Genomic DNA, 53,784 nt, shown 5'->3' on the forward strand with positions numbered 1-53,784 from the left:
CGAACGCCTCGGTGGCGGAGTCCATCCGGTCGTCACCGGCGATCGGCTCGCCTGTGCCCGTCGTCGGCTCGCTGCGCTCGTTCATGGCCGGCTCCTGCCCCGTTCACTCGACTGTGCTCCATACACGAGACTCCGGCCCTCACCGCTGTGTGACACCCATGACCGGTGGCGCACATCACATGACCGCGCTGTCACAAGGGCCGGGCCACCGGCGCCTCATGGTCGTCAAGACGATGCGAGCGGCACCCGACTCCACGAGTGATCGCCTCGGCCCGTTGCGTGGTGACCGCCGCGCAATCGCCACCGCAGAAAGAACGGAAAGACATCATGAGCAAGGTCTGGTTCGTCACCGGTTCGTCCCGCGGCCTCGGCCGCGACTTCGTCGAGGCCGCCCTGTCCCGCGGCGACAAGGTGGCCGCGGCCGTCCGGAACACCGCAAGCCTGGACGCGCTGGTCGCCGCCTACGGCGACGCGCTGCTCCCGCTCGAGATGGACGTGACCGACAAGGCCGCCGTCTTCGAGAGCGTGAAGCGGGCCAAGGAACACTTCGGCCGCCTCGACGTCATCGTGAACAACGCCGGCTACGCCCAGGTCGGCGCGATCGAGGAGCTGACCGAGCAGGAGCTGCGCGACCAGATGGAGACCAACCTGTTCGGCGCGGTGTGGGTCGTGCAGGCCGCACTGCCCTATCTGCGCGAGCAGCGCTCGGGCCGCATCATCCAGCTGTCCTCGGCGGCCGGGGTCATCGCCATGCCGCTCGGCGGCGCCTACCACGCCTCCAAGTGGGCGCTGGAGGGCCTGAACGAAGCCCTCGCCGGCGAGGTCGCCGACTTCGGCGTCAAGGTGACCATCATCGAGCCCGGCGGGTTCGCCACCCGCTCCGGCAAGAACCCCGACCCGCTCAACAACGGCCACATGGCCCAGCTCAACCCGGCCTACGACGGCCTCCGCCGGCGCCTCGGCGCGATCGCAGGAAAGCAGCCCGCCGGTGACCCGGCCGCCGCGGCCCAGGCACTCCTCAAGCTCGTCGACGCCGACAACCCGCCCCTGCGGGTGCTGTTCGGCCAGGGCTTCTACCCGATGATCCAGAAGGTCTACGCCGACCGGCTCAAGACCTGGGCCGACTGGCAGGACCTTTCGGCGGAGGCTCACGGCAATCTCGATCAAGAAGCTCGGTGACCCACCGCCCCTGTCCACGAACACGTGCTTCGGGCTCGCCCCGGGGATGACGCCGGCCGCGTGAACAGATGCGATTTCGCCGCACCTCCGGCTTCTGGACCAGCCCGACCAGCGGGCAGCGGTACGGCACGCGGTGGATCGTGAACATCCCCGCGCTGGATACCGGTCTCACCGTCGTCGCCAAGCCGGGACACGAGCTCCAGAGCGCCTTCGGCGGCCTCTACGAGGGCGCGGCCACCGTCACCGGACGGTACCGGGGCAAGCCGATCACCGGGCAGGCCTTCGTCGAGCAGAACGGCAACTGGCGATAGCGCTCGCGCAGTTGCCCGATCCCGAGTACTCAGAGACTTCCCGTAGAGAAGAGCACCCATGTCCATCCGTCACTTTCTTGCCACCGCCGCAGCCGGTCTGCTCGGACCGCCCGACGCCCCCGGTATCTCCTACCTGAGCGCCGGGCGGCTCGGAGCCATCGTGGCCGCACTGGTCGGGCTGACCGCCGTAGCGATCGGTGGGCTGGTTCTCACCGGTCGTATCGGCACCGTCAACCGGCGAAGGTGGGCCATCGTCGCCCTGCTGGCGGGGCTGATCAGCGTGGCCGTCGGTGGGTCGGTCGTCGCCACCTCCGACGGTGGCATCGGCACCGGCAACGGGCTGGCCGGGGCCGTCGTGGCCCTGGTGGTGGGGTTGATCGGCACGGCCCTCGGCGGGCTGGCTCTCGCCCGCTCCCGCCGGCAGCGGCTGGTCAGCTGACCGACAGGACCTACGAGGCGCGTGGTGAGCGGGACGACGCCGAGTGCGGCCGGCCTGATCGCTATGGCGCCTCGACCAAGGTGCGAAGGGTCAGTGGCCGGGCGAGTATCCGGTCAAGGACCCGCTGGGCGTGACGCAGGTGGGGGGTGGTGAAGTGCTCGTCGAAGGCCTGCCGGTTCTCCCACCGCTCCACGATCACCATGCGGGCGGGGTCGTTGGGGTCGGCGTAGGCCCGGTAGGCGAGGCAGCCGGGTTCGTCCAGCGTCGGCTCGATCAGGGCTTCCAGCGCTGTGCGGAGCCGATCATGCTGGCCGGGCGCGGCGAGGAACTCGGCGATGACGAAGAGGGTCATGATCCGGTCTCCTTCATGCGTGGCGGGCGGAGCCTGCAGTTCTCGGCGGAGGTCCTGGACGCGGTGGCCAGGGCCCTGCGTCTGGACCCGGCGGAACGCGAGCATCTGCACCGGCTGGCGCGCCCCACCCCGGCGGCGGCGGAGGAGCACACGGACAGCTCGAGGAGCTGTCGTCCGCCAGCCGCGAGTTCCGCCAGATCTGGGCGGAGCACGACATCAAGGCCCCGGAGCACGGCAGCCACCTGTACAGGCATCCGCTGGTCGGCGAGCTCGAATTGACCTACGAGACCCTCCGGCTGCCCGGCCACCCCGATCTCGCCCTGGTCGTCCACACCGCCGAGGAGGGATCCCCGTCCCAGGAAGCACTCCGCATCCTGATCCGGCGACACCCGTATTCCGGTACTCATGCCGAGGGCGATACGGGTGTCGTGGCAGAGGGGAAGGCTTAGCGCCGAGCGCGCCGCCTCTCGCCTGACCTGCGGGGCTCCTCTCGGGTCCCGTCGAGGATGCCGTCACCTGCGGAACGTCGCCAGTACGGCCTGGCCCGGACGGCCACGCGCCGCCGCGCCGCCTTCGTCTCGCCCCTGGCGTGGGCGTCCGGCTCCGACGGCATGGTCGGAGCCGGGTCGCAGCTGGTCGGAGCTCAGCCGGACGTCCTGGACGTGCCGGCAGCGGTCGTGGTCGGCCGCAGGCGGGAGGAGGTCGACAGCGCAGCGCCCCAGGGGAGGTTGTCCGTCGGCCACAGCTCACGCTGCTGCTTCTTGAGCATGGTCTCGACTCTGCCGCCCACGGGGCAGCGGAAGCCGTGCGGAGGCAGGGTTAGCGAGATCAGGTAGTTGTCGATCGGCACCGTGCTGCACTCGTCCTTGCCGTAGATGCGGTGACCCCAGCCCTCGTAGGTGATCAGGCGCGCCTTGGGGCCGAGCTGCCGGGCCACGTTGGCGGACCAGGAGTACGGGGTGGCTGGGTCGTGCAGGGAGTTGCCCAGCAGGATCGGAGCGCTGCCCGTGTAGCGGAGCCGGTGCTGCGGGTTGGTGGTGGGGTGGTCGAGGCAGACGGGCAGGTCCTCGATCGGCATCGGGTTGTAGCGCATGTCAGGGGCGCGGCGGTTGGAGCTGCGCAGCAGCCAGGCGTATTCCTTGTAGCTGCGCACTCGCAGGTTGTAGTCCTGGCAGAGGACCGCGGTGGGCAGCTGGGCGATTTCCCCCGGAACGGGCTGCCGGCCGGGCAGCGGGGGCACCCACGACGGGGGCTCTCCGCCGTCAAGGGCGCGAAGCATCTCGCTCAGCAGCTGCCAGGCAGGCCCTTCGGTGCCCAACACACCCTGCCACTGGACCTGGATCTCCGTCATCGGGCGGTCCGTGACGCCCGGGTAGTACAGCCGGCCGCTGCGCGCCTTGGCCAGGATTCTCTCCCACACCGCCCGGACGTCCTTGCCGTGCAGGGCGCAGCCGGGCTCCTGGTCGCACCAGCCGACGAACTGGTCGAAGGCGTCCTCGACGGCTGCTGCCTCGGTGTCGAGGAAGGCCTTGACGCCGAGGCTGTGGTCCATGTTGCTGTCCAGGGCCATGGCCCGGATCCGGCTCGGGAACAACTCGGCGTACATCTGGCCGATCAGCGTCCCGTACGAGATCCCGTAGTAGGTGAGCTTCTCCTCGCCCAGCGCGGCGCGCAGGGCGTCCACGTCGCGCGCGACGTTGGCCGAGTCGACGTGGTCGTACAGCGGGCCAGTACGTGCCCGGCAATCCGCGCGCAGCTTCTTGGCGTAGGCGGTCCACCTGACGAAGTCGGCCTGGCTCTTCATGACGGCGTACGGCATCTGGTTGAACACCGACGCCGAGCAGATCACCGGGTGACTGCGGCCCACACCCCGAGGGTCGAAGCCGACGATGTCGAACCGCTTCCGCAGTTCCTCGGTGAAGAAGCCAGGAGCGCCGTAGGCGGCCTCCACGCCCGACCCGCCAGGACCGCCCGGGTTGATCACCAGGGATCCGACGCGGGCCGCGGGGTCGGTGGCCTTGCGGCGGGCGATGGCCAGGTCGATGGTGGGCCCGTTCGGACGGGACCAGTCGATCGGCACCGCCAGCTTGCCACACTCGGCGGAAGGCTCCTCCTCGCACGGAGCCCAGGCGATGCGGCCCTTCGCGGGGGTCGGGGTTGCCGAGGTGGCCGGGGTCGAGGACGCCGTCGGAGTCGACGATGTCGTCGGGGTTCCCGAAGCCGTCGGGGTTCCCGAAGCTGTCGGGGTCGCCGTGGCTCCGTCTCCAGGGGCCGCCGCGACCGCCGACGATATGGGTAACAGCGTTGCCATCGCCACGAAGGCGGCGGCAAGCAGAGAAGACCTTCCTCGCACAGTGCTCCAATCGTCGATCGGCCGGTCGGCCCGCTCGTGCGGCGCCCGACCGGCCCTGATCATCTCGGTCGACAGCCGCGACGACGCAGACGTCGGCGGCAGCGAACGCGGCCCCCGTCTTGACCGCGACAAATCGACGGCAGCACGTTACAACAGCGACGTCCAGAAGATCCTGACAATGACGGTGAAGATCGCAGTCGCCAACTCTTGGAGGGATTCACGACGCCGGCTGTCAGGCGATCCCCCAGGATCCCCCTGGCATGACCGCACCCGAGACCCAGGCGGATCCGGCCGAAGGTGGCGCATCACCTGCCGGCGCGACACGTGTCAGTGGCGCCGTACCCGGACCTGGGTCCATGCGATGCCCATGTCACCGTCGCCTGCTGGTCAGACCGCTCGGTGCCTGGCGAAGCTCTTCCACCTGCGACGCGGTGTTCGAGTAAGCCGTCACCGGCTCCACAGCGAACGGCCTGGCGTGCCCTCGCCTCCGTTGGGACGCCGCCGTACGGACTCCGATGCGCCGAGGGGCCGGACGTGTTCCGTTCGTGCGGCCCTGAGTCCGGGTGGGGCGCGTTGACAGGTGCCGTGCTCGGCTGTCGAGCCGCGCGGTGAAGTGATGCGCTCTGGAGCCCTCCGCTCTCCGCACAACCGGTGGTTTGAGTCTCCGAGAGGGACGATTAGGGCATGTCCGGAATATCGGATAGCTCGATGTATTGATCATCTTCGGCGTATTTGATCTCGACCGTTGCGCCGTAATCCGGAAGACCGGATTATCTTGATCACCATCGTCTCGGCTGAATGCCGGAGAGGAGACATCATGATCGGTCTCGTCGATCGTCTGCTGGCACGGGTCGCCCACAAGGCGACCGTGGAGGCGGGCTGCAGCAACTACTACTACTGCTCTGGCGGCGTCAGGTACCTGCGCCAGTGCTGCCTGAACGAGGGGTGCACGACCGTCAGGGTCGGCACTTGTTGATGATGTAGTTGGGCTGGCTTCCGGCGGGCGGTGGGCCACCACCGCCCGCCGACCGGTGGAGGTAGGCGGATGGAGTACGTGCGGATCGGATGCGTCTGCCTGGTGGGCCTGGTCTTCGCGGTCACGGCGGTGTCGAAACTGCGTGACTTCCAGGGGTTCGCCCGGTCGCTTCCCGCGCTTGTCACTGTCCCGGGCCGGGCCGTCAGGCCGCTGGCCGCGGTGGTGGTGGCCCTGGAGGCGCTGGTCCCGATCCTGGTCGCCGTGCCGGCGGCCACGCCGTACGGCCTCGCGCTCGCCGGCGGACTGCTCGTCGCGTTCACCGCGGCGATCGCCATCGCGCTGAGGAGGGGGCAGCGTGCCCCGTGCCGCTGTTTCGGCGCGTCCGCCGCGCCCCTGGGCGCTCGTCACCTGGTCCGCAACAGCCTCCTGATCGCCGCCGCCTCGCTCGCCGTGCTCCTGCCCGGTGGCTCGCCGGTGCTCGCCGGGACGTCCATGGCACTGGGCGCGGGCCTGATCGGGACGATTCTGATCGTCTCTTTCGACGACATCGTCGATCTCTTCGCTAGGAACACCTGATGCCCTTCCTGACTGCCGCAGTCGTGATCATCGGCCTGCTGTGCGTGTTCAACCTGCTGCTCACCCTCGCTCTCATCCGCCGGACGAGGCACACGGGCGTGGGCGCCGCTCCGGCCGCCGGTCCCCCCATCGCGTTGCGGCCCGGCGCACCGGTCGGCGAGTTCGCCGCCGAGACCGTCGACGGGGAGACGGTGTCCCACGACACGGTCACCGGTCTGGTCGGGTTCTTCTCCGCGGGATGCGAACCCTGCCACAAGCTCCTGCCCCGCTTCGCCGAGCACGCCCGCACACTCGGACGGGAGAACGTGCTGGCGGTCGTCGCGGGGGACGACCCGGAGGCGGTCAGCGCGCTCGAACCTGTGGCCCGCGTGATCGTGGAGGACTACGACGGCCCCGTGGCCGGCGCATTCCAGAACACCTGGACCCCGGCGCTCTACCTGCTTGGTTCCGATCACCGCGTCGTCGCCGCAGGCGGCCGCCTGGAAGACCTCTCCATCGCGTCGTCGGCATGACCTCCCACGGGGCGATTCGGCAGGCCGGGATCCGGGAGCTGGCCTCGGCCGCCGCGGCGGCCCTGTCGCTGACCTGGCGGTCGGCGCCAGGAGGGGTGATCGGCCAGGCCGTCTTGACGATCGCCGAGGCTGCGGCGCCCATCGCCGCCGCGTGGCTGACCAAATCCGTCCTCGACCGGTTGACCACCCCGGACGGCGCGGTCGCCGGGCTCGCGATCGGGCTGGCCGCGGCGGGTCTGGCCGCCGCGGCGCTGCCGGGGATCGGCCGCTACCTGCGCGCCGAGATCGGTCGCAGGGCCGGGGCGGAGGCGACCGACAGGCTGTTCGCGGAGGCCGAGCGGCAGGTCGGTCTGCGGCGTTTCGAGGATCCGGTCTTCCTCGACCGCTTACGCCTGGCCCAGGAGGGGGCAGGGACCACCGGCGACCTCGTCAACGGCATCTTCGGCGGTCTGCACGGCATCCTGTCCCTCGCCGGCTTCGTGGGTTCGCTGCTGGTCCTCAGCCCCGCCATGACGGCGCTCGTGGTGCTGGCCGCCGTCCCGGCGCTCGTCGCCGAACTGCTGCTGTCGCGGAGACGGGCCGCCGTGCAGTGGGACACCGAGCAGATCCACCGGCGCGAGTTCTTTTACAGCCGTCTGCTTACCGGCGTCCAGGCTGCCACGGAGATCCGGCTGTTCGGCGTCGGCGCGTTCCTGCGTGCCCGGATGATGGCCGAGCGGCGCGAGGCGAACGCCGCAGAATCCCGGATGGACCGCCGTGAACTGGTCGCTCAAGGCGGCCTGACCGTGCTGAGCGCGGTGGTCGCAGGCGCCGGACTGTGGTGGGCGATCACGGCCGCCCGCCGCGGCTCGCTCAGCGTCGGCGACGTCGCCATGTTCGTCGCGGCCATCGGCGGCGTGCAGGCCGGGCTGAACACGCTCATCTCCTCGGTCGCCTCCGCCCACCAGCGGCTGCTCACCTTCTCGCACTACGTCGCGGTGACCAGGGCCGAGCCGGACCTGCCGAGCGCCGACGAGGGCACGGCTCCCGCCCTGCGCCGGGGCATCGAGCTGCAGGACGTGTGGTTCCGCTACAGCGACGACCATCCCTGGGTGCTGCGCGGGGTCGATCTGACGGTTCCGCACGGCCGGTCGGTGGCCCTCGTCGGGCTGAACGGCGCGGGCAAGAGCACCCTCATCAGACTGCTGTGCAGGATGTACGACCCGACGCGCGGCCGGATCCTGTGGGACGGTGTGGACCTGCGGGACATCCCTCCCGCCGCGTTGCGCGAGCGGATCAGCGCCGTGTTCCAGGACCATATGAACTACGACATGACCGCCGCCGAGAACATCGGACTCGGCGACCTGGCCGCTTTGGGGGACCCGGTCCGCATCAGGGAGGCGGCCGTCCGCGCCGGCGTGGACGAGACGCTCTCCGGGCTTCCGCGCGGGTACGACACCCTGCTCACGCGCATCTTCTTCTCCGAGGCCGACAAAGGCGACGCGGAGACGGGCGTGGTGCTGTCCGGCGGGCAGTGGCAGCGTCTCGCCCTGGCCAGGGCCCTCGTCCGCGACGGCAGGGACCTGATGATCCTCGACGAGCCCAGCTCCGGCCTCGACCCGGAGGCCGAGCACGAGGTCCATACCCGCATCAGGGAGTATCGGGCCGGCCGTACGAGCCTGCTCATCTCTCACAGGCTCAGCGCCGTACGGGACGCCGACCTCATCGCCGTGCTGCACGAGGGGCGGATCGCCGAGCAGGGACCCCACGAGGAGCTGCTCGAGGCGGACGGTCACTACGCCCGGCTGTTCCGGCTCCAGGCCGCGGGATACCAGGAGGCGCGGTGAAGTGGGGCAGGCTGCTGCTCCCGGCGTGCGGCGCGCTGGCGGCGGGGGCCTCGCTGTGGTGGATCCGCCGGAGCTATCTGGTCGCCACCGTCGAGGGGCCGAGCATGGAGCCCTCGTTCCGCTCCGGCGACAGGCTGCTCGTACGCAGGGCCAGACGGGTCCGCGTCGGCCAGATCGTGGTTGTCCGGATCCCTGACCCTCCCATGCTGTACGAGCCGCCACCGGGCCTCGAACCGGGCGCCGAGGTGGAGCTGGTGAAGAGGGATCGGCCCGGCTGGCGGCTGCTCGTCAAGCGGGCGGCCGCGGTGCCCGGCGATCCCGTGCCGAGAGAGCGCTTCCCTGCGCTGAGCGACGTCCCGGAGACCGTCGTGCCTCGGCGTGCCCTCGTCGTGCAGGGCGACAACGCGAACGCCAGCTGGGATTCCCGGGCCTTCGGCTTCGTGCGGGGCGACCAGCTCGTCGGCGTCATGGTGCGCCGGCTGCCGCCGCTCTGACCGCCGCCGGTCACAGGCGGGGGAAGACCCAGCGGTCCGGCAGCGTGTAGCGGATCGCCGTGACCGCCAGCGAGGCGCACACCAGCGCCGTCCCCTCCGCCCAGCGCGCACCGGTTGAAGGTCCAGCCGGTTCGCCTCGGTGTTGACGACGGCGGTGGCCGCCGGCGCCGAACAGGTTGGCCGCCGCGGCGGGCATGGCGGTGCGCAACAGCAGGTAGAGGCAGGCGTTCCCCTTCCACGGTCGAGGTCACAGACGCCGCCGCGCGCGGGCCATCAGCGAGACTCCGGGCAGCCACGAGAGGGGCAGGTACCGCTCGGCCGCCACGACGGCGGTCAGCGCCAGGTTCACGAGGGCGGGCAGTTCCTCCAGGTCGCAGCCGGTCGCGTTGCGCCTGCGGAAGGCCGCCACGGGCCGCAGCAGGACGTTCCAGCTCCACAGCCGCTCGATCACCAGCCCCGAGCTCCTGATCACCTCTGCCAGGCCTTCGCGCGTGTAGCGGCGGTGGTGGCCGAGGGCGACGTCGTGCGCCGACCACAGGCGCATGTCGCAGGGAACGGCGATGAACGCGGTGCCGCCGGGCTTCAGCACCCTGGCGATCTCGGCCGCGGCGGCGTGGTCGTCGTCGATGTGCTCCAGCACGTCCAGCGCCGTCACCAGGTCGTATTCGGCGTCGCCCAAGGGAAGCGCGCGCAGGTCGGCCTTGATGGCGTCGAGACCGCGCTCCCTGGCGTAGGCGACGGCGGTGTCGGACTGGTCGGCGGCCAGGGCGTGCCAGCCGTACCGCTGGAAGACCCTGGTGTTGCCGCCGCCGGCCGCGCCGACGTCGAGCGCGCGGCCCGGACGTCCGATCCTGCGCAGTTCGCGCGCGAGGATGGCCCGCCGCTCCCTGTACCACCAGTGGCGGTCCTCCAGCTCGACCGCGCGCCTGATCTCGGCGGCTTCCATCGATCTCCTCAGATGCGGCGAAACACGCGATTCCAGGCAGCATCCTGGCGGCTCGGCGCGTCGCAATCCAAAGCGACTGGCAAATAGTCACTAATCTTGACTATAGTGGGGCGAGTAAGACCCATCGGGAGGAGACCGAGATGTTCGTCGAACTGACCCGCTTCACGGCGACACGCGCAGCCGAGCTGCTAGCCGCGCGGCCGCAGATGGTGGCCGACTTCGAGGCCGACCGCGCGGGCTTCCTCGGCGCCAGGCTGGTACGGCTGGCCGGCGACGAGTGGCTGGACATCGTCGACTGGCGCTCGGCCGACGACTTCGCCGCCTCGCGCGCCAAGGGCGCCAACCTGCCGGGCATCGCCGCCTTCTTCGCCGCGATCGACGCCCTGGTCAGCGACGAGCAGGGTGAGGCTCAGATCCCGGACAGCGTCCGCAGGCCCTGAACCAGCAGTGCCCGCTCCGCCTCGGTCAGCATCCCGTACGGCACGGCCGCCCGCAGGTTGGTGTCCCGCTCGACCGCCTCCCACAGGGGTCCCTCGCGCAGCGAGGCGACCTCCTGGGCGGTGAGCCCGGCCGCCTGCCACGCGGCGGCGTGCGCGTCGGCCCGGTGGTAGCGGAACGCGGCGACCCTGTTGAACAGCGCCACCCCCGGGGAGACCCCCTCAGGCTCGTACGGCGGAGCCATCAGCTCCAACGCCCCGCCCGGCAGCCGCTCCGCTCCGTCGAGCAGCCTGCCGAGCAGCACACCCAGCTCGGAGACGAGCTCCTCGTGCCGGGCCCACAGCTTGGCCGTCGCCCGGTCGTGCAGCTCGTAGAGCCCCTCGATGAAGGCCAGCGTGACCGGCGTGGCGTGCAGCCCGCCGTCCCCGTCCTCTCGCAGGGCGCCCTGGAGCAGCTGCCCTTCCACCTCGGCTGCCTGCTCCCGCGCCGTGCCGTACCGGTAGACGGTCGCCAGTCCCGCGCGGGTGAGCGGCCGCAGCGGCAGCACGTAGCGCTGGTCGATGAGGAAACCGGGGCGCAGGCCCGACCGCCGCACGTACTCCACGCCGAGCTGCCGGTCGGCGGCGTGCACGTCGATGTGCACCGCGTCGATCAGGGGTGCGATCGCCGCCGCGTAGCCCGCTAGTTCCTGCATGGTGGGCCATTATGGCGATCTGGTGTGATAGGCGGAAATCACTACGATGGTCGGCCATGATGACAGCCGCGGTAAGCGCCTTACTTTTGATCGCCGCTCCTGACCCGGTCGTCGCGCTCCGGCAGCAGTTCGTCCCCGGTCACGGGGTGACGTTCACCGAGCGCGCCAAGACGATGATCGACGGCGATCTTTTCAGCATCAGCAAGCGCAGGGGTGTCGTGGAGTTCGACCGCTCGGGAGTCGTCGCCTACGACGTCAAGGCCAGGTCGGGACTGGCCAAGGGGGCCGTCCGCACGATCGCCGTCGGTCGGGCCACGTACCAGCGGGGCGGCGTGATCGGCAAGAAGTGGGTCAGGTCGGCCAGCAGGCCGGGCGCGCGCACGCCGTTCTTCAGCCCGATCCTCGTCCTCGACCCCGCCGCCATGAAGGCCATGCTCGCGACCAAGGGCATGATCACCGGCAGCGCGCTCTACGAGGCCTCGCCCGCCTACCGCGCCACGGTCGCAAGCGCGAAGCAGGCCCCCGCCTTCATCTTCTGGAAGCTGTCCACCGACCGCGAGGGACGGCCGGCCAAGCTGGTGACGTGGTGGACCGAGCCGGACAGCGAGCTCGGGAGCGTCTCCAAGAGGAGTACGCTCCGCCTCATCTCCTGGGGCGTCCCCGTGAAGATCGTGGCCCCGGCTTCCTCCTGACGGAGTACGGCGACCGTCAACTCCTGGAGGATGCCGCACCGGCGGCCGACGGGCGATCGTGGGGGCACATCCGACGAAGGAGACCCAGATGACCACGCGCCCTTTCAGGTTCGGCGCCGTCGCGGGCTACGCGCCCGGCGGCGGGGCATGGACGGGGCTCGCCCGCCGCGCTGAGCAGCTCGGCTACGGCAGCCTGCTGATCCCTGACACCCTCGGCACGCTGGCCCCGTTCCCCGCGCTGGCCGCCGCGGCCGCCGCGACGACGACCCTGCGCCTCGGCACGTACGTGCTCAGCGCGCCCAACCGCACGCCAGGCCAGGTGGCGTGGGAGGCGCGCACCCTCCAGACCCTGTCGGACGGCCGCTTCGAGCTGGGGCTCGGCGCGGGGCGCCCGGGGGCCGAGGCCGACACCGCCAAGCTCGGCGTCCCGTACGGCACGCCCGCCGAGCGCGTCGCCCGCCTCGCCGAGACCATCGACGCGGCAGGCGAGATGCCGATCCTCATCGCCGCCGCCGGTCCGCGCCTGCTGCGCCTGGCCGCGAGCAGGGCCGACACCATCGCCCTCGCCATGCCCGCGCAGGCCACCGAGGACCAGCTCGCCGCCAAGCTCGACGAGCTGTACGAGGTGGCGGGCGACCGCTTCACGCGGCTGGAGCTCAACCTCAACCTGGCGGCCATCGGCGACGACCTGCCGCCGTGGCTCAGGCAGCAGGTCGGCGGCGAGCCGCACGGCGTGGGATTCCTGAAGGGATCGGCCGACGAGATGGCCGAGACGCTGCAGAAGCGGAGGGAGCGCCTCGGCATCTCCTACATCTCGATCAACGCCTACTACCTGGAGGCGTTCGCGCCGGTCGTGGAGCGCCTCGCCGGTACCTGACAGAAGATGGCAGGCATGAGGGGGACGATCGACCCATGACCGCACAAGGAACCTTCGTCACGTTCGGCTGGACCCCACAGGAGCCCTACGACGTCGCCGACGGCGTCTCGCTCGCCTTCGTCACCCTCGGCAAGACCTTCGAGGGCGACCTGAAGGGCTCGAGCACCGTCACCATGATCGTCTCGTCGTCGGAGCACGAGGACTCCCGGTCGTACGTGGCGATGGAACGGGTCTCCGGCTCGATCGGCGACCGTGAGGGCACGTTCGTCCTGCAGCACAACGCGGTAAGCGACGAGGGCGACGACGCGCTCACCTGCACGGTCGTGCCCGGCTCCGGCACAGGAGGGCTGAAGGGCCTGCGCGGACAGCTGCGCATCCTCATCGCCCCTGACGGAGGGCACTCCTACGTCTTCGACCACCGGCTGCCCTGACGCGCTCACCCGGCCAGGGCCACCACGGCGGCGACGACCTCAGGTCCGTCGAGCAGCGCCAGGTCGTTGTGTCCCGCCCCCTCGACCTCGACCAGCGTGACCGGCCCTCCGGCGGAGGCGGCCACCGTACGGCTCAGCGCGGGCGGGACGATCGTGTCGCGGGAGCCGTACACGACCGTGGTGGGCACCCGTACCGACGCCAGCGGGCCCGCGACGGGCAGGCGGTCGCGCAGGAGAAGCCCGACGGGCAGGAACGGGTAGTGGTGGCGGCCCGCCGCCGCCAGATCGGTGAAGGGGGAGCGGAGCAGCAGCCCCATGGGCGGCTGCCGCACCGCCAGCGCGGTGGCGACGGCGGCGCCCAGGCTCTCGCCGAAGTAGATGACCGGCCCCTTCACCAGGGCGCGCGCGGCGAGGGCGTCGCGCAGCAGGCCGTCCTCCGAAGGGGAGCCAGGATTGCCGCCGTAGCCGCGATAGTCCATGAGCAGCACGTCGAACCCCTCGCGGGCCAGGGCGGCGGCCAGCGGCGCGCGATGCAGGCGGTTGCCCGCGTTGCCGCCCGTCACCAGTACGGTGACTCCCCGCCGCCCGCCCGTGACGTGCCAGGCCGTCAGCGTGAGCCCGTCCGAGGTGGTGAACGTGACGTCGTGCGCGCCCGGCAGGACCGATCCCGCCGACGGCACGACACTGGCGTCGGGCAGGTAGATCAGGCGGCGTTGGAACACCCACAACAGGGCCAGCGCCACCGCGCCGACCACCACGACGGCGAGCACGGCCTTGATCACGAGTCCGCGCTCGGTGCGCACACGGTCACACTGTCCGATCCTGCTCGCCGCGCGGCCGTCAGTAAAGGTCCAGCGCGCGAGCGTACAGACGAAGGAAGACGCGCTGGACCACGGGGACGAGTGGGCCGCCGAGCCTGGTGAGCGCGCTTCCCGGACGGCTGAACACGGTGATCGTGACCCGTGCCCTGCCGTCGGGCAGGCGCTCGAGGAGGAAGCTCTCCTCGCCGCTCTCGGGATGACCGGGCAGCGTGCCGTAGGCCCAGCCGACCCTGTCGGCCTCCTCGACCACCCACACCACCCGGCAGGGGGCGTCCAGCACGGCCAGCCGTACGGTGATCTCCACACCCGGCGCCGCCCTCGGCGCCGAGACGCGCGGGCGCAGGCCGACGCGTCGCTGCGCCTGCCAGGTCATCAGCGCCTCGGCCGCCGCCTCGAAGGAGGAGCTGAGCACCCGCGAGTGGCGCAGGTGGTGGTAGCCGTCGGGCAGCTCGCCGGTCAGCGTGGCGCCGACGTCGGGATAGGTGAACTCCATCACAGCCTCACAGTGGGTCGAGCCGCCGCAGCGCGGCGACGGCACAGAGGGCGAAACCGAAGGCGTTGCCGACGCCGTGCGTGGCGATCATCGTCTCCAGCGGGGGATGTGGCAGCCCCGTCGCCTCGCCGACCGCCCACGCCATGGCCAGCGCCATGGTGACGGCCGACACGGCACCCGACAGCAGGAAGACGCCGCGGAAACGCCGCCACGCCAGCCAGCCGACCCACCACATGCCCGCCGTCAGCACCGCGGAACCGGCCAGTTCGGCCCAGTCGCCCACGAAGTAGCCGCCCAGGACGAGCAGCGTGCCCGCGGGCACGGTCAGAGCCGCGATCGGCGATCCCGACTCCCTGCCGACCAGCCCGGCGACCAGCGCCGCCGCGAAACCGGCGAAGTGGAAGTGCGCGACGGTCAGGGCGAGCATCTGCGGCGTGTACCCGAGCAGGTCGTAGCCGCCACGCTCGGCGATCAGCGAGACGGCGGCGACGGACGGCGTGGCCAGCGCGGTGGCGGCCGCGAGCCGGGCGGGGTCGAGCCCCCGCAGGCGGGGGAGCGCGTGAAAGGCCAGGTAGAGCGTGGCGACGCCGTACGCGGCCGCGAGGGCCACGGCGAGCGGGCCTCGGGGCAGCCACAGCGAGGGCGCGCCCGCCACCGCGCCGGCGAGGAACGGCCATGGGCGCACGTCGAGCAGGCGCAGGCCGAGCGGGATGACGACCAGCATGCCAAGGGTCACGATGACGCCGACCAAGGGGGTCACAGCGCCTCCTCCGCTTTTGAACGTGTTCAAACACACGGTACCTCGACAGGATGATCGGGAACAGGCAGGGTGGCGTCATGCGTCGCAAGGGGGTCGTCCTGGTGCTGCTCGCGATGGCCGTGATCGTGACGGCCGCGATCGTGGTGGCCTGGCGAGGCCGGCGGCCCGATTGGACGGGCCAGGCGAGCGAGCGCGTGGTGCGCCTCGACGAGCGGGCGCGAGCCGACCTCATGGCCGTGATCGACGGCCACCTCGAGAACCACGACACAGCGGGCGGGCTTCTCGCCGAGACCAGGCCCGAGCTGCGGCCCCGCACCTTCTGCCACGAGGAACTCGTCGAGGTACGGCAGGGCGGCGACGGGCTCCTGGCGGGGGTGGTCGCCGCCTGCAGCGAACTGGCCCCCGAGGCGGGCGCGCTCGTCGAGGGCACCGGCTACGTGACGGCGATCCTGCTCACGGTGAGGGACGGACGCGTCCTGCGCGCCGAGCCGGCGCAGGACGGCTCGGCGCATCTGCCGTCGATCCGCGCCATGTTCTCGCCCGAAGGCGCGCCGCGAGCCATGGACCTGCTGATGCGGCCCGCGAGGCTCGCCGAGTCCACGGAGGCGGCGGCGAAGAAGTGGTACGGCCTCAGCGGGTAGCGCCGAAGGCGCGGCGGTAGGCCGAGGGGGAGGTGCGCATGGCGCGGCTGAAGTGATGCCGGAAGGTGACGGGGCTTTCGAACCCGACCGCCGCCCCGATCTCCTCCACCGGGGCGCCCGTCGACTCCAGCATCGGCAGGCTGGCCGCGACGCGCTGCGAGATCACCCAGCGCAGCGGCGAGGTGCCCGTCTGCGCCTTGAAGTGCCTGATGAACGTGCGCTCGGCCAGATGCGCCACCCTGGCCAGGTCGGCCACGGCGATCGGGTCGGCCAGATGCGCCATGGCCCACTCCATGGCTCTGGCCACCGCGTCGTCGTCCTCCACCGCCGTCACGGCCGCCTGGATGAACTGCGCCTGCCCGCCTTCCCTGTGCGGCGGGATGACCAGCCGGCGCGCGACCGCGTTGGCCACGTTGGCGCCGTGGTCGTTGCGGACCAGATGGATCAGCAGGTCGAGCCCCGCCGCGCTGCCCGCGCTCGTCAGGATCCTGCCGCCGTCGACGTACAGCACGTCGGGGTTGACGCGCACCGAGGGATGGCGGCGCTGGAGCAGGTCGGCGTACTTCCAGTGGGTGGTCGCCTCCCTGCCGTCCAGCAGGCCCGCTGCGGCCAGCGCGAAGGCGCCCGAACAGATCGAGACGATCCTGGCCCCCCGCGCGTGGGCGTCCGTCAACGCCTCGACCAGCGCGGGGGAGACCTGGGCCCGCACGTCGGCCACGCCAGGCACGATCACGGTGTCCGCCGCGGCCAGCACGTCCAGGCCGTGCTCGGCCCGCATGCTGAACCCGCCGACCACGCGCAAAGGCTCGCCGCTCTCCGCGCAGACCTTGAGGTCGTACCACGGCACCCGCAGCTCGGGCCTGGGCAGGCCGAAGATCTCCACGACGCAGCCGAGCTCGAAGGGGGACATGCCGTCGAAGGCCAGCGCGGCCACCGTGTGCGACCGGGTCGGAAGCGGAAGCAGCATGTCAGGATCGTATGCGTCCTGCGGCGGCCGTTTCGCTACGGGGCGGCGTTCCGACCGGCGGGCGTGACTGGCACGCTGAGTGTCATGGACGACATGCTCAAGGATCTGACCTCGGCCTCCCTGCCCACGGTCGCGCTCGTGCGCGACCTGAGCGAGGAGGAACTGGCCCTGCCCACGCCGTGCGCCGCATTCGACGTGCGGGGCCTGCTCGCGCATCTGGAGTGGGTCGCCGAGACGTTCGAGTCGATGGCCGCCAAGGGGCCCAGGCCCGAGCAGGGCGAGTACACGGGCGACTTCCCCGAGCGGATGGGACGGACGCTCACCGCGTGGTCCGAGCCCGCCGCATGGGAGGGCGAGAGCTCGATCGGCATGCCCGTGGCCGCGACCGTGAACCTGCTGCTCGTCGACCTGATCGTGCACGGCTGGGACCTGGCCGCCGCGACCGGCCGCTCGTATCAGCCGGACGGGCAGGCCGTGGAGAGGGCGCTGGCCTTCACCCGGCAGATGGCGCCCATGGGGAGGGAGAGGGGCGCGTTCGGCGACGAGGTCGAGGTGCCAGGCGACGCGACCGACCTCGACCGGCTGCTGGGCGTCACGGGCAGGGACCCCGCCTGGACACCGTGATCACGCGTTGAACACGGTTTGCACTCGCTTGCGTCAAGCACCCGGCCACGCTCCTGACCGTCCCGTCGTAAGCGGTGGAGGTGGTCGCGATGAGGTTCAGTCCCTTACTGGTGATCGCGCTGTTGCTGGTTCTGGCCGCCTGCGGCGGCGGACCCGAAGGCACGGCGACGGCGTCGAAGGAGCGCGCGGCTCCTGCCCGGCCGCCAGGGGTCACGGCGCCGACCCATGCGCCAGGCGCCACGGCGTCGACGGCGCCCATGCCCAGCGCGGGAACCGATCAGAACGCCAGAGCCGAGTCCACCACGGCGTCCGAACCGCAGGTCGACAAGGAGACCGACGCCGAGGTGTCGCAGGTGTCGACGTTCGCGCTCGACGTCGACACCGCGTCGTACGGCTATGCCCGCCGCACCCTCGCTGAGGGCCGTTGGCCCGAGCCCGCGCAGGTGCGGCCCGAGGAGTTCGTCAACGCCTTCCGCCAGGACTACGCGCAGCCGCCCGACGACGGGTTCACCGTGCACGTCGACGGCGCGAGACTGCGGGACGACAACACCGCGGTGCTCAGGGTCGGCCTGCAGACCAGGGCGGCCGACGCCGCCGCCAGGCGTCCTGCGAACCTCACCTTCGTCGTCGACGTGTCGGGCTCGATGGCCGAGCCCGGCAGGCTCGACCTGGTCAAGCAGGCCCTGCACACGCTGGTCGACCAGCTCGCCCCCGGCGACCAGGTGTCGATCGTGTCCTTCAGCGACGAGGCCGCGCTGGTCGCCTCGATGACCCCGCTGACGGCCCGCGCCGACCTGCACGCCGCCATCGACAGGCTCGCCGTCGAAGGGTCGACCAACCTGGAGGACGGCCTGGTCTCCGGATACCGGGAGGCCCAGCGCGCCTTCCGCCCCGCCGCGACCAACAGGGTCATCCTGCTGTCGGACGGCCTGGCCAACACGGGAAGCACCGCCTGGCAGGCCATCCTCGACCGGGTCAAGGAGTACGCGGGCAAGCGGGTCACGCTGCTGACGGTCGGCGTGGGCAGGGACTACGGCGACGAGCTCATGGAGCAGCTCGCCGACAACGGCGACGGCGCCGCGGTCTACGTGAGCACCGTCGAGGAGGCGCGCAAGGTCTTCGTCGAGCAGCTGCCCGCCAACCTGGAGCTGCGCGCCCGCGACGCCAAGGCGCAGGTGGTCTTCAACCCGTCGGTCGTCCAGAGCTACCGGCTCGTCGGCTACGAGAATCGGGCGCTGGCGAGCGAGGACTTCCGCGACGACGCCAAGGACGGCGGCGAGGTCGGTCCCGGGCACTCCGTGACCGCGCTCTATGCCGTACGGCTGCGCGCGGGCGCCTCGGGCCAGCTCGCCTCGGCGACCGTACGATGGCAGGAACCCGACACCCGCAGACCCGCCGAGGCCAGCGATTCGGTGGCCGCCGCCGACCTGAGCGGCGCACTCTGGAAGGACTCGCCGTCCCGGCTGCAGGTGGACGTCGTGGCCGCCGCCTTCGCGCTGTACATGCGGGACAGGGAGGCGTTCGGCATGGACCTGCCGATGCTGGGCGAGCACGCGGGCCGTCTGGCGTCGACGACGGAGGACCCGGCGGTGGCCGAGCTCGCGAGCCTGATCGAGAAGGCCAGGACGGTCGGCTGACCGCTCTGGCGTGAGAAGCGCACGGTCGTTCGCCCCCGGTCGGGTCAGTCCCAGCCGGGGGCCGGCGGCAGAGGCCAGGCGGGCGGTTCGGGCAGCGGCCCGCCGACGGCAGGCGGTGCACAGGGCGCCCGCCAGCTGAGCCAGCCGAGCAGGGCGTGGCCCGAGCCCGCGACGGCAGGGCCGGTCGGCGACACGGTCCAGGAGCGGCCGAGGTCGACGGCTTCGACCCGCCCCACGGGCAAACTCCGTGCGGCGAGCGAGGTCAGGGTGTCGTCGAGGGCCCACGAGACGTAGGCGGCGGGCCAGTCGGCCGTGCGGTAGCCGGCGTCCAGGTCGACATGGTGGGTCTCGACCTCGCGCCAGCAGCGGTAGAGGTAGGCGTCCGCGCTGCGGGCCAGGTGGGCGAGGACGTGGCCGCGGGTCCACGTGGGCAGGGCCGAGGGCGCGCGCACGCGCGCGTCGGTCAGGGCGGGCAGGGTGCCGGCGAGCCGGGCGCAGGATCGGGCGAGTTCGCCGATGACGCCGGGCACGTCGGCGCTGGTGTGCGTGCGGGACACGGGCCGCTCCTGAAGATCGCCGCGCGTCGTCCAGGCGCAGGGCGCTGCCCGGCATGCGCTGTTCCGGTGCGATCGTACTAGGAGTATCGTCCTCCATAGTTCGAAATGTCAGACCATTGTTCCAATTACTGGAAAATGGCGTTGGGAAACGGGTGTGATGTGACCGTCGTGAACCACTGGACACTGGCCGACCTCGAGACAGCCGTTCCCGGCGGCGTTCGGACACGCGCCACCGATCGGCTGCGCCTGGCCCACGACGCGTCCCACTTCCTGCTGCACCCGGAAGCCATCGTCACTCCGGCCGATCCGGCCCAGATCGGTCAGCTGCTCCGGTTGAGCGGCCGGCACGGCGTGCCGCTGACCTTCCGTTCGGGCGGCACGAGTCTCAGCGGCCAGGCCGTCACCGAACACCTGCTCGTCGACACGCGCAGGAACTTCCGTGACCTGGAGGTCCTCGACGACGGCAAGCGGGTCAGGGTGCAGCCAGGGGTGACCCTGCGCCAGGTCAACCTTCGTCTCGCCGCCTACGGGCGCAAGCTCGGCCCCGACCCCGCCAGCGAGTCCGCGTGCACGATCGGCGGCGTCGTCGCCAACAACTCGAGCGGCATGACCTGCGGCACCGAGCACAACACCTACCGCACCCTGGAGTCGCTGCTGCTGGTGCTGCCGAGCGGCACGCTGCTCGACACCGGCGCCGCGGACGCCGACGAACGGCTGCGCGCCACCGAGCCCGACCTGTTCGCCGGGCTCGAGCGCCTGCGCGACAGAGTACGGGCGAACCCCGACTCGGTGAGGCGCGTCAACGCCCAGTTCGCCATGAAGAACACCATGGGGTACGGACTCAACGCCTTCCTCGACCACACCTCGCCGAGCGAGATCCTGACCCGTCTGGTGGTCGGCAGCGAGGGCACGCTCGCCTTCGTCGCCGAGGCGACCTTCCACACCGTCCCCCTGCACCGGCACGCCGCCACGGGGCTGCTCATCTTCGAGACCCTCGGCCAGGCGATGGGCGCGATGCCCGAGCTGGTGGCCGCAGGGCCGGCGGCCGTCGAGTTGCTGGACGCCGTGGCCCTGCGCGTCGCGCAGCTCGATCCGAAGGCCGATCCGGTCCTGCGCGCCCTCACCGTGCGCGAGCATGCCGCCCTGCTCGTCGAATGGCAGGAGGGCGACGCCGAGGTCCTCGACGATCGCGTGCGCGCCGTCGGCCCCCTTTTGGCCGGCCTGCCCCTCGCCGGCCCGCCGCGGCTCAGCGGCGAGGCGGCGGCGCGGGCGGCGCTCTGGCACATCCGCAAGGGGCTCTACGCCGCCGTGGCCGGCGCCCGCCCGCCGGAGACCACCGCCCTCCTGGAGGACATCGCCGTCCCCGTGCCCGCACTGGCCGACACGTGCGCCCGGCTCACCGACCTGTTCGGGCGTCACGGCTACGAGGACAGCGTCATCTTCGGCCACGCCAAGGACGGCAACCTGCACTTCATGCTCACCGAGCGGTTCTCCAGCGGAAAGGCGCCTGACCGGTACGAGGCGTTCACCGAGGACATGGTGGATCTCGTCCTCGCCCACGGCGGCACGCTCAAGGCCGAGCACGGCACCGGTCGCGTCATGGCGCCGTTCGTCCGCCGCCAGTTCGGCGACGAGCTCTACGAGGTCATGCGCGAGCTCAAGACGCTGTGCGACCCCGGAGGCATCCTCAACCCCGGCGTGCTGATCACCGACGATCCCACGGTCCACCTGCGCCACCTCAAGACCGTGCCGACCGTCGACCCCGAGGTGGACCGCTGCGTCGAATGCGGCTACTGCGAGCCCGTCTGCCCCAGCAAGGACCTGACGACCACGCCGAGGCAGCGCATCGTGCTCCGCCGCGAGATCGCGGTCGCCGAGGCGGCGGGTGACCGGAGGCTGGCGCGCGAGCTGCGGCAGGAGTACTCCTACGATGCCGTCGACACGTGCGCCGTCGACGGCATGTGCGCCACCGCGTGTCCTGTGCTCATCAACACCGGCGACCTGATGAAGCGCCTGCGCGCCGAACGGCGCGGGCCCGTCGCCCGGGCCGGGTGGCGGGTCGCGGCCGGCCGGTGGGCGGGCGTCACCCGCGGCATGGCTCGCGGTCTGGACCTGGTCGGCAAGCTGCCGCCCGCGCTGCCCGAGGGCGTGAGCCGGGCGGCCCGCGCGGTCTTCGGACCGGGGCGGGTGCCCCAGTGGCAGCGCGACCTGCCGAGGGGAGGCCGCGTCAGGAGAGCTCGCCCGGTGGCCGACCCGCACGCCGTCTACGTCCCCTCCTGCCTGGGTACGTTGTTCGCGCCAGGGGGCGGCGGCCAGGGTGTCGATGCCGCGCTGACGGCCCTGGCCGAGCGGGCGGGGATCCGCCTGCTCGTGCCGGACCCCATCGCCGGCCTGTGCTGCGGCACGCCCTGGTCGTCCAAGGGGATGTCGTCCGGGTACGCCGCCATGCGGGAGCGCGTGCTTCCCGCGCTGGAGCAGGCCAGTCTCGACGGCAGGCTGCCCGTCGTGAGCGACGCGGCCTCCTGCACGGAAGGGTTCGAGCGGCTGGTCGGGGCCGGCGGCGGGACGGTGCGGGTCGTCGACGCGGTCGCCTACGTCGCCGAGCAGGTCCTGCCCAGGCTGACCGTGCACCGCCGGCTGGCGTCGCTGGCGCTGCATCCCACGTGCTCGTCCACCCGACTGGGGCTCGACGACGCGCTGCGTGCCATCGCCGAGGCCATCGCCGACGAGGTCGTGGTGCCTGACGGCTGGCAGTGCTGCGGCTTCGCCGGCGACCGTGGGCTGCTGCATCCCGAGCTGACCGCCGCCGCGACCCGCGAGGAGGCCCGCGGGGTGGCGCTCAGGGACTTCGACGCCTACGCCTCGGCCAACCGCACCTGCGAGATCGGGCTCGCGCGCGCCACCGGCCGGCCGTACCGCCACCTGCTCGAGCTCCTGGAGGAGGCCACCCGCCAGGAGCACGCGTGACCGGGTGACGGGCCGGCCGGCGGCGACGCGGGGGACGGCGACGGCGGACGCCGCCGTCCCCCGAGCCGAGGCCGACAGATCTATCGGGTGGCGCGGGGGCCCGCGCCGGCCACGATGTCGGCGACCGCCGGGTCGTCGTCGAACGCCTCCTTCGGGAGCGTCGTGTTGTCGTAGAGCGACACGCCCGAGGGTGGATCACCCGGGTCGGCGTCCCAGACGTTGCCGATGAACGCCACGTGCTCCATCGGCGGCGACACGTTCAGCACCACCGGGTTGTCGGCCCGATGGACGACGTTGCCCTGGACGGTGACCCACGCGGCGCCGTAGTCGGTGTAGAGGCCGAAGTTGTAGGGCGTGATGGTGTCGCGGACGACGTTCCCGCGGATCAGCGCGCCGCTGGCGTACGAGACGCCCTGGCTGCCGGACAGGTAGATGCCGCCGCCGTCGGCCAGCACCTGCATCGTGTCGTGCACCAGGTTGTCGAGTACCTGGGCACCGCGCCCCTCGTACACCACGATCCCCGCGTGCGGCGCGTCGTTGACCCGGTTGTGCGACACGACGGTGTCCCTGGTGCCGGTCAGCAGGATCGCCGGCGATCCGTGGTAGTCGCGGCCGATGTGGTGGACGTGGTTGTTCTCGAGCCGGTGGCGGCGTGCCCCCGAGCCGATCACGACGCCACCGCCGCAGACCTCGTCGACGACGCTGTCGCGGAGTACGTTGTCGGAGCCCTCGCCGCGGAACTCCAGCGCGACCGCGCCCAGCCGGGTGAACCGGCAGCCTTCCAGCGTGACCCGCGACGCGTTCTCGAACACGACGTTGCCGGGCATGGCGGCCGGGTCGCCTGGGACGGTGACCTGCCCCTGGCCTTCGGCGAAGGTGACCGTCTGGAGCGCGCCGCCGTCGTAGAAGCCGTTGCCGTGATAGTGCAGGAACCCCTCGGGCGCGCTGGGCCGCAGCCAGGTCGCCTCCGCGAACGTGATGCCGCGGAAGGCGACGTCGTGGACGTCGCGGGCGTGCACGAGCGTCTCGAGCACCGGCGCCACGACATCGTCGAGCTTCTCGCCGGGAAGCGGCAGGTAGTGCAGGACTCCGCCGCCCAGCGCGAAGGTGCCCTCGGTCAGGAACGCGGGGCTGTTCTCGGCCGAGGTCGGGGCGTCGGCGCCGTTGGACTCGCCGGCGCCGGGACCGTCCCAGCTGATGACCGACTGGTAGAGCCGCGCCGCCCAGCCGAAGGCGGGCTGCGCCATGGCGACGGTCGTCGAACGCTCGTCACCGGAGATCCGCGACACCTGGCAGCGAGCCTCGGACCAGGGATAGGCGCCCCGGTAGACGAACTCCACCTCGCCCTGCCACGACCCGGGCGCGGGATCGTCGATGACGTAACCGGTCTCGGTCCTGGTCAGTCGCTGGTCGAGGGTGACGGAGGCCCGTACGGCCCGCCTCCCCGAGACGTAGAGCTGGCGGCTGGCGAGGCCGGGTACCTCGGCCCTGCAGACGCCGTCGTCGCCCCTGCGCCAGCCGGTGATCGGCCGGCCGCCGCTGATGACGACCTCCTCCTGTACGGCGGTGCCGTAGCCGTAGGCCTGGTAGACGACGCCGGAGTCGGCGCCGGAGAGCCGGAACGGCTCGGTGAGCCGGTACGTGCCCGCCCTGAGGTTGACCACGGTGCCCGGCGCCGCCGCGGCGCGGGCCCGGTCCAGCGTGGCGAACGGCCGCTCGATCGTGCCGGGACCCGCGTCGTCGCCCGCTGGATCGACGAAGAACATAGAGACGTCCTCTCGTGTGTATGCTGTACACTTCTGGTATACAGCATAGACAGGGAGGGGAGTCAAGATGGCGAATCCGGATCGCAGCACGGAGTTGCTGTGGGGTGCCACGTCCAGGCGCGGCCTCAGCCTGGAGCGGATCGTGCGAGCCGCGATCGAGCTGGCCGACGCCGAGGGCCTGACCGCGGTCTCCATGCGAAGGGTCGCCGAACGGCTCGGCTTCACCACCATGTCGCTGTACCGCCACGTGCCGGGCAAGGCCGAGCTGATCGACCTCATGCGGGACGAGGTCATCGGGGAGAAGGTGGACGACGGCACCGGGCGGCGTGCCGGCTGGCGGGCTGAACTGGAGGCGTGGGCGCGGGCCGAGCTGGCCCTCTACCAGCGGCATCCCTGGCTGATCGAGTCGCACGGATCCCGGCGCGTGCCGGGGCCGAACGCGGTGGCCGGCTTCGAGCGGGCGCTGGAGGTGGTGGCGCGGACCGGGCTGCCGCCTGCGGAGGTGGTGGCCGTGGTCACCCTTGTCGGCGGCTTCGTCGAGAGCGCCGCCCGGCAGGTGATCGAGACCGCCCACACCGAGCGGCGCACCGGGGTCAGCGAGGAGGAGTGGTGGGGGGGCCGCGATTCGCTCTTCGAGCACCTGGACCGGTATCCGACGCTGAGCCGGCTGTACCGGGAGGGCGGCTACGACGCGCCTCTCGACCCGTTCGAGTTCGGCCTTCAGCGGGTGCTCGACGGGATCGAGGCCCGCGTCCGTGATGAAAGTCGTGATGAAAACGCATGTGTAGTGTGCGGGAAGGCCGTGGACACGGCCGCCACCGGCAGGCCGCGGGACTACTGCTCCCGCGCCTGCCAGCAGCGCGCCTACCGGATGCGCAAGGGCTGACCGTCGTCGAACTCCTCCCGGAGGCCGCGGCGGACGTACGACGTGCCGACCGGAACCCGGCGGAGTCGCCGGACTCGTCGCCCGGCCGGGGAATCAGTCCACGATCTCGTGGGGGAGACCGAAAAGGCCGGGGTCGGCGGTCAGGAACGAGACGACCTCGGCGACCTTCGTGCCGCGCAGGGCGAGCAGGTCGAGCCCTCCGAAGACGTAGGCGGCCCTGTCCTCGTCCCACCGGTAGGTGCCGAACGCGAGCTGCCCGTTGGCCCTGGCGGGCAGGAACCGCCACCGCAGGCTCATCGGCGTGCCGGCCAGGAAGGTCCTGATGGCGTCACGACCCTCGAACCATTCCGGCAACGGCGGCATCGAGTACCTGGCGTCCTCGGTCAGCATCGCCACGATCGCCTCGACATCGCCCCGTTCCCATGCCGCGGCGTACCGGTCGGCCAGCCTGCGGACCTCGTCCTCGTCCACGGAGCGCGGCACCGCCTGCCGCCCGGTCTCCTGCGGCCCGAGAGCCGCGCGGGCACGCTGCAAGGCGCTGTTGACCGACGCGACCGAGGCGTCCAGCAGGTCCGCGACCTCCCGCGCCGAGAACCCGAGCACCTCGCGCAGGACCAGGACGGCCCGCTGGCGGGCGCCCAGCCGCTGCAGCGCGGCGACGAAGGCGAGCTCCACGCTCTCGCGTGCCGCGTACCTGGCCTCGGGACCGAGATCCGCCGAACCGGCCGGCCGGTCGGGGTAGGGTTCCACCCACGCCCTTTCGACCAGGGGCGCGCCGGGACCGAGGTCCGCGGGAAGCTCCCTCCTGCCGCGCGTCTCGATCAGCGTGAGGCAGCGGTTGGTGGCGATCTTGTACAGCCACGGCCGGAGCGAGCCACGCTCGTCGTACCGCCCCAAGGCACGCCAGGCTCGCACCAGCGTCTCCTGCGTCACGTCCTCGGCGTCGTGGAAGGATCCGAGCATGCGATAGCAGTGCGCGTGCAGCTCGGCGCGGAACGGGTCGACCAGCAGCCCGAAGGCGGCCGTGTCACCGGCCCGCGCGGCATCGAGCAGTCGCGCCGCGAGGACGTCGTCGCCAGGCATCCGCCCACCTCGTCGGTCCACGCCCGTGAAGGGCCCTGACCAGCCTAGCCCCGGCTATCCCTCCCGGTGGTCAAGGTGGATCAGGCCAGGTGGAAGCCCGGGAAGGGGCAGGCCGCGCAGCCGCATGCCCGCCCGCAGGTAGGACAGCCGCTCGGCCGCGTGTTCGGCGTGCTCGCCATGGACGCGAGCCGCCTGGGCCCACGCGTCCTCGTGCGGGCCCGCCTCCTCGCCGACGTGCTCCCTGGCGGCCGCGGCGGCGCCGGTCCTGGCGCACCAGTCGTCGACGAGCCGCCGGTGCTCGCGCAGCAGCCGCAGCTCGGCGCGGGCGTCGGCGCCCTCGTCGTGGTCGTCGAGGAGCGGGGCGGTGCCGTCGAGCCAGAAGACCGCTTCCTGTGAGGCCGCCTCGACGCCGGGAAGGATCTCCACGGTGTCGGCGCGGCCGAGTGGGGCCAGCAGGAGCAGGGGCGGCGTGCGGAGGGCGTGGGCGAGCACGAGGAGCTCGGGCAGGGTCATCGAGGCCCGATGGCCGCTCTCCAGCTTGGCGAGGTTCGCGCGTTCGAGCGGGTAACCCAGCCCGGTGCAGCGGTCGGCGAGGGCCTGCACGCTCAGGCCTCTGCGCCTGCGGTGGTGCCTGATGTTCTCGGCCACCTGGCGGGTGTAGGCGGCTGTCCAGCGGGTGGCGCTCGTTCCCGGCACGAAGGGTCCCTTCCGGCTCAGGGTGGACGACCGGCGGGCTCACGCTAGACGATCTTGAGCGTTCGGCACAACCGGAGTTGACCGCCCATCGTCATGACGGGAAGCCGGGGTCCACGAGCGCAAAGACCGGCAGGCTTTCGAGAAGCGGGCCGGCGGTGACCGTTTCGAGGCCGAGGCAGACGTTTCGGCGCGCCGACGCCGGGCGGGACGTGGTCCCGCCCGGCGTGGACGCGAGAGGTCGGCGACGTGGCACGGCGTCACCGGGTGTCAGCGCTTGCCGTACCTCTGGTTGAACCTCTCCACCCGGCCCGCGGTGTCGAGCACGCGGCCGCGTCCGGTGTAGAACGGGTGGCTGGCGGAGGAGACGTCCACGTCGACCACGGGGTAGAGGTTGCCGTCCGCCCACTCGACGGTCTTCGCGCTCGTCGCGGTGGACCTGGTCAGGAAGGCGTAGTCGGCGCTGGCGTCCCTGAAGACGACGGGACGGTACTCGGGGTGCAGGTTCTTCCTCAACGTTCCTCCTTGAAGGTGACGTGCCGGCGGACGACCGGGTCGTACTTGCGCACGTGCAGCCGGTCGGGGTCGTTTCTTCGGCTCTTGGTGGTCACGTAGGTGTAGCCGGTCCCGGCCGAGGACCTCAGCCTGATCACTGGCCGCTGCTCGTTCCTTGCCATCTCACACCCCTCGTGAAAACGATAACCGTTTCAACTGGGGACGGGCGTACGATATTCCCGTCACCGACCACCTCTGGAGTCCTATAGACTGGCTACGCGCCGAGAGCGCAAAGGGGCTATAGCGCAGTTGGTAGCGCACCTCCATGGCATGGAGGGGGTCAGGAGTTCGAGTCTCCTTAGCTCCACCGTCAGCGAACGGCCGGTGAAACCGTCACCGGCCGTTCGTTATTCCATGGGATGATCGTTCCCGTGTCCGCCCGCCTTCCCCTGCGCCTCGCGCGTGCAGCGGCCTTCGCCGCGGTGTGCGTGCTGCTGGGCGTCGTGGCCCACGCGGTCGCGGGCGGTGCCGTGGCGGGTGGCACGGCGGTGCTCGGCTTCGCGGTGTCCATGGCGGCGGGCCTGCCGATCGCGGGGCGCGAGCGCGGACTGCGCGTGATCCTGCCCCTGCTGGCCGCCGTGCAGGCCGTGCTGCACGTGATCTTCTCCACGGCCCACGAGCCCGACCCCGTGCAGATCCTGACGGGCCACGCCCACGTGGGAGGGCTGGCACCGGGGTCCGGCATGCTGCTCATGCACGGCTGGGCCGTCGTCATGACCGCCATCTGGCTGGCCAGGGGCGAGGCCGCGCTGTGGGGGCTGCTGCGCCGCCTCGGGGCGCGGCTCGTGCGCCTGCTGCTCGCCTGGCCGGCCGTTCCAGGCCCGCGCCCGCTGACCGGCTTCGCCGAGCCGGCCGTGCTGCGGACGGCGACGCTCCATCGAGGGATCAGCGAGCGGGGGCCTCCTCTGTCGAGGGCTCGATAACGCCATCCGGGCGGCCGTTCTGGCCGGCCCGGCGCTTGCCGTACCCCCGAACACAGAGGACATCATGTCTCGCTTCGCCATGCTCGCCGCCGCCTGCCTGATGGTGGCGGCCTGCGGAACACAGAGCCCCGCCGCACCACCCTCGTCCGCCGCCGCCCGCGAGCCCGGTTACCCGGTGACGATCAAGAACTGCGGCCAGGACTACACCTTCCCCGCCGGCCCCCGCCGCGTCGTCGTCATGAACGGCGGGTCGATCGGCGAGGTCTCCTCGCTGCTCGCCCTCGGGCTGGGCGACCGGATCCTGGCCAACCTCCAGTCCTACGGCGCCTCGGACGAGCCCGGCAGGGCCGAGGCCGTGGCCGCGCTGCCCACCGGCGACTTCAAGCGCACCAGCTTCAACGACATCCCTCGCGAGTCGATGCTCGGGCTCAGGCCCGACTTCGTGCTGGCCACCTCGGGCCGCCAGTTCGAGCCACGCGACGGCTTCGCCACCCGGGAGGAACTGCGCGCCGCGGGAGCGCCCACCTACACGCCGGAGAGCACCTGCGGCGTGGGCGTCCGGCAGGACCAGTCGATCGAGGACAGCTACACGCTGCTGCGCGACCTCGGCCGGATCTTCCAGGTGAGCGACAGGGCCGAGCAGCTGATCGCGGAGTCGAAGCGGCGGATCGCCGCCGTCTCGGCCAAGGTCGCGGGTAGGCCCAAGCCCAGGGCGATGCTGATCATCCCCGGCATGACCATGGGCTCGAACGCCTTCAGCTCGATCGGCGCCAAGGGCATCTGGAACGACATCTTCGCCAAGGCGGGGGCGGTCAACGCCTTCGAGAACACGACGGACGACCTGTTCACCAACCTCAGCAAGGAGCAGGTCGCGGCCACCCAGGTCGACGTCGTCGTCATCGTCGACTGGCTCAACCCCGACCCCGACGCGGAGGCGAGGAAGCTGTTCGCCCAGTTCCCCCACTGGGGCAAGCGCTACGTCGTCCTCTCCGACTCGGCCTACGTGGCGCCGAACAATGCCACGGCCGTGGAGAAGATCGCCAAGGTCATTCACCCGGAGGCCTTCTGACATGCGCCTGCCTCTGCTGCCCAGTGTGGTCGTGCTCGCGGCCGCGCTGGCCTTCGCCATGGTGGTGGCGATCGGCATCGGCTCGGTGAACGTCCCGATCGCCGACACGTGGCACATCCTGACCGGCGGCGCGGGCGCCGATCCGATCCAGGACCAGATCATCTGGCAGTACCGCCTGCCCAGGGTCCTGCTGGCCGCGCTGGCGGGAGCGGGGCTGGCGGCCGCGGGCGTCGTCCTGCAGGCGCTCGCGGGCAACCCGCTCGCCGATCCGCAGGTGCTCGGCGTCTCCTCGGGCGCCTCGGTCGGCGCGGTCCTGGTGATCACGCTCGGCACCGGAGCGGCGGGCGGCCTCGGCGTCTCCTCCGCCGCCTTCGTCGGCGCGATGGGCGCCGCCGTGCTGGTGTTCGTGCTGGGCCAGCAGCGCGGCAGGCTCACCCCGACGCGCCTCGTGCTGGCAGGGGTGGCCGTCGGCTACGTCCTGCTCGCCGTCACCAGCTACATCCAGCTCCAGGCGACGCCCAACGAGCTCGGCGCGGTGATGTTCTGGATGCTCGGCAGCGTCGCGGGCGCCCAGTGGGACCAGCTCGGCCCGCTCGCCGCGCTCGTGGCCTGCTGCGGGGTCTTCATCACCCTGTACGGCAGGCGGCTCAACGCCCTCGTCACGGGCGAGGAGTCGGCCACCGCGCTCGGCCTCAACGTGCGGCGCGCCCGCGTGGGCCTGCTGGCCGCCTCCTCGCTGCTGGTCGGGGCGGTCATCGCGGTCGCGGGCGGCATCGGCTTCGTCGGCCTGATGATCCCGCACGTGGTCAGGCTGTGCTTCGGCACCGACCACCGCAGGGTGGTGCCCGTGTCGGCGCTGGCCGGCGCGGTCTACCTGGTGCTGGTCGACCTGCTGTCCAGGACCGTCGACGCGCCGAACGAGCTGCCGCTCGGCATCCTCACGGCGGTCTTCGGCGCGCCGTTCTTCCTCTGGTTGCTGCGCCGCGACAGGAGCGTGACGGCGTCATGAAGCTGCTCGTGGACGAGGTCGCGGTGACGCTCGACAGCACGCCCGTGCTGCACGGCGTCAGCGTCGAGGTGGAGCCAGGGGCGATCGTCGGCCTGGTCGGGCCCAACGGCAGCGGGAAGTCCACGCTGCTGCGGACCGTCTACCGGTCACTGCGGCCCGGCCAGGGCGCCGTACGGCTGGGCGGGACCGACGTGTGGGCGATGTCGGCCCGCGAGTCGGCGCTGCGCACCGCGGCCGTGCTGCAGGACAACACCATCCCCGCGGGCATGACCGTGGCGGAGGTCGTGGAGCTGGGGCGTACCCCGCACAGTCGTGCCCCCTACAGCCGTGTCCCTCACAAGGACGGCGGGCGCGAGCCGGTCGAGGAGGCGATGCGGCGCACGGGGACGCTGGCGCTGGCGGGGCGGCCGTTCGGCGCGCTGTCGGGCGGCGAGCGTCAGCGGGTGCTGCTGGCCAAGGCGCTGGCGCAGAGCCCGCTGCTGCTCGTGCTCGACGAGCCGACCAACCACCTCGACATCAGGGCCAGGTTCGAGCTGCTCGAGCTGGTGCGGGAGCTGGGCGTGACCACGCTCGCCGTCCTGCACGACCTGGATCTGGCGGTGCGCAGCTGCGACTCGCTGGTCGTGCTGCACGAGGGTCGTGTCGCCGCGGCGGGGCATCCGCTCGAGGCGCTCACGCCCGGCGTGCTGAGCGGCGTGTTCGGCGTGGTGGGGGAGGTGGCCGCGCACCCCGACGGGATCGTGCGCGTCACCTACGCGGCCAGGCCGCTCGCCGCCACCGCCCTCGTTCCGTCCTAGCCCTCGCTCCGTCCTGGAGAGTGGGGGCGCGGGGATCCCGCGCCCTCACCGGGTGAGGCTCTGGAGGTGGCTGCGCAGGACCCGGGTCATGGTCCCGGCGTCCATGCGGTCGGGGTGCAGGACGGCGTGCACGGTCAGCCCGTCGATCAGCGCGCACAGCCGCTCGACCTCCACCTCCAGGTCGACGTCTTCCCTCAGGCGGTCGCGCCTGCGCGCGCCGTCCAGCACCCTGAAGACCAGGTGGCGCAGGCCGTCGTAACTCTTCTCGGCGTGCGGGCGCAGTTCGGGGCGGGTGCGGGCGGCCGTCGCGAACGCCAGCCAGATCGTGGCCTCCTCTCGCCGCCGCTCGTCGAGGGGGAGCAGCTCGGCCAGCATCGACTCCGCGACGGGGAGGCGGTCGCCGGCGCTCTCCAGCCTCTCGACGTGCTCGAGGAGCCGCCGCACCACGCGCTCGTTCATCGCCTGCATCGCGAAGACCATCAGCTCGGTGTGCCCCGCGAAGTAGTGCCTGACCGAGCCGATGGCCAGCCCCGCCTCCTCCGCGACGTTGCGCAGCGAGGCCTGTTCGAGCCCGTCGCGGCGCACGACGCGGAAGACGGCCTCCACGACCTCCTCGCGGCGGGCTTCCGGATCGACGATTTTCGGCACCTTCCTTTTATAGCACGACCCTGCTATTTTATTTGGCATGACCGTGCTAAATATCGTGCTGATCGTCGGGCTGGTCGGCTACGTCGTCGTCAGGCGCATGATCGGCGAGCCGCTGAACGCGCGCGACGTCTACGTCCCGCCCCTCGTCCTCATCGGCCTCGGGATCCACGTGCTGTCCGCCGTGGCGCTCACACCTGTCGACGTGCTCTGGCTCGTGATCAGCGGCCTGGTCGCGCTGGGCTTCGGCGCGATGCGCGCCTCGACGACGGGACTGTTCGAGCGCGAAGGCGTGCTGTGGCAGCGCTACACCTGGCGGACGCTGGTCGTCTGGGTGGTCTCCGCGGCGGCGAGCATCGGGGTCGGCCTGCTGGCCACGCGATTCGGCCTGCACGAGCAGGCGCGGCCGATCTCGCTGTCCATCGGCGTCGGACTGGCGGGGGAGGCGCTGGTGACGGCCGTCCGCGCGCGAGTGATCGGCGTGCCGTACGCGAACTAGAATATTGTTATGTCCGAGAATCTGATCTTCCGCCTGCCCCCCGCCTTCGACAACGTGGAAGAGGAGCGGCGCCACCGCAAGGAACGCCTCGCCGCCGCGCTCCGCGTCTTCGGCAAGTTCGGGTTCGAGGAGGGCGTGGCCGGCCACATCACCGCCCGCGACCCCGAGCTCACCGACCACTTCTGGGTCAACCCGTTCGGGATGTCGTTCAAGCACGTCAGGGTCAGCGACCTCATCCTCGTCAACCACGAGGGCAAGGTGGTCGAAGGGCGCTACCACGTGAACGAGGCCGCCTTCGCGATCCACTCCCAGGTGCACCAGGCCAGGCCCGAGGTGGTCGCGGCCGCGCACAGCCACTCGGTGTACGGCAGGGCGCTGTCGGCGCTCGGGCAGACCATCGAGCCGATCACCCAGGACGCGTGCGCGTTCTACCAGGACAACGGCCTGTTCGACGACTACACGGGCGTGGTGACGGACCTGGAGGAGGGCAAGAGGATCGCCGCCGCGCTGGGCTCGCACAAGGCGGTCGTGCTGCGCAACCACGGGCTGCTGACGGTGGGCGACAGCGTGGACGCCGCGGCGTGGTGGTTCATCACGATGGAGCGGTCGGCGCAGGTGCAGCTGCTTGCCAAGGCAGCGGGACAGGTGGTGCCGATCTCGCACGAGAACGCGGTGCTGACGCATCAGCAGATCGGCAACGACCTGGTGGGGTGGATCAACTACCAGCCGCTGCACGACCAGATCACCAGGGAACAGCCCGACCTGTTCGAGTGACCCTCGCCCTCCGCCGATCTCCGGCAGGCGCGTGGTGGGGCGAGGCGCGCTCTCGGAGATGCGCGGTCAGGTGGGCCAGGAGACGGCGGAGTCGGCCCAGCGGTCCAGGAGGACCTGGTCGTGGCTGATCGCCAGGACCCCCGCCCCCGTTCGCGCCTGGTAGGACCGGACGACCGCGACCAGGTGCGCCTGCGTCGACGCGTCCAGCATCGTGGTCATCTCGTCGCAGATCAGGTACTTCGGCTCCAGCGTCAACGCCCGTGCCAGGCAGGCCCGCTGGAGCTGCCCGTCCGACACCTCGTGGGGCCGCCGGGTCAGCAGGTCGCCGGTCAGCCCGACCTCCGCCGCGAGCTCCTCCACCAGCGAAGGCGCGGGACGGCCCGCGGCGGCCGGTGGCTCGGAGATGATCTGGCGCAGCGTCAGCCGCGGGTCGACCGCCGTTCTCGGCTGCTGGTACAGCAGCGCGACGCGCGTTCGCAGCCGCCTGGGAGCGCGCTGCCGCCACCGCGTCACGGCCGTCCCTTCGAGGCTCACCCCGCCCGACAACGGCCGCAGCATCAGCGACAGCACCCTGGCCAGCGTCGACTTGCCGCACCCGCTCGGCCCGCCGAGCCCCACGGTAAGGCCCTGTGGCACCTCGATGGAGACGCGCGACAGCACGGACGCCCGCCGTACCCGGCGGTGATGTCATGAGCGGCGAGCATGTCCTGCATCCCTGAGCGGATGGTGGCACGAGACCCCTGCGGCCATCGCGGGCTGCGTGGCGCAGGCGGCGCCCGCGTGCCGGCAGCGGGGCGCGAACGCGCACCCCGGCGGCAGCGCGGTCAGCTCGGGCGGCATCCCGGGGACGGCGACGAACTCCCTGTCCGGCTGGGCGGCGACGAGCCCCGCCGTAGGGGTGGCGGGGGCGCTCGAGGATCTCGGCGGCGGGTCCCGCCTCGACCAGGCGGCCGGCGTACATCACGGCGATGTCGTCGGCGACCTGCGCGGCGGCGCCCAGGTCATGGGTGATGACCAGCACCGCCCTGCCCTCTTCGCACAGCTCGCGCAGCACGGCCATGGTCCGCTCCACCAGCGGCCTGTCCAGGCCGCTGGTCGGCTCGTCGGCGATCAGCAGGCCAGGGTCGCCGGCCAGGGCGATCGCGTTGGCCGCCCGCTGCGCCATCCCGCCTGACAGCTCGTGCGGGTAGCGGTCGAGGTCGCGCGGGGCCAGGCCGAACCGCTCGGCCAGCTCGTCGGCGCTCCGCGTGGATCCCAGCTCGCCGAGAGCCTCCCGCAACTGCGCTCGCGCGGTGCGGACAGGAGTGAGGTGCGTGGCGGGGCTCTGCGGGATCAGCCCGATCTCGCGCCCGCGCACCCTGCCGGAGAGTACGGCGGGCGTCGCCGACAGCAGGTCGAGCGACCCGTCGAGCACCGCGCGCCCCGACACGCGGGCGTTGGCGGGCAGCAGCCCGAGCAGCGCGTGGGCCAGGACCGACTTGCCGCACCCCGACTCGCCGACGAGCGCGAGGCACCGGCCAGGCCGTACGGAGAAGGTCAAGGGTCTCGAACTCCGAGCTGATCGCGATGACGAAGGCGTCGCCGGCGGGGGCCGGGCCCGTGGAGGGAGCGGTAACGGCGGACAGGGAGACGACGGCGAGCAGCGTGCTCACCCAAAGGGCGGGTCGCATGATTATTTGCAACTAGCTGCGCCTGAACGTCTGCCGGTAGGCCAGCGGGGACACGCCCACGGCGGCGTGCAGATGCTGCCGCAGCGAGACGGCTGTGCCGAAGCCCGAGCGCCTGGCCACCTGGGCCACCGCGAGGTCGGTGGTCTCCAGCAGATGGCGCGCCTGCTCGACCCGCTGGAGCGCCAGCCATCTGGCGGGGCTCAGGCCCGTCTCCTCGCGGAAGCGCCGGGTGAAGGTGCGCACGCTCATCCGCGCGTGCTCGGCCAGCGCGGCCAGGTCGAGCGGCTCCTGCAGGCGCTCCAGCATCCAGTCCCTGGTCGCGGCGGTGCCACTGCCGTTGGCCTCGGGAAGCGGCCGGTCGATGTACTGCGCCTGGCCCCCTTCCCGCCATGGCGGCATCACGCAGCGGCGGGCCGTACGGTTGGCCACCTCGCTGCCGTGGTCGCGGCGGATCACGTGCAGGCACAGGTCGAGCCCTGAGGCGACGCCCGCGGAGGTGAGCACGTCGCCGTCGTCCACGAACAGGACGTCGGGGTCGAGCAGCACCTTGGGGAAGAGCCTGCGGAAGCGGGAGGCGTTCATCCAGTGGGTGGTGGCCGGACGCCCGTCCAGCAGTCCCGCCGCGGCCAGCACGAACGCCCCCGTGCAGATCGACATCACCCTCGGCCGCCCCTGCAGCGCCTCGCCGAGCGCGGGCGGGATCGTGCCGGTGAGCATCGCGGGCCCGCCGTGGACGCCGGGCACCAGCACGGTGTCGGCGCTGTCGAGCACCTCGAGGCCGTGGTCGGGCAGCACGCGGTAGCCCGCGTTCGTCCTGACGGGGGCGCCGCCGACGGAGCAGGTCACCACCTCGTACAGATGGTTGCCGTCGCGGTCGCGTGCGGCCCAGAAGACCTGGCCGGGAATGCCCAGATCGAGCGGGGCGAAGTCGTCCAGGACGACGACAGCGATCCGATGCGCCATGGCCTGATTCTTTCACATATTGGCTATCCGGCCACTCGCGCCGCTTTTGGCTGGCTGTGGAAGATGGTCGGCATGAAGTTGCACCGCGCGTGGCTGGTGGCGGGGGTCGCGTTCGTGGCGATCATCGGCGCCGCCGGGTTCCGCGCCACCCCTGGTGTCCTGATCAACCCCCTCCAGGAGGAGTTCGGCTGGTCGAGCGGAGAGATCTCGCTCGCCGTCTCCGTCAATCTCGTCCTGTACGGCCTGACCGCGCCCTTCGCCGCCGCCCTCATGGACCGCTTCGGCATGCGCAGGGTCGTCTCGGTGGCGCTCACCCTGGTCGCGCTCGGCAGCGGTCTCACCGTCTTCATGGGGGCCAGCTGGCAGCTCGTGCTCTGCTGGGGGCTCCTGGTGGGCCTCGGGACCGGCTCGATGGCGCTGGTGTTCGTCGCGACGGTCACCGACCGCTGGTTCGTCCGGCACCGCGGTGTCGTCACCGGCATCCTCACCGCCGCGGGAGCGACGGGACAGCTCGTCTTCCTTCCCGTCCTCGCCTGGCTGGCCGAGGGCCCGGGCTGGCGGATCGCCTCCCTCACCGTCACCGGCGCGGCCCTGCTCGTCGTGCCGCTGGTATGGGTGTTCCTGCGCGACCATCCCGCCGACGTCGGCACGACCGCGCTCGGCGCGACCGCCGCCGTCAGGCCGGAGCCGCCCACGGTCAACGCGGCGGTCAGGGCGCTGAGCGTGCTGCGATCGGCGGCCAGGACCCGCGCCTTCTGGTTCCTCGCCGGCGGCTTCGCCATCTGCGGCGCGAGCACCAACGGCCTGGTCGGGACCCACTTCATCCCCGCGGCGCACGACCACGGCATGCCCCAGGCCACGGCGGCGGGGTTGCTCGCGCTCGTCGGTGTCTTCGACGTCGTCGGCACCGTCGCCTCCGGCTGGCTCAGCGACAAGGTCGACCCGAAGGTGCTGCTCGGCGTGTACTACGCGCTGCGCGGCCTGTCGCTCATGGTGCTGCCCGGCCTGTTCGCCGCGTCCGCCGAGCCCAGCATGCTGCTGTTCATCGTCTTCTACGGCCTGGACTGGGTGGCGACGGTGCCGCCGACGGTGGCGCTGTGCAGGAGGATCTACGGCTCGGACGGCGCGGTCGTCTTCGGCTGGGTCTTCGCCTCCCACCAGGTCGGCGCCGCGGTCGCGGCCGTCGGCGCCGGGCTCACCCGCGACCACATGGGCGCCTACGACCTGGCGTGGTACGTGGCCGGCGCGCTGTGCCTCCTGGCGGCGGGGATGTCGATGGCCATATCGTCGCAGGCTCCTCGCTCCCGCATACGGCATGCTGGGACCCATGATGGTGCTCCCTCTGGTGGTCAGGATCGAACGCGCGACCCCTCCCGAGCGAACTGACGCCCTCGAGGCGACCGCCATGGCCGTGCTCGACCTCCTCGCCGACCCCGGCGAGTGGGAGGAGGACCTGGAGACCTGGCAGTCGACCGGCAGGATCCGCAAGGTCGTGCGCAGGGCGCGCGGCGCCGAATGGCGCAGGGCGCTCGCGCTGCCCGGCCGTACGATCGAGCACCGCACGGCGGAGGTGCGCGTCTATCCACCGGTGCCCCTGGACGACTGGCCGAAGGACCTGGCCCGGTTGCAGGTCGGCGGGACCGAGCTCGTCGACACCGGTGAGCCAGGTCCCGCCGAGCCGCCGGTCCTCTGGGAGAACCCGGCGCTGCGGATGTCGGCGGGCAAGGCGATGGCACAGGCGGGCCACGCCGCCCAGCTCGCCTGGTGGGCCAGCGCGCCCGAGGAGCGGCAGACATGGCGCGAGCAGGGGCTGAAGGCGTCCGTGCGCCCCACCAGCGACTTCGACGCCCTGGCGGTCAGTGGCCTGCCGGTCGTGCGCGACGCCGGGTTCACCGAGATCGCACCGGGCTCGTGCACGTTCGTCGCGGACGTGCCGTGGCTGCGCGTCAGATCGTGATGATGTCGGCCAGCACGCCGCCCTCGGGGGTCAGCCTCTCCGGGGCGGGGCTGTCGTAGACGACCATGAGCCTGCCGTCGCCCAGCACGGCCATGCCCTCGGGATGGTCGCAGCCCACACCGTACGGCAGGTCCCTCACGAACGTGGGCTGCCCCTCGCCGCTCCACAGCATGAGCGTGGCGGGCCCGTCCAGGCTCATGCTCGGGCCGGCCAGGATCAGCAGCCCGTCCCCGTAGGGGCACAGGTCGCGCACGCCGAGCCCGCCCATGTCGAGGAAGTGCTTGCGGAAGGACCTGAGCCGCAGTCGGCCACGGCCGGAATCCTGCACGTCGAGCTCGAGCACGACCCCCCACCCGCGCAGCACCGGCCCGCGCAGCCCGAGGAAGACCCGCTCGCCGAGCAGCGTGACGCCCTCGATGTCGAGGCCGTTGTCCTTCCCAGGGATCGCGGTGAAGGGGCCCAGATGCGGATCGTCGGCGAGCACGTCGGCCAGCCCGGTGAGGACCGCCCCCTTGCCCACCGCGTCGGGGCCCTCCAGCGGCAGCCGCACCACGATGAACCTGTTCGGCTCGCGGATGACCGTGGCCAGCCGTCTGGCCACCTTCTCCGGGTCGGCCGGCTTGGCCTTCCTGCGCTTGAGGCTGTGCGAGCCGACCGCCCACAGCACGCCGTCCGTGTTCGCGATGCCCTCGATGTCGGCCTCGTCGTCCCTGCCCGCGGGCAGGTCCACGTAGTCGGCGAGATGGAAGGTGCGCTCGTGGTCGTAACGCTCGCCTGTCCAGGTCAGGCGCTCGATGGTGGCGGTCTCGTCGCCCGCGACCCACAGACCGGAGGCGTCGACGCGCAACGCGGACAGGTTCGTGTGCGTTTGCGCTTCACGTGACTCGTGGTCAAATCGGAGTTCCACCATGGCCGCTTTCTACACGTAATCCGGCGATATGTCGTACGCTCCCGATCGTGCTCGATGGGGAGAGTGGGGCCGCAGGGCCTCAGGTTAAGTATCAGGCGAGGCCCACAGGCTCTCCGCTCAAGCGCAGTCGCCTGGGTGACCTGCGGATGCGCGTGGTCTACCGGGTGCTGGCCGTCGTGGCCGCGCTGGCCGTGGTCGTGGCGGGCGGGCTCGCCATCGCACTGTCAGGAGAGGCGGACGAGGTCGCCGCCCGGCCGGTCGCCGCGCCACCGGCCGTACCTTCCTCGTCCGCCCTCTCGCCACCCGCCTCACCAGCCCTCTCGGCTGATCCCTCGGCCGCGGCCTCAGCCCCGCCTTCGTCCGCGGCATCGGAGGATCCCGCCGCCGGTTCCGCCGACCCGCCGTCTGCCACGTCCTCCGCCGTCGCCGCGCCGGTCTCCTCGGCCGTTCCCTCCGACCCCTCGGCTTCCGGCGTCCCGGCCCCTTCTGCTTCCGGCGTCCCGGCGCCCTCCGCGACGCCGAGTCCAGGGGCGACCATCGCGCCCGGCTACACCGCGCTCGAGGCGCTGGCCGCCGACCGCAGGGTGCCGAAGCTGCCCGGCCGCATCAGGATGCGCGCGCTCCCGGGCAAGCCGGTCGCGACCAGCGGGACGATCAAGGACGTCAAGGCGGGCGTGTCCGTGCCCCGCCTGCGCGGCCCGTGGAAGCGGTACGGCGCCGCGCCCTTCACCTCCAAGCAGGTGCTGCCCAAGGCCGGTGCGAGCCCCAGGGCGATGCTGGTCAGCTGTCCCGTGCCGATCGAGGCGCAGAAGCGGCTGCGCGAGACCGCCCTGCTGGCCGCCCGATGGACCCTGAACCACCACCCCAAGGGTGCGGTGATCCGCTGGCTCGGCACCCAGCCGATCAAGAAGGGCTGGACCCTCTACTACCAGGTGAAGTACGGCAAGCGCTCCTCGGTCGCGGCCGTCGCCGTCCTCGACGCGGGGCGGGACAGGCCCGCGCTGGTCTTCGTCTCGATCCCCGACGCCCAGAAGAAGCGATGGGCCGACATCCGACGCGTCATGTCGGGAGTTCGTGTTCTAGGCTGACGAATGAGAAACGTGCGCACAGATGACCAAAACCGTACGGTTCGGTCAATTGCGTGCGTTTCTTATTGTGAAGCGACAGAGAATGCGGCGATGTTGGGGGAGTGACGCCGTGGCTGAGCGTTCGAGCTTGCCGAAGAAGGAGCCGGACAAGGAGCCCAAGCCGTGGCGTGCCGAGGGCTTGCCAGGGGGAGGAGCGGGCGGCCGGCCCAAAATCAACTGGTGGCGCTTCGTCATCACGCTGCTCGTGGTGTACGCGGGCTTTTTCCTGATCTCGTCGTTCTTCGACGACGGGCAGATGGAGACCATCTCCTACAGCCAGTTCACCAAGCAGGTGACGGGCGGCAACGTCAAGGAGGTCTACGCCCAGGGCTACTCCGTCACAGGAGACCTGAAGAAGGCCGCGACCGACCCTGACAGCTCCAACAAGTCGTACACCAAGTTCGTCACCGAGATCCCGGTGTTCGCCAACGACGAGCAGCTCTACCAGCAGCTGACCGCGGCGGGCGTGGAGATCAAGGCCGAGCCCATCAGCACGGGCAGCCGCGGTTTCCTGCTCAACCTGCTGCTGTCGCTGCTGCCGATCGCCGTCCTCGCGGCGCTGTGGATCTGGGTCATGCGGCGCGGCGCCAGCATGATGGGCGGCGGCGGGCTCGGCGGTCTGGGGAAGTCGAAGGCGGCCAAGCCGATCGCGAGTGACAAGATCCGCGTCACGTTCGAGGACGTGGCGGGCATCGACGAGGTGGAGAACGAGCTCGTCGAGATCGTCGACTACCTGAAAGACCCTGACAAGTACCGCCGCCTCGGCGCCAAGCTGCCCAAGGGCGTCCTGCTCGCGGGAGCGCCGGGAACGGGCAAGACCCTGCTCGCGCGAGCCGTCGCGGGCGAGGCCAACGTGCCCTTCTTCTCCGCCAGCGCGTCGGAGTTCATCGAGATGATCGTCGGCGTCGGCGCCTCGCGGGTGCGGGATCTGTTCGAGGAGGCCCGCAAGGTCGCCCCCTCGATCATCTTCATCGACGAGATCGACGCCATCGGCCGGGCCAGGGGCGGTGCCAGCGGCATCGGCGGGCACGACGAGCGCGAGCAGACGCTCAACCAGATCCTCACCGAGATGGACGGCTTCTCCGGGGCCGAGGGTGTCATCGTGATCGGCGCCACCAACAGGCCCGAGGTGCTCGATCCCGCGCTGCTGCGTCCCGGACGGTTCGACCGTACGGTCATGGTGTCCCCGCCCGACGCGGCAGGCAGGGTCGCCATCCTGCAGGTGCACACCAGGAGCGTTCCCCTCGACGGCGACGTGAGTCTGGAGCAGCTCGCCAAGACCTCGCCCGGCATGACGGGCGCGGACCTGGCCAACCTCGTCAACGAGGCCGCGCTGCTGGCCGCCAAGCGCGGCAAGGAGAAGGTCTCCTCGGCCGACTTCGCCGACGCGCTGGAGAAGCTGCAACTCGGCGCGGTCCGCTCGATCGTCATGCCGCAGGAGGAGCGCACGAGGACCGCCTACCACGAGGCGGGGCACGCGCTGCTCGGCATGCTCCAGCCGGGCGCGGACCCGGTCAGGAAGATCTCGATCATCCCGCGCGGCAGGGCGCTCGGCGTGACGCTGTCCACGCCCGATACCGACCGCTACGCGTACGACGAGAAGTACCTGCGCGGACGCATCATCGGCGCACTCGGCGGCATGGCGGCCGAGCAGGTCATCTACGGCGTCATCACCACGGGCGCGGAGAACGACCTCGAGCAGGTCACGATGATCGCGCGCGGCATGGTCGGCAGGTGGGGCATGTCGGAGAAGATCGGCCCGCTGACGATCCTGCCGAACGACGGCCAGCCACAGGCCGCCCCGCACACGCTCGCCGCGCTGGACGAGGAGGTGCGGCGGATCGTCGACGAGTGCTACGAGGCGGCCGTCAGGGTGCTCAACGAGAACAGGGACAGGCTGGAGGCCATCGTCGTGGCGCTGCTGGAGCAGGAGACGCTGGACGAGGCACAGGCTTACGCGGCGGCCGGGCTGCCGCGCGCCAACAGGCCGGCCATCGAGCCCAAGCCGCACTAGGGTCATCGAAGCGGGTCGCTCGACGGCCCGCTTTGACCCCTTTGTGGTCTTATCGGGGCATGGGTCCGGGCACCTTGCCCGGTGTGACTCTCAACGATGAAATCTTCGCCCGCCTCGGAGATCCCGGACTCGAGCAGATCGCCGGGTTGCTCGGCACCGACACCACGCAGGCCCGCACCGTGGTAGAGGCAGCGGTCACCACCATCGTCGGCGGCATGGCCTACAACACGGGCGAACCGCAGGGCGCCCAAGCCCTGCGCGCGGCGCTGGACGACCACGTCGACAGCGACCCCTTCAGCGCCGATCCCTCCGACCTGGAACAGGAGGGGCGCGGCATCCTCGGCCACCTGCTCGGACGCCAGGGGACCGAGCAGGCGGCCGACGGGATCTCGCAGTTCGCCGGGCTCAACTCGGCGACGATCCTCAAGGTGCTGGCCGCGCTCGCGCCGATCGTGATGTCGATCCTGGCGAACAGGGCCAGCAGGCAGGGCATGGACGCGGGCGCGGTGGCCGACGACCTCAACAAGGAGCAGTCCACGGCTCCCGGCGGGATGAACGACGTGCTGGGCGAGCTGCTCAGGAGCATCCTGGGCGGCGGCGCCGGCGGAGCGGGCGCGGGCGGTCTGGGAGACCTGCTGGGCGGCCTGCTGGGCGGGCCGCAGCCCTCACCCGAGTCGTCCCGGCCCGAGCCGTCCGGGCCCCAGACGTCACAGGCGCGGGAGCCGGGACAGCAGGCTCCGGCGGAGCAGCAGGCACCGGGGCAGCGCCGGCCCCAGTCGGCTGATCAGGAGAACACCAACCCCGACTGGTGAGGCAGGCACCGCGGCATGGCTGCGGGTCAGGAGACAAGCGGCCCTGCGGGTGACGCCGGGTCCTGCCGAGGCCGGGGCGGGCAGGGACGGGGTCCCGTTAAACTGACCAGGTGATCGTGCTCGCCTCCGCCTCGCCCGCCCGTCTCGCCCTGCTCCGCAGCGCCGGGCTCGATCCCAAGGTGATCGTGAGCGGGGTCGACGAGGAGGCCTTCACCGCCGTCCTCGCCGCCGACCTGCCGCTGAAGCTGGCCGTCGCCAAGGCCCAGGCCGTCGCCGAGGGGCTCAGCGAGGGCCTGGTCATCGGCTGCGACTCCATCCTCGAACTGGACGGCAGGCCGTACGGCAAGCCTGGCACCGCGGACGAGGCACTGGCGCGCTGGCGGATGATGCGCGGCAGGACCGGGCGGCTGCTGACCGGTCACTGCGTGATCGACGTCGCCACGGGACGGCGGGCCGCCGAGGTGGCGTCCACGACGGTGCGGTTCGGCATGCCGTCCGAAGCCGAACTCGCCGCCTACGTCGCCAGCGGCGAGCCCCTGCACGTGGCGGGCGCCTTCACCCTCGACGGGCTAGGCGGCTGGTTCGTCGAGGGCATCGAGGGCGACCACGGCAACGTGCTGGGCATCTCCCTGCCGCTCGTTCGCGAGCTGTTCGCGGAACTCGGTTACGCGGTGACCGACTTCTGGCGCTAGTTTCTCCCCATGCGATCATTGCGGGAGTTCGCCGGTGGCATCGGGTTCTTCTTCCAGGGTGTCGGCTGGGTGGCGAGGAACGGCAGATGGTGGGCCTTCGGGCTCATCCCCGCGCTGATCGCGTTCGCCGTCTACGTCGCCGCGCTGGTCTACCTGGGCAACAACGCCAGCGAGATCGCCGACTTCCTCACTCCGTTCGCCGACGGCTGGTCTCCAGGGTGGCGCGACTTCTTCAGGGGAGCGCTCGGGGTACTGCTGTTCATCGGCGGGCTGGCGCTTGCGGTGCTGACGTTCACCGCGCTCACGCTGGCCATCGGGGAGCCGTTCTACGAAAAGCTGTCGGAGAAGGTGGATCCCCTGCAGGGGGCGGACGACGTGCCGTGGTGGCGGTCGATCCCGCGCTCGCTCAAGGACAGCCTGGTGACGCTGCTGTACGCGCTGATGTTCACGATCCCGCTGTTCTTCCTCGGGTTCGTGCCGGTCATCGGGCAGACGGTGGTGCCGGTGCTGGGCGCGCTCGTGTCCGGCTTCTTCCTGACGGTGGAGCTGACGTCGCTGGCGATGGAACGGCGGGGCATGAACCGTAAGGCCCGCTTCGGGGTGCTCCGCGCCAACAAGGCCCCCGCGCTGGGGTTCGGGGTGCTGGTCTTCCTGCTGTTCCTGGTGCCCTTCGTGGCGGTGATCGCGATGCCCGCGGCCGTGGCGGGGGCGGCCCTGATGGTGCGCTCGCGGCTTGCCGCCCTGCCTCCCGCGCATGCCTAGCGTGCCGGGAAACAGGCGTTGCCGGGAGACTGGAGCTGCCGGGAAACGGGCGTTGCCGGGAGACTGGAGCTGCCGGGAAACGGGCGTTGCCGGGAGACTGGAGCTGCCGGGAAATAGAAGGACAGTTGCCGGGAACCAGGGGGACAAGGGAAACGCAGGAAACATCCTGGTAATACCGTCGTCGTACATTTTGTGGGTGAGGCGGGACTCATGAGGCATTGAGGGGAGTCCGGATGCGCGCACCACTTGTCATCGCAGTCGCCCAGCCTTCTTGCGTGCCGTACGACGTGGCGGCCAACGCGGCCGCGCACGCGGCGGCGATCCGCGCCGCGGGGGCCCGCGTGGTGGTGTTCCCCGAGCTCTCCCTGACGGGCTACCACCTCGACGCTCCGGTCATCACGGCCGTGGACCCCCGCCTGGCGCCCATCGTCTCGGCCTGCGCGGACACGGGATCGCTCGCACTGGTCGGCGCGCCCGTCGCCGGAGAGGAAGGCGACCCGCACATCTCCATGCTGGCCGTCGACGGCGTCGGTGCCCGCGTGGCCTATCACAAGCTGTGGCTCGGCAACGCCGAGGCCGAACGGTTCGCCCCCGGTGCCAAGCCCGCCGTCCACGAGGTGGACGGGTGGCGGCTCGGCCTCGCGATCTGCAAGGACATGGGCGTGCCCCAGCACGCGTCCGACACCGCCGCCCTGGGGATCGACGTGTACGTCGGGGGCACGCTGAAGCACGCGGAGGAGACGGCGGTCCAGGACGAGCGCGCCCGCCGCGTCGCGATCGAGCACGGCGTGCGGGTCGCGGTGGCGAGCTTCGCGGGGTCGACGGGCGAGAGCTACACGGCGGCCGCCGGCCGCTCGGGCATGTGGTCCGCCGACGGCACCGTGATCACCCAGACCGGCCCGGAACCCGGCGCCCTCACCCGCGCCACCCTCCGCTGACCCGCGCTCCCCGCCATTCCCCGCCCGCACCGCACGCGCCTTCGCATGCCTCGCCTTCCGCGCCTTCGCATGCCTCGCCTTCCGCGCCGTACGCGCCTTTGTATGCCCGGCCCTTTCCGGACTCGCGCGCACGGACCGTCACATGCACGCGTCTTCAGGGGCTTGTCCACGGTCGCACCTGGCGCCGTTCCACGCTCGCCGCCTCCGGTCGCCCGCGCCGGCCTCCGCTGAGAACGGTGGACTGCGCGCTCCTCACCTGCCGCCTTCGCATCGAGGAGGCCGGGATCGCCGCGCATCCGGCCACCCATTTCACGGCTCACCAGTACCACCACCATCCGTAGTCCAGCCGGCGGGCACGACGCCCCATCCACGCCTTCCACAGGCCGCGGGTGGGACAGCGGCTGTCCGTAGGGCGGCGGGCACCACGGCCCCATCCACGCCTTCCACAGGCCGCGGGTGCGAGGGCGGCTGTCCGTATGGCGGCGGGCACGACGGCCCCATCCACAGGCCAGCGAGTGCGACCGACGCCATCCACAGAACCACGCTCGCCCGAAACGTCCCCACCCCTCACCCGGCACCCTCATGCCCCATGAGCACCCACCTCACCGAACCGGCACTCACCCTGACCACGCCCGCCGACGTCCTGGCCGCCGTGCCGTACATCGTCGGCTTCCACCCGACCGACAGCCTGGTCGTCATCGGGCTGGCGGGCGGCGTCGGCCATGGCGAGATGCGCGTCTGCGCACGCTGGGACCTGCCGCTGTCGCCAGGCTCGCTGCGCCCCCTCGCCGCGCTGTTCGCCAGAGAGTCGATCACCCATCTCGTCGCCGTCGGGTACGGCACGCGCGCCCGTGTCACCTCTGCCGTCGACGAGCTCGGCTCCATCGCCAAATGGTGCGGCGTCGTCCCCTGCGAGGTCCTGCGCGCTCATGAGGGCCGCTACTGGTCGTACGTGTGCGACCTGCCCGACTGCTGTCCGCTGGACGGCACGCCGTACGACACCTCCACCAGCCAGATAGCCGCTGAAGCGACCGTGCAGGGCCTGGTCGCCCTACCCGATCGCGCCACCCTGGAGGCCACGATCGCGCCCCACGCGGGCCCCGTGCGGCTGTCGATGCGCCAGGCCACCGCGGGGGCGGTCGCCGCTCTCCGCGCCACCATGGCCGAAGCCCCCGACGCCGACCACTTCGCTCAGCGGTTCGTCGCCGAAGGTCTGGCCAGGGTCCGCGCCGCCATCGAGACCGCCAAGGCAGGGGCGAGGATCGAGGACAAGGAGGTCGCCCGCCTGGGGCTCGACCTGTCCGTGATCAGGATCCGTGACGAGGCCTGGACCCTCCTCGACGACGCCACTCAGCCCGCCCACCTCGCCCTCTGGAGGGACCTCACGCGGCGGCTCGAACCGCGCTTCGTCCCGCCTGCGGCCGCTCTCCTCGCGATGTCGGCCTGGCGCGGCGGCGAGTGCGTCCTCGCGACCATCGCCCTCGAACGCGCTTTGGCCATCGACCCCGGCTACTCGATGGCCAAGCTTCTGATGCACGCGCTCCAGCAGCTCCTCTCGCCCGCCGTGCTGCGCGACCGCATGCCGAGTCCAGCCGAACTCGACGCGGCCATGGGCGCGCCGCGGGCGAGCTGGTTGCTGCCGCTCACCGCCGTCCTCGACGAGAGAGAGGAGGCCCTCTCATGAAGCCTTTCCGATTCACCCGAGCCGCGTGGTTCCACGACCGGCCAGCCGCTCAAGCTCGGCAATCCTCACGTCGAGCTCGGGAACATCGCCAGCCGGGCAGCGCGCCGTTCGGCCTGCTCCTCCGGATCGGGCACCAGAGCCGACAGCAGCAGCCGCCGCGTGTAGGGGTCGCGCGGATTCGTCGTGACCTGCTCGGCGTCTCCGGTCTCGACGATCCGGCCCTGCGCCATCACTGCCACGCGGTCGCTGACGTGCCGCACCACGGCCAGGTCATGCGAGATGAACAGGTACGCCACCCCGGTGTCCCGCTGGATCTCGATGAGCAGGTCGAGCACCTGCGCCTGGGTGGACACGTCGAGCGCGCTCACCGGCTCGTCACAGATGATCAATCTGGGTCCCAGCGCCAGCGCGCGGGCGATGGCCACCCGCTGACGTTGCCCGCCGGACAGTTCGCGGGCTCGCCGCTCGCCGGTGCCGGCGGGCAGCCCCACCCTGTCGAGAAGCGACCTGATACGCCTGTCGGCATCGGCGGCGGTGTGCCTCCCGGCCACGAGCAGCGGCTCGACGAGGATGTCGTGGATGCGCATGGCCGGGTTCAGCGAGCTGTACGGATCCTGGAACACCGCCTGCACGTCCCTCGCCCTCGCCTCGCGCGGAGCCGGAGGGCCGCCGTCGAACCGGATGGCGCCCCCGGTGATGGGGGCCAGTCCGAGCACCGCCCTGCCCAGCGTGGTCTTCCCAGAGCCCGACTCCCCGACCAGGCCGAGCGTCTCACCCGCGGCGAGGGCGAGACTGACCTCGCGCAGCACCCGCAGCGGCGGCCTGCGCCGGCCCCGCTGCCTGAAGTCCACGCACAGTCGATCCACCTCCAGCAGCGGCCCGCCGAAGACCGGCCCGCCTGGGACGGGTCCGCTTGGATCGGGTCCGCCTGCGATCGACCCGACTGGGATTGGCCCGTTTGGATTGGGTCGGCCCGGGTTCGGGCCGCTGACGGAGAGGCCGGGGACGGGCGCGGACCGTCCGGGATGCGCCTTCCCGTTGGTCCGCGTCACCCGAGGTGCAGGGCGCCGGGGTGTCGCGTTGTGCGGGTTGGCGGCCAGCAGCGTGACTGTGTACGGCTCGGCGGGCGCAGCGAACAGCCGGGCGGCGGGCGCCGTCTCCACGAGCCGGCCGTCCCGCATCACCGCCACGCGATCGCACATGTCCGCCACCACTCCCAGGTCATGGGTGACGATCAGCACAGCCATCCCGCGCTCGCGTTGCAGCGACCGCAGCAGATCGAGCACCTCCGCCTGCACCGTGACGTCGAGCGCGGTCGTCGGCTCGTCGGCTATCAGCAGGTCGGGATCGCAGGACACGGCACCCGCGATCAGCACCCGCTGCGCCGTGCCTCCGGAGATCTCGTGCGGGAACGACCGGTAGATCCGCGCGGGGTCCGCGATGCCGACCCTGGCCAGCAGGTCGAGCGCGCGCCGCTTCGCCTCGCGCCTGGACAGCCCGAGGTGGACGATGATCGGTTCGATGAGCTGGCTGCCGACCCTGAAGCTGGGGTCGAGGTTGGCCATGGGCTCCTGCGACACGTACCCGATGCGTCGGCCGCGCATCCGGTTGAGGTCCCGTTCGGACAGCCCGGTCAGCTCCGTGCCGTCGAACACGACGCCGCCGCCGGTGATCCGGCCTGTGCCGGGCAGCAGTCCGAGCACGGCCAGCACGGTCTGCGTCTTGCCGGAGCCCGACTCGCCGACCAGCCCGAGCACCTCGCCCCGCCGTACCGCGAGCGACACCGCGTCGACGACCGTGACGGGACCATGGGCGACGGTCAGGCCGGTGATCGTCAGGAGGGCGTCGGTGTGAGGGGCGGGCGGCGCGGAGGCAGGGGGCGCTGCGGCGGGAGCACGGGCCGGTTCGAGGCCGTCGCGTACGGCGTTGCCCAGCAGGGTGACCGCGAGGACGGTGAGCGCGATGGCCGCGCCGGGCCAGATCGACAGCCATGGCGCGGTGAACACGTTGGTCGCGGCGTCGTTGAGCATCGCGCCCCAGCTGGGCGCGCCCGGCTCGCCGAGCCCGAGGAAGGTGATGCCCGCCTGGATCAGGATCGCCGCGCCGAACAGCAGCGGCGCCTGCACGACGACGGCCGACCTGACCACCGACAGCACGTGCCTGCGCACGATGCGCAGGTCGGACAGGCCGGAGACCTTCGCCGCGTCGATGTAGAGCTCGCCGCGCACCCGCTGAGTGGCGGCCCGGACGAGCCGGTAGATGGACGGCGAGGCCAGGAACCCGACGAAGACCATCATGCCGATCAGTCCCGGCCCGGCGACGGCGACGAACGCCAGCACCACGATGATGGCGGGCAACGCCATCATCAGGTTGAAGACCCAGCTCGCCACCGCGTCCACCCAGCGCGCGAAGTATCCGGCGAGCATGCCCGCCGTGACGCCCACCACGAGCGCGACGACCGTGGCCAGAAGCGCGCCGACCAGCGTGTCGCGGGCGCCGAACAGCAGCCGGCTCAGCACGTCCCTGCCGGAGCCGTCCGCGCCCATCGGGTGGGCGGCGCTCGGCGGGCCGAGCACGGCGGGCAGGTCGACGAAGTCGGCCGCATAGGGCGCGAGCAGGTCGGCCGCCGCCGCGGCGACACAGACGACCAGGAGGAACGCGGCGGACACCGCCGCGCCAGGCCGACCGAGCAGGCGCCTCATCGGATCCTCACTCTCGGGTCGAATCCAGCGGCGTGCAGGTCGTGTGGGCGCCTCACCTTCGGGTCGTGCCTGGCGGCGTGGGGGTCGGTGACCAGGCCGTGTGGGCGCGTCATCGGGTTCTCACCTTCGGGTCGTGCCTGGCGGCGTGGGGGTCGGTGACCAGGCCGTGTGGGCGCGTCATCGAGTTCTCACCTTCGGGTCGAGCCAGCCGACCAGCAGGTCGACGACCAGGTTGACGGCGAGCACGACGACGACGCCGACCACGACGACGCCGAGCACGACGGGAATGTCCGACCTACTGGCACTGGCGGAAGCGAGGCTGCCGAGCCCTTGGATGGCGAAGACCTGCTCGACCACGATCGCGCCACCGAACAGGCCGATGAACTGCAGGCTGACGACGGTCAGCGCGGTCGGCGCCGCATTGCGCAGCACGTGCCGCAGGAGCAACCGCCCGCGTGGCAGTCCGCGGCTGCGCAGCGTGCGCACGTAGTCCTGCGCGAGCACCCACGCCACCGCGCTGCGGGTCTGTGCCGCGATCGCGGCCACGGATCCGATGGCGATCGCCGTGACGGGCAGGATCAGCGACCTGATCCACTGCACGGGGCTCTGGCTGATCGACACGTAGCCGGTGGCGGGCAGCCATGGCAGGTTCACCGCGAACACGATGACGAGCAGCAGCGCGATCCACATGCCAGGTACGGCGAAGCCGATACTCGCCAGCACCTGGACCGTCCTGTCCACCCATCCGCCGCGGATGGCGGCGAGCATGCCGTACGCGATGCCGAGGAACGCCGAGACGAGCGTCGCCGGCACGGCGAGCGACGCGGTGATCGGCAGCCGTGCGGTGATCGTGTCGGCGACGGGCACGCCCGTGAACCAGGACACGCCGAGATCTCCGCGTACGGCGTCGCCGAGCCATGCCAGATACCGGACGCCCACCGGCCGATCCAGCCCCAGTTCATGCTGTTTGGCCACGAACTGGTCGGCCGTGGCGGTCACGCCGAGGATCTGCTGGGTGGGGTCGGGCACCAGACTGGTGAGTCCGAAGATGAGCGCGGTGATCACGATGAGGAGGACGGCCGCCGCGGCCAGCCGCCGTACCAGGAGCGCGCGCACCGGTCAGACCGCCGGCTGGTAGTCGCGAAGGAAGACGAAGAGCTGCGTGTCGGGCACGTCGATCTTCACCTTGCTCCTGTTCCAGACCAGGAGGCTGGTCGAGGAGTACAGCGGGGCGAACCAGGCCTGGTCGACGACGTAGGTGTTCAGCTCCTTGAACAGCTCCGCCTGCTTGGCCTCGTCGGCGACGGAGATCTCCTCCATCAGCTTCGAGATCGTCTGGTCGTCGACGTGGAACGGGTTGAACACCCCGCCCGCCGCGAGGAACAGGGAGGCGTCGATCCAGTTCTGGGTGGCGGTGTAGGTGTACATGAACGCCGGGTACGTGCCCGCCAGGTACTGCTGAGTGATCTGGTTGGTGGACACCGGTTTGTAGACGACCTTGATCCCGATCTGGGCGAGCTGCTGGGCGACGACCGGGTACAGCGTCGGCACGTAGGCGTTCTCGCTCGGCAGCGTGAGCGTGAACCCGTTCGGGTATCCGGCCTCGGCCAGCAGCTTCTTGGCCTTCGCGGGGTCGTAGGGGTATCGCGCGTTGAGCTCGTCGACGAAAGCGGGCGAGCCCGCCGCGAACATCTGCGTCGTCCGCCTGCCCGAGCCCCCGCCGACCGACCTGAGGATGCCCTCGGCGTCGAGGCCGTGGTTGATGGCCTGCCTGACCTTCAGCTTCGCCAGCGGCGGAGCGAGCTTGCCGGCGCGGTCGACGATCCACATGCCGAGGATGAGCCCCGTCATCTCCTTGTACTGCAGGCCGGCCGCCTTCGCGGCGTTCAGCCCCGACATGGGGATGCCGCCCGTGTCCACCTGGCCGCTCGTGGCGGCCGTGAGCATGGCGTTGGTGTCGGGCAGCGCCTTGACCTGCAGCTTGTCGAAGCCGTACGTCACCGGAAGGTTGTACTTCGCGTTGCGCGTGAAAGTGTAGGAGGAGCCGCGGGTGGATGCCGACAGATCGAGCAGGTAGGGGCCGCTGCCGACCGGGTTGGTCTTGAGTGTGCCGAACGCCTTCGGACTGGCGATCATGCCGGGCACGAGGCTCAGGTTGAACAGCAGTCCGGGGTCGGGCTTCTTCAGCTTGAGCACGACCTCGGTGGGGTTCGTGACGTCGACGGATGCGACCGTTGCCAGCGCCGACTGGGTGGGACCAGTGGTGGCGCGACCCCGGTCGAGGTTCGCCTTCACCGCGGGGGCGTCCAGCTTCGTGCCGTCGGAGAAGACCACGTTGTCACGCAGCTTCATGGTGAGCGTGGTCTTGCCGGTGTCGTACGTCCAGCCACTGGCCAGACCGGGCGTGATCGACAGGTCGGGGTTCAGGGTCGTGAGCGAGGAGTAGACGGCCTGCAGATAGACGACGGACGTCGCGCCCGCGCCCATCGCGGGATCCCAACTCGACACGTCGGCGGGCGCGGAGAGGGTCAGCACCTTCTCGCCGGCGGGCGCGGAGGTCGAGCCGCCGCCCGAACAGGCCGTGCCGAGCAGGGTGAGAACGGCGAGGGCGGCGACGGCGGCCGTTCGGTTGGAAACCGGCATGGATCCCCCTGGGGGTGAGGACGTGCAGCAACAAAAACTACCTATCAGTTGGTAGTGTTTTAACACCTGAAGCCCCGGTGATCGCAACCCCTTCGTAACGTGGAGTTCTCATGCGACCGGCACGTCGACGTGATCAGCCGCTCGACCCCGAGACCGCGGTTGTCGTCAGATCGCCGCCGGCTCGTACGGCACGCCCCAGGGTTCGTGCGTCCCCGTCTCGCGGTGTGTCGTGCCCGCCGGTTCGTCCAGCCCGTCGCAGGTTCGCAGTGCGGCGCACGATTCGCGTGGCACGTCGAGAGTGCGGGCGCGGCGGCACACAACGCGGTCGGTTCCCGACGGACACGACCCTCTCGCCCGCGAGAGGACGCGCCTGCGCATGGCCGGCCCCTTGGCCACCGCCAGGGGCCGTGCGCTACCGGAGCCGGGATTCGTGCGGCCCAAGAGTGAAGGAGGAAACACGGGAAGGCGGTGCGCGTACGATGTCGCGACCGCCGGGAAGAGCACCGCGCGGGAGCTGGGTCAGCCCAGATCCTCGCGCTTGCGGCGCTCGTTGTAGGCCCGCATGCGCGGCGGGTAGCCGGTCAGCTGGACATCGTAGACAGGCAGCGCTAAGTCGCGCGCCACCTTGCGGATCACCTGGGGTGAGCCAACCCGGCGCCTGGTCCACTCGCCATCGTCGGCGATGGCGACGGCGGTCGTGTCAGTGGCGAAGGTCTCGGGCTCGACGAAGAACTCCACGCCGCGCCGCGACTTGGCGAAGGCGATGAGCGCCTCGATATCGGCGTCGGTCGCTTCACGGTCGAACTTCGCGACCTTGTTCCCGCGCCAGCGCCGCAGTCCGTAGCGGTCTCGCCATCTCATGCCTCCTTTTTATATCGTTCGCCGCCCTGCCGCGTCGGGGCTGTTATCGGGGAGAGATCGGGGTTTCTCCCGATGTACCCCACCGAGGGCGCGGAGGAGGATGACCTCAGATGGCCCGTCGAGGAAAGGCATGGCATTCATGGCATCGGCACAAACACCAGCGCCGACATCCCGGGGGCACGGCACGGTGCCGCCGATGGAGTTGCGCGTCACCAACCAGGACCGCGAGCACGTGGTCGAGCACGTCAAGGCAGCGTACGCCGAAGGACGGTTCGACAAGTACGAGTTCGACGAGCGCCTCGGCAAAGCCATGACCGCGCGCACCCACGGCGAACTCATGCCCATCATGACCGAGCTGTACGGCCCGCAGCGCAACTGGCAGTCGATCGCCGCGCCGCCCATGGCCGCTTCCCGCCCGATGCCCAAACCGCAGGGATTGCCGGCAGACAGCAACGAACGCGTCGGTGGCGCAGCGGCCCACCTGCTCGGCCTGCTCGGGCTGATCATCGTCGGACCGCTGATCCTGCTGCTCACAGGCGGCAAGACCTCGCCGTACATCCGGCACCACGCGGTCGAGGCGCTGAACTTCCACCTGACCGTGCTGGGCGCGACGCTGCTGCTGCCGTTCACGATCGTGGGGGTCGTGCTCATCCCGGTGATCTGGGTCGCCGCGTTCGTCCTGGCGATCGTCGGTGGTGTGTCGGCGCTGGCCGAGAACGACTTCCGCTACCCGCTGACGGTCCGCCTGGTGAAGTGATCTCCCGCGCTCCGCGACCCTGAGCCGGTG

General features: G+C 71.4%; 59 protein-coding genes, 1 tRNA gene and 1 pseudogene. 36 read left to right on the forward strand and 25 right to left on the reverse strand.

The features are described 5' to 3' along the window. The first annotated feature begins 327 nt into the window (after positions 1-327). From AC3EO4_RS45280 to AC3EO4_RS45290, 3 genes are all read left to right on the forward strand, one after another. Complete coding sequence (locus AC3EO4_RS45280; RefSeq protein WP_379573489.1) at positions 328-1,179, forward strand: SDR family NAD(P)-dependent oxidoreductase; 852 nt, start codon at positions 328-330, stop codon at positions 1,177-1,179. Between the two features lie 68 nt (positions 1,180-1,247). Further along, positions 1,248-1,490, forward strand: a complete 243-nt coding sequence (locus tag AC3EO4_RS45285) for a lipocalin family protein (protein ID WP_379573490.1) — start codon at positions 1,248-1,250, stop codon at positions 1,488-1,490. 58 nt (positions 1,491-1,548) lie between these two features. Beyond that, positions 1,549-1,929 (forward strand): DUF6223 family protein, encoded by a 381-nt coding sequence (locus AC3EO4_RS45290; RefSeq protein WP_379573491.1) that lies wholly within the window; start codon positions 1,549-1,551, stop codon positions 1,927-1,929. Between the two features lie 61 nt (positions 1,930-1,990). Here the strand turns inward: AC3EO4_RS45290 and AC3EO4_RS45295 are convergent, their stop codons facing one another. Next, positions 1,991-2,281: a putative quinol monooxygenase gene (locus AC3EO4_RS45295; protein WP_431902042.1), complete on the reverse strand. Its 291-nt coding sequence runs from the start codon at positions 2,279-2,281 to the stop codon at positions 1,991-1,993. A 167-nt stretch (positions 2,282-2,448) separates the two neighbouring features. Between AC3EO4_RS45295 and AC3EO4_RS45300 the strand changes: the two genes are divergently transcribed. Next, entirely contained in the window at positions 2,449-2,730 is a 282-nt protein-coding gene (locus AC3EO4_RS45300) for an MmyB family transcriptional regulator (protein WP_431902170.1), read from the forward strand. 194 nt (positions 2,731-2,924) lie between these two features. Here the strand turns inward: AC3EO4_RS45300 and AC3EO4_RS45305 are convergent, their stop codons facing one another. Beyond that, positions 2,925-4,361 (reverse strand): alpha/beta fold hydrolase, encoded by a 1,437-nt coding sequence (locus AC3EO4_RS45305; RefSeq protein ID WP_379573493.1) that lies wholly within the window; start codon positions 4,359-4,361, stop codon positions 2,925-2,927. A 1,090-nt stretch (positions 4,362-5,451) separates the two neighbouring features. Here AC3EO4_RS45305 and AC3EO4_RS45310 point away from each other — a divergent pair. From AC3EO4_RS45310 to AC3EO4_RS45330, 5 genes are all read left to right on the forward strand, one after another. Then, positions 5,452-5,610, forward strand: coding sequence for a hypothetical protein (locus AC3EO4_RS45310; protein ID WP_379573495.1), 159 nt, complete (start codon positions 5,452-5,454; stop codon positions 5,608-5,610). A gap of 69 nt (positions 5,611-5,679) precedes the next feature. Beyond that, positions 5,680-6,186, forward strand: coding sequence for a MauE/DoxX family redox-associated membrane protein (locus tag AC3EO4_RS45315; protein ID WP_379573496.1), 507 nt, complete (start codon positions 5,680-5,682; stop codon positions 6,184-6,186). Beyond that, positions 6,186-6,698 (forward strand): TlpA family protein disulfide reductase, encoded by a 513-nt coding sequence (locus tag AC3EO4_RS45320; protein ID WP_379573497.1) that lies wholly within the window; start codon positions 6,186-6,188, stop codon positions 6,696-6,698. The genes AC3EO4_RS45315 and AC3EO4_RS45320 overlap by 1 nt, the downstream gene beginning before the upstream one ends. Beyond that, positions 6,695-8,524 carry an ABC transporter ATP-binding protein gene (locus AC3EO4_RS45325; protein ID WP_431902047.1) on the forward strand — a complete coding sequence of 610 codons (1,830 nt, stop codon included), beginning with the start codon at positions 6,695-6,697 and terminating at the stop codon, positions 8,522-8,524. Before AC3EO4_RS45320 ends, AC3EO4_RS45325 begins: the two co-directional genes overlap by 4 nt. Continuing rightward, the gene (locus AC3EO4_RS45330; protein WP_379573499.1) at positions 8,521-9,018 is read left to right on the forward strand and encodes a S26 family signal peptidase; all 498 of its coding nucleotides are present in this window, start codon (positions 8,521-8,523) and stop codon (positions 9,016-9,018) included. Before AC3EO4_RS45325 ends, AC3EO4_RS45330 begins: the two co-directional genes overlap by 4 nt. Before the next feature lie 10 nt (positions 9,019-9,028). On the opposite strand, the gene AC3EO4_RS45335 is transcribed toward AC3EO4_RS45330, so the two are convergent. Together AC3EO4_RS45335 and AC3EO4_RS45340 are read right to left on the reverse strand one after the other, a co-directional pair. Beyond that, entirely contained in the window at positions 9,029-9,226 is a 198-nt protein-coding gene (locus AC3EO4_RS45335) for a hypothetical protein (RefSeq protein ID WP_431902050.1), read from the reverse strand. 39 nt (positions 9,227-9,265) lie between these two features. Further along, entirely contained in the window at positions 9,266-9,964 is a 699-nt protein-coding gene (locus tag AC3EO4_RS45340) for a class I SAM-dependent methyltransferase (protein ID WP_431902053.1), read from the reverse strand. A gap of 140 nt (positions 9,965-10,104) precedes the next feature. Here AC3EO4_RS45340 and AC3EO4_RS45345 point away from each other — a divergent pair, with 140 nt between their 5' ends. Then, a complete protein-coding gene (locus AC3EO4_RS45345; protein ID WP_379573502.1) occupies positions 10,105-10,404 on the forward strand; it encodes a hypothetical protein in 300 nt (99 codons plus the stop codon). Here AC3EO4_RS45345 and AC3EO4_RS45350 read toward each other — a convergent pair. Next, complete coding sequence (locus tag AC3EO4_RS45350) at positions 10,374-11,096, reverse strand: hypothetical protein (protein ID WP_431902056.1); 723 nt, start codon at positions 11,094-11,096, stop codon at positions 10,374-10,376. The two genes, AC3EO4_RS45345 and AC3EO4_RS45350, sit on opposite strands and share 31 nt — an antisense overlap. Positions 11,097-11,152: 56 nt before the next feature. Here AC3EO4_RS45350 and AC3EO4_RS45355 point away from each other — a divergent pair, with 56 nt between their 5' ends. The 3 genes from AC3EO4_RS45355 (at position 11,153) to AC3EO4_RS45365 (ending at position 13,096) form a co-directional block, all read left to right on the forward strand. Continuing rightward, the gene (locus AC3EO4_RS45355; RefSeq protein WP_431902059.1) at positions 11,153-11,788 is read left to right on the forward strand and encodes a thioredoxin domain-containing protein; all 636 of its coding nucleotides are present in this window, start codon (positions 11,153-11,155) and stop codon (positions 11,786-11,788) included. An 88-nt stretch (positions 11,789-11,876) separates the two neighbouring features. Next, positions 11,877-12,665, forward strand: coding sequence for an LLM class flavin-dependent oxidoreductase (locus tag AC3EO4_RS45360; RefSeq protein WP_431902062.1), 789 nt, complete (start codon positions 11,877-11,879; stop codon positions 12,663-12,665). 35 nt (positions 12,666-12,700) lie between these two features. Beyond that, entirely contained in the window at positions 12,701-13,096 is a 396-nt protein-coding gene (locus AC3EO4_RS45365; protein ID WP_379573506.1) for a DUF3224 domain-containing protein, read from the forward strand. Positions 13,097-13,101: 5 nt separating this feature from the next. On the opposite strand, the gene AC3EO4_RS45370 is transcribed toward AC3EO4_RS45365, so the two are convergent. From AC3EO4_RS45370 to AC3EO4_RS45380, 3 genes are read right to left on the reverse strand one after another with little or no spacing between them, the layout of a single operon-like run. After that, positions 13,102-13,899 (reverse strand): alpha/beta hydrolase, encoded by a 798-nt coding sequence (locus AC3EO4_RS45370; protein ID WP_431902065.1) that lies wholly within the window; start codon positions 13,897-13,899, stop codon positions 13,102-13,104. 37 nt (positions 13,900-13,936) lie between these two features. Then, on the reverse strand, positions 13,937-14,410 hold the full coding sequence (locus AC3EO4_RS45375; RefSeq protein ID WP_431902068.1) for a DUF1990 domain-containing protein: 474 nt from the start codon (positions 14,408-14,410) through the stop codon (positions 13,937-13,939). A gap of 7 nt (positions 14,411-14,417) precedes the next feature. Beyond that, on the reverse strand, positions 14,418-15,170 hold the full coding sequence (locus AC3EO4_RS45380) for a YndJ family protein (RefSeq protein WP_431902070.1): 753 nt from the start codon (positions 15,168-15,170) through the stop codon (positions 14,418-14,420). A 77-nt stretch (positions 15,171-15,247) separates the two neighbouring features. Here AC3EO4_RS45380 and AC3EO4_RS45385 point away from each other — a divergent pair, with 77 nt between their 5' ends. Further along, complete coding sequence (locus AC3EO4_RS45385) at positions 15,248-15,811, forward strand: hypothetical protein (protein WP_379573510.1); 564 nt, start codon at positions 15,248-15,250, stop codon at positions 15,809-15,811. Here the strand turns inward: AC3EO4_RS45385 and AC3EO4_RS45390 are convergent. Next, positions 15,801-16,778: a helix-turn-helix domain-containing protein gene (locus AC3EO4_RS45390; RefSeq protein ID WP_379573511.1), complete on the reverse strand. Its 978-nt coding sequence runs from the start codon at positions 16,776-16,778 to the stop codon at positions 15,801-15,803. The genes AC3EO4_RS45385 and AC3EO4_RS45390 overlap by 11 nt on opposite strands. A gap of 84 nt (positions 16,779-16,862) precedes the next feature. On the opposite strand from AC3EO4_RS45390, the gene AC3EO4_RS45395 reads away from it, so the two are divergent. Together AC3EO4_RS45395 and AC3EO4_RS45400 are read left to right on the forward strand one after the other, a co-directional pair. Further along, on the forward strand, positions 16,863-17,402 hold the full coding sequence (locus AC3EO4_RS45395; RefSeq protein ID WP_431902072.1) for a TIGR03086 family metal-binding protein: 540 nt from the start codon (positions 16,863-16,865) through the stop codon (positions 17,400-17,402). Between the two features lie 89 nt (positions 17,403-17,491). Then, a complete protein-coding gene (locus AC3EO4_RS45400) occupies positions 17,492-19,039 on the forward strand; it encodes a vWA domain-containing protein (RefSeq protein WP_379573513.1) in 1,548 nt (515 codons plus the stop codon). 44 nt (positions 19,040-19,083) lie between these two features. On the opposite strand, the gene AC3EO4_RS45405 is transcribed toward AC3EO4_RS45400, so the two are convergent. Then, positions 19,084-19,596: a maleylpyruvate isomerase N-terminal domain-containing protein gene (locus AC3EO4_RS45405; RefSeq protein ID WP_431902075.1), complete on the reverse strand. Its 513-nt coding sequence runs from the start codon at positions 19,594-19,596 to the stop codon at positions 19,084-19,086. Between the two features lie 168 nt (positions 19,597-19,764). On the opposite strand from AC3EO4_RS45405, the gene AC3EO4_RS45410 reads away from it, so the two are divergent. Then, a complete protein-coding gene (locus AC3EO4_RS45410; RefSeq protein ID WP_379573515.1) occupies positions 19,765-22,563 on the forward strand; it encodes an FAD-binding and (Fe-S)-binding domain-containing protein in 2,799 nt (932 codons plus the stop codon). An 80-nt stretch (positions 22,564-22,643) separates the two neighbouring features. Here the strand turns inward: AC3EO4_RS45410 and AC3EO4_RS45415 are convergent, their stop codons facing one another. Continuing rightward, entirely contained in the window at positions 22,644-24,329 is a 1,686-nt protein-coding gene (locus AC3EO4_RS45415; RefSeq protein WP_379573516.1) for a right-handed parallel beta-helix repeat-containing protein, read from the reverse strand. A gap of 67 nt (positions 24,330-24,396) precedes the next feature. Between AC3EO4_RS45415 and AC3EO4_RS45420 the strand changes: the two genes are divergently transcribed. Further along, positions 24,397-25,215, forward strand: coding sequence for a TetR/AcrR family transcriptional regulator (locus AC3EO4_RS45420; RefSeq protein ID WP_379573517.1), 819 nt, complete (start codon positions 24,397-24,399; stop codon positions 25,213-25,215). Between the two features lie 93 nt (positions 25,216-25,308). Here the strand turns inward: AC3EO4_RS45420 and AC3EO4_RS45425 are convergent, their stop codons facing one another. The 4 genes from AC3EO4_RS45425 to rpmG all read right to left on the reverse strand — a co-directional run bounded on the left by AC3EO4_RS45425 (position 25,309) and on the right by rpmG (position 27,668). Further along, entirely contained in the window at positions 25,309-26,298 is a 990-nt protein-coding gene (locus AC3EO4_RS45425; protein WP_431902080.1) for a sigma-70 family RNA polymerase sigma factor, read from the reverse strand. 54 nt (positions 26,299-26,352) lie between these two features. Beyond that, positions 26,353-26,994 (reverse strand): hypothetical protein, encoded by a 642-nt coding sequence (locus AC3EO4_RS45430; protein ID WP_379573519.1) that lies wholly within the window; start codon positions 26,992-26,994, stop codon positions 26,353-26,355. A gap of 267 nt (positions 26,995-27,261) precedes the next feature. Next, positions 27,262-27,507: a type B 50S ribosomal protein L31 gene (locus AC3EO4_RS45435; protein ID WP_431902083.1), complete on the reverse strand. Its 246-nt coding sequence runs from the start codon at positions 27,505-27,507 to the stop codon at positions 27,262-27,264. Next, a complete protein-coding gene (gene rpmG, locus AC3EO4_RS45440; RefSeq protein ID WP_431902085.1) occupies positions 27,504-27,668 on the reverse strand; it encodes a 50S ribosomal protein L33 in 165 nt (54 codons plus the stop codon). The genes AC3EO4_RS45435 and rpmG overlap by 4 nt, the downstream gene beginning before the upstream one ends. 112 nt (positions 27,669-27,780) lie before the next feature. On the opposite strand from rpmG, the gene AC3EO4_RS45445 reads away from it, so the two are divergent. From AC3EO4_RS45445 to AC3EO4_RS45465, 5 genes are all read left to right on the forward strand, one after another. Then, positions 27,781-27,853 (forward strand) — tRNA-Ala (locus AC3EO4_RS45445). A 64-nt stretch (positions 27,854-27,917) separates the two neighbouring features. Next, positions 27,918-28,469 carry an MFS transporter gene (locus AC3EO4_RS45450; RefSeq protein WP_431902088.1) on the forward strand — a complete coding sequence of 184 codons (552 nt, stop codon included), beginning with the start codon at positions 27,918-27,920 and terminating at the stop codon, positions 28,467-28,469. A 64-nt stretch (positions 28,470-28,533) separates the two neighbouring features. After that, on the forward strand, positions 28,534-29,538 hold the full coding sequence (locus tag AC3EO4_RS45455; protein ID WP_431902090.1) for an ABC transporter substrate-binding protein: 1,005 nt from the start codon (positions 28,534-28,536) through the stop codon (positions 29,536-29,538). A gap of 1 nt (position 29,539) precedes the next feature. After that, positions 29,540-30,547 (forward strand): FecCD family ABC transporter permease, encoded by a 1,008-nt coding sequence (locus AC3EO4_RS45460; protein ID WP_431902093.1) that lies wholly within the window; start codon positions 29,540-29,542, stop codon positions 30,545-30,547. Continuing rightward, the gene (locus tag AC3EO4_RS45465) at positions 30,544-31,344 is read left to right on the forward strand and encodes an ABC transporter ATP-binding protein (protein WP_431902095.1); all 801 of its coding nucleotides are present in this window, start codon (positions 30,544-30,546) and stop codon (positions 31,342-31,344) included. The genes AC3EO4_RS45460 and AC3EO4_RS45465 overlap by 4 nt, the downstream gene beginning before the upstream one ends. Positions 31,345-31,389: 45 nt before the next feature. On the opposite strand, the gene AC3EO4_RS45470 is transcribed toward AC3EO4_RS45465, so the two are convergent. Further along, positions 31,390-31,992, reverse strand: a complete 603-nt coding sequence (locus tag AC3EO4_RS45470; RefSeq protein ID WP_431902097.1) for a TetR/AcrR family transcriptional regulator — start codon at positions 31,990-31,992, stop codon at positions 31,390-31,392. A gap of 37 nt (positions 31,993-32,029) precedes the next feature. Here AC3EO4_RS45470 and AC3EO4_RS45475 point away from each other — a divergent pair, with 37 nt between their 5' ends. Beyond that, complete coding sequence (locus AC3EO4_RS45475; RefSeq protein ID WP_431902100.1) at positions 32,030-32,488, forward strand: hypothetical protein; 459 nt, start codon at positions 32,030-32,032, stop codon at positions 32,486-32,488. A 9-nt stretch (positions 32,489-32,497) separates the two neighbouring features. Then, positions 32,498-33,262, forward strand: coding sequence for a class II aldolase/adducin family protein (locus tag AC3EO4_RS45480; protein WP_379573528.1), 765 nt, complete (start codon positions 32,498-32,500; stop codon positions 33,260-33,262). A gap of 66 nt (positions 33,263-33,328) precedes the next feature. Here the strand turns inward: AC3EO4_RS45480 and AC3EO4_RS45485 are convergent, their stop codons facing one another. After that, positions 33,329-33,922 carry an ABC transporter ATP-binding protein gene (locus tag AC3EO4_RS45485; RefSeq protein ID WP_431902102.1) on the reverse strand — a complete coding sequence of 198 codons (594 nt, stop codon included), beginning with the start codon at positions 33,920-33,922 and terminating at the stop codon, positions 33,329-33,331. A 27-nt stretch (positions 33,923-33,949) separates the two neighbouring features. Continuing rightward, complete coding sequence (locus tag AC3EO4_RS45490) at positions 33,950-34,102, reverse strand: hypothetical protein (RefSeq protein ID WP_431902104.1); 153 nt, start codon at positions 34,100-34,102, stop codon at positions 33,950-33,952. Positions 34,103-34,272: 170 nt separating this feature from the next. On the opposite strand from AC3EO4_RS45490, the gene AC3EO4_RS45495 reads away from it, so the two are divergent. Then, entirely contained in the window at positions 34,273-34,452 is a 180-nt protein-coding gene (locus AC3EO4_RS45495; RefSeq protein ID WP_488186378.1) for a hypothetical protein, read from the forward strand. Here AC3EO4_RS45495 and AC3EO4_RS45500 read toward each other — a convergent pair. Beyond that, a pseudogene (locus tag AC3EO4_RS45500) lies at positions 34,413-34,802 on the reverse strand (ATP-binding cassette domain-containing protein); the annotation flags it as partial. The gene AC3EO4_RS45495 and the pseudogene AC3EO4_RS45500 sit on opposite strands and share 40 nt — an antisense overlap. Before the next feature lie 142 nt (positions 34,803-34,944). Continuing rightward, positions 34,945-35,895, reverse strand: a complete 951-nt coding sequence (locus tag AC3EO4_RS45505; protein WP_431902107.1) for a GlxA family transcriptional regulator — start codon at positions 35,893-35,895, stop codon at positions 34,945-34,947. A 72-nt stretch (positions 35,896-35,967) separates the two neighbouring features. Here AC3EO4_RS45505 and AC3EO4_RS45510 point away from each other — a divergent pair, with 72 nt between their 5' ends. Together AC3EO4_RS45510 and AC3EO4_RS45515 are read left to right on the forward strand one after the other, a co-directional pair. Beyond that, positions 35,968-37,281, forward strand: coding sequence for an MFS transporter (locus AC3EO4_RS45510; RefSeq protein WP_431902109.1), 1,314 nt, complete (start codon positions 35,968-35,970; stop codon positions 37,279-37,281). Further along, positions 37,223-37,852 carry a peptidyl-tRNA hydrolase gene (locus AC3EO4_RS45515; protein ID WP_379573533.1) on the forward strand — a complete coding sequence of 210 codons (630 nt, stop codon included), beginning with the start codon at positions 37,223-37,225 and terminating at the stop codon, positions 37,850-37,852. Before AC3EO4_RS45510 ends, AC3EO4_RS45515 begins: the two co-directional genes overlap by 59 nt. On the opposite strand, the gene AC3EO4_RS45520 is transcribed toward AC3EO4_RS45515, so the two are convergent. Beyond that, on the reverse strand, positions 37,842-38,762 hold the full coding sequence (locus AC3EO4_RS45520) for a DUF3616 domain-containing protein (protein WP_488186379.1): 921 nt from the start codon (positions 38,760-38,762) through the stop codon (positions 37,842-37,844). The genes AC3EO4_RS45515 and AC3EO4_RS45520 overlap by 11 nt on opposite strands. Before the next feature lie 146 nt (positions 38,763-38,908). On the opposite strand from AC3EO4_RS45520, the gene AC3EO4_RS45525 reads away from it, so the two are divergent. The 7 genes from AC3EO4_RS45525 (at position 38,909) to AC3EO4_RS45555 (ending at position 46,791) form a co-directional block, all read left to right on the forward strand. Next, on the forward strand, positions 38,909-39,850 hold the full coding sequence (locus AC3EO4_RS45525) for a hypothetical protein (protein ID WP_379573535.1): 942 nt from the start codon (positions 38,909-38,911) through the stop codon (positions 39,848-39,850). 109 nt (positions 39,851-39,959) lie between these two features. Beyond that, a complete protein-coding gene (gene ftsH, locus AC3EO4_RS45530; protein WP_379573536.1) occupies positions 39,960-41,903 on the forward strand; it encodes an ATP-dependent zinc metalloprotease FtsH in 1,944 nt (647 codons plus the stop codon). An 83-nt stretch (positions 41,904-41,986) separates the two neighbouring features. Then, entirely contained in the window at positions 41,987-42,715 is a 729-nt protein-coding gene (locus AC3EO4_RS45535; RefSeq protein ID WP_431902114.1) for a DUF937 domain-containing protein, read from the forward strand. 110 nt (positions 42,716-42,825) lie between these two features. After that, positions 42,826-43,407 carry a Maf family protein gene (locus AC3EO4_RS45540; protein ID WP_379573538.1) on the forward strand — a complete coding sequence of 194 codons (582 nt, stop codon included), beginning with the start codon at positions 42,826-42,828 and terminating at the stop codon, positions 43,405-43,407. Between the two features lie 9 nt (positions 43,408-43,416). After that, positions 43,417-44,169 (forward strand): EI24 domain-containing protein, encoded by a 753-nt coding sequence (locus AC3EO4_RS45545; protein ID WP_379573539.1) that lies wholly within the window; start codon positions 43,417-43,419, stop codon positions 44,167-44,169. 233 nt (positions 44,170-44,402) lie between these two features. Then, positions 44,403-45,107 carry a carbon-nitrogen hydrolase family protein gene (locus tag AC3EO4_RS45550; RefSeq protein WP_431902117.1) on the forward strand — a complete coding sequence of 235 codons (705 nt, stop codon included), beginning with the start codon at positions 44,403-44,405 and terminating at the stop codon, positions 45,105-45,107. Between the two features lie 589 nt (positions 45,108-45,696). Next, a complete protein-coding gene (locus AC3EO4_RS45555) occupies positions 45,697-46,791 on the forward strand; it encodes a DUF4192 domain-containing protein (protein WP_431902118.1) in 1,095 nt (364 codons plus the stop codon). A gap of 65 nt (positions 46,792-46,856) precedes the next feature. Here AC3EO4_RS45555 and AC3EO4_RS45560 read toward each other — a convergent pair whose 3' ends face one another. The 4 genes from AC3EO4_RS45560 to AC3EO4_RS45575 all read right to left on the reverse strand — a co-directional run bounded on the left by AC3EO4_RS45560 (position 46,857) and on the right by AC3EO4_RS45575 (position 52,997). Then, positions 46,857-49,493 carry a dipeptide ABC transporter ATP-binding protein gene (locus tag AC3EO4_RS45560; protein ID WP_431902120.1) on the reverse strand — a complete coding sequence of 879 codons (2,637 nt, stop codon included), beginning with the start codon at positions 49,491-49,493 and terminating at the stop codon, positions 46,857-46,859. 177 nt (positions 49,494-49,670) lie between these two features. Next, complete coding sequence (locus tag AC3EO4_RS45565) at positions 49,671-50,609, reverse strand: ABC transporter permease (RefSeq protein ID WP_431902121.1); 939 nt, start codon at positions 50,607-50,609, stop codon at positions 49,671-49,673. Positions 50,610-50,612: 3 nt separating this feature from the next. Continuing rightward, complete coding sequence (locus AC3EO4_RS45570) at positions 50,613-52,136, reverse strand: ABC transporter substrate-binding protein (RefSeq protein WP_431902124.1); 1,524 nt, start codon at positions 52,134-52,136, stop codon at positions 50,613-50,615. Positions 52,137-52,655: 519 nt separating this feature from the next. Further along, positions 52,656-52,997 (reverse strand): hypothetical protein, encoded by a 342-nt coding sequence (locus tag AC3EO4_RS45575; RefSeq protein WP_354916601.1) that lies wholly within the window; start codon positions 52,995-52,997, stop codon positions 52,656-52,658. 196 nt (positions 52,998-53,193) lie between these two features. Between AC3EO4_RS45575 and AC3EO4_RS45580 the strand changes: the two genes are divergently transcribed. Continuing rightward, complete coding sequence (locus AC3EO4_RS45580) at positions 53,194-53,754, forward strand: DUF1707 and DUF4870 domain-containing protein (RefSeq protein ID WP_431902127.1); 561 nt, start codon at positions 53,194-53,196, stop codon at positions 53,752-53,754. Positions 53,755-53,784: the final 30 nt, after the last annotated feature.

Source organism: Nonomuraea sp. bgisy101 (assembly GCF_057708945.1).

Excerpts from the sequence above, each read along its gene's own strand:
- AC3EO4_RS45280 (WP_379573489.1), top strand. The coding sequence starts at position 328 with ATGAGCAAGGTCTGGTTCGTCACCGGTTCGTCCCGCGGCCTCGGCCGC.
- AC3EO4_RS45285 (WP_379573490.1), top strand. The coding sequence starts at position 1,248 with ATGCGATTTCGCCGCACCTCCGGCTTCTGGACCAGCCCGACCAGCGGG.
- AC3EO4_RS45290 (WP_379573491.1), top strand. The coding sequence starts at position 1,549 with ATGTCCATCCGTCACTTTCTTGCCACCGCCGCAGCCGGTCTGCTCGGA.
- AC3EO4_RS45295 (WP_431902042.1), bottom strand. The coding sequence starts at position 2,281 with ATGACCCTCTTCGTCATCGCCGAGTTCCTCGCCGCGCCCGGCCAGCAT.
- AC3EO4_RS45310 (WP_379573495.1), top strand. The coding sequence starts at position 5,452 with ATGATCGGTCTCGTCGATCGTCTGCTGGCACGGGTCGCCCACAAGGCG.
- AC3EO4_RS45315 (WP_379573496.1), top strand. The coding sequence starts at position 5,680 with ATGGAGTACGTGCGGATCGGATGCGTCTGCCTGGTGGGCCTGGTCTTC.
- AC3EO4_RS45320 (WP_379573497.1), top strand. The coding sequence starts at position 6,186 with ATGCCCTTCCTGACTGCCGCAGTCGTGATCATCGGCCTGCTGTGCGTG.
- AC3EO4_RS45325 (WP_431902047.1), top strand. The coding sequence starts at position 6,695 with ATGACCTCCCACGGGGCGATTCGGCAGGCCGGGATCCGGGAGCTGGCC.
- AC3EO4_RS45340 (WP_431902053.1), bottom strand. The coding sequence starts at position 9,964 with ATGGAAGCCGCCGAGATCAGGCGCGCGGTCGAGCTGGAGGACCGCCAC.
- AC3EO4_RS45345 (WP_379573502.1), top strand. The coding sequence starts at position 10,105 with ATGTTCGTCGAACTGACCCGCTTCACGGCGACACGCGCAGCCGAGCTG.
- AC3EO4_RS45350 (WP_431902056.1), bottom strand. The coding sequence starts at position 11,096 with ATGCAGGAACTAGCGGGCTACGCGGCGGCGATCGCACCCCTGATCGAC.
- AC3EO4_RS45355 (WP_431902059.1), top strand. The coding sequence starts at position 11,153 with ATGATGACAGCCGCGGTAAGCGCCTTACTTTTGATCGCCGCTCCTGAC.
- AC3EO4_RS45360 (WP_431902062.1), top strand. The coding sequence starts at position 11,877 with ATGACCACGCGCCCTTTCAGGTTCGGCGCCGTCGCGGGCTACGCGCCC.
- AC3EO4_RS45365 (WP_379573506.1), top strand. The coding sequence starts at position 12,701 with ATGACCGCACAAGGAACCTTCGTCACGTTCGGCTGGACCCCACAGGAG.
- AC3EO4_RS45375 (WP_431902068.1), bottom strand. The coding sequence starts at position 14,410 with ATGGAGTTCACCTATCCCGACGTCGGCGCCACGCTGACCGGCGAGCTG.
- AC3EO4_RS45385 (WP_379573510.1), top strand. The coding sequence starts at position 15,248 with ATGCGTCGCAAGGGGGTCGTCCTGGTGCTGCTCGCGATGGCCGTGATC.
- AC3EO4_RS45390 (WP_379573511.1), bottom strand. The coding sequence starts at position 16,778 with ATGCTGCTTCCGCTTCCGACCCGGTCGCACACGGTGGCCGCGCTGGCC.
- AC3EO4_RS45395 (WP_431902072.1), top strand. The coding sequence starts at position 16,863 with ATGGACGACATGCTCAAGGATCTGACCTCGGCCTCCCTGCCCACGGTC.
- AC3EO4_RS45400 (WP_379573513.1), top strand. The coding sequence starts at position 17,492 with ATGAGGTTCAGTCCCTTACTGGTGATCGCGCTGTTGCTGGTTCTGGCC.
- AC3EO4_RS45415 (WP_379573516.1), bottom strand. The coding sequence starts at position 24,329 with ATGTTCTTCGTCGATCCAGCGGGCGACGACGCGGGTCCCGGCACGATC.
- AC3EO4_RS45420 (WP_379573517.1), top strand. The coding sequence starts at position 24,397 with ATGGCGAATCCGGATCGCAGCACGGAGTTGCTGTGGGGTGCCACGTCC.
- AC3EO4_RS45425 (WP_431902080.1), bottom strand. The coding sequence starts at position 26,298 with ATGCCTGGCGACGACGTCCTCGCGGCGCGACTGCTCGATGCCGCGCGG.
- rpmG (WP_431902085.1), bottom strand. The coding sequence starts at position 27,668 with ATGGCAAGGAACGAGCAGCGGCCAGTGATCAGGCTGAGGTCCTCGGCC.
- AC3EO4_RS45455 (WP_431902090.1), top strand. The coding sequence starts at position 28,534 with ATGTCTCGCTTCGCCATGCTCGCCGCCGCCTGCCTGATGGTGGCGGCC.
- AC3EO4_RS45460 (WP_431902093.1), top strand. The coding sequence starts at position 29,540 with ATGCGCCTGCCTCTGCTGCCCAGTGTGGTCGTGCTCGCGGCCGCGCTG.
- AC3EO4_RS45465 (WP_431902095.1), top strand. The coding sequence starts at position 30,544 with ATGAAGCTGCTCGTGGACGAGGTCGCGGTGACGCTCGACAGCACGCCC.
- AC3EO4_RS45475 (WP_431902100.1), top strand. The coding sequence starts at position 32,030 with ATGACCGTGCTAAATATCGTGCTGATCGTCGGGCTGGTCGGCTACGTC.
- AC3EO4_RS45480 (WP_379573528.1), top strand. The coding sequence starts at position 32,498 with ATGTCCGAGAATCTGATCTTCCGCCTGCCCCCCGCCTTCGACAACGTG.
- AC3EO4_RS45490 (WP_431902104.1), bottom strand. The coding sequence starts at position 34,102 with ATGCCGCCCGAGCTGACCGCGCTGCCGCCGGGGTGCGCGTTCGCGCCC.
- AC3EO4_RS45495 (WP_488186378.1), top strand. The coding sequence starts at position 34,273 with ATGACCAGCACCGCCCTGCCCTCTTCGCACAGCTCGCGCAGCACGGCC.
- AC3EO4_RS45505 (WP_431902107.1), bottom strand. The coding sequence starts at position 35,895 with ATGGCGCATCGGATCGCTGTCGTCGTCCTGGACGACTTCGCCCCGCTC.
- AC3EO4_RS45510 (WP_431902109.1), top strand. The coding sequence starts at position 35,968 with ATGAAGTTGCACCGCGCGTGGCTGGTGGCGGGGGTCGCGTTCGTGGCG.
- AC3EO4_RS45515 (WP_379573533.1), top strand. The coding sequence starts at position 37,223 with ATGATGGTGCTCCCTCTGGTGGTCAGGATCGAACGCGCGACCCCTCCC.
- AC3EO4_RS45520 (WP_488186379.1), bottom strand. The coding sequence starts at position 38,762 with ATGGTGGAACTCCGATTTGACCACGAGTCACGTGAAGCGCAAACGCAC.
- AC3EO4_RS45525 (WP_379573535.1), top strand. The coding sequence starts at position 38,909 with ATGCGCGTGGTCTACCGGGTGCTGGCCGTCGTGGCCGCGCTGGCCGTG.
- AC3EO4_RS45545 (WP_379573539.1), top strand. The coding sequence starts at position 43,417 with ATGCGATCATTGCGGGAGTTCGCCGGTGGCATCGGGTTCTTCTTCCAG.
- AC3EO4_RS45550 (WP_431902117.1), top strand. The coding sequence starts at position 44,403 with ATGCGCGCACCACTTGTCATCGCAGTCGCCCAGCCTTCTTGCGTGCCG.
- AC3EO4_RS45555 (WP_431902118.1), top strand. The coding sequence starts at position 45,697 with ATGAGCACCCACCTCACCGAACCGGCACTCACCCTGACCACGCCCGCC.
- AC3EO4_RS45560 (WP_431902120.1), bottom strand. The coding sequence starts at position 49,493 with ATGAGGCGCCTGCTCGGTCGGCCTGGCGCGGCGGTGTCCGCCGCGTTC.
- AC3EO4_RS45570 (WP_431902124.1), bottom strand. The coding sequence starts at position 52,136 with ATGCCGGTTTCCAACCGAACGGCCGCCGTCGCCGCCCTCGCCGTTCTC.
- AC3EO4_RS45575 (WP_354916601.1), bottom strand. The coding sequence starts at position 52,997 with ATGAGATGGCGAGACCGCTACGGACTGCGGCGCTGGCGCGGGAACAAG.
- AC3EO4_RS45580 (WP_431902127.1), top strand. The coding sequence starts at position 53,194 with ATGGAGTTGCGCGTCACCAACCAGGACCGCGAGCACGTGGTCGAGCAC.